Here is a 53,995-nt window from a genome sequence, read left to right on the forward strand (position 1 = left end):
GCTGGCGACCACGGCCCCGGCAGCCGACGTGAGCTGCCAGGGCAGCGGGTCGGTGGCGTCGGTGACCACGGTGGCGTGCTTCGGCCCGCCGGGCAGGTAGCCGACCTGGTTGACCCGGACCCGGGGCCCGGTGTCCGGCTCGTACGGCGGGGCCGCCTCGCCGCCGCGCAGCGACACGTTGTCGAGGCAGAACGTCTGCGCCTCGGCGCTGCCGCCGATCTGGAAGATCAGTTGGGCGCCGGCGTTGTCGGCGGGCGCGGTGAAGGTGGTGGTGACGTGCGTGGCGGTGGGGGTGGCGGTGGCGTCCACGCTGGCGTACGTGGTGTAGGGGGCGCTGCCGAGCTGGAGCACCGCCTTGAGGGCCGCGCCGGGGGTGGCGGAGACGTCGAAGGACAGTTCGTATTCGGCGCCCTGGATCAGCGGCACCGCGTCCTGGCCGATGCCGGCGTCCCAGGGGTTCGCCGTGCCGGCGGCGACGGTGGTGCAGAGCTGGCCGTCGGTCACCGCCAACTCGCCGGTGCTGTAGGAGAACCAGGGGGAGACACCGGCGCTGAAGTCGCCGTTTCGCAGTTGTTCGGGGGCGTCCGGTGGCACCTCGGCCAGGGCCGGGCCGGCGGTGAGGCCGGTGAGCGCCAAGGTGGTGGTCGCGGCGAGCGCGACCAGCCGACGACGGGATCGGGTCACGGAGGTTCCTTCCGTGCTCGGGGGTGGTGGGGAGCACGAGAGCTGGGAGCGCTCCCAATATCAGGCCGATGTTTCCATCGGGTTCCGTCCCTGTCAATCGATCCGTCCCGATGGCGGGCCTGCGCCCGTGCGCGGGAGGATTCCACGCGCCACGTACGATGATGGTGATCTCCTAGAGACAACCGAGCCCTCGACCTGGCAGGCTGCGACCCATGACCCTGAAGCTGCGTTCCGCCGGAGCGAGCGACCGTGGGCTCATCCGCAGCGGCAACCAGGACGCCCAGCACGCGGGTCCCTGGCTGGTCGCGGTCGCCGACGGCATGGGCGGCATGGCGGCCGGCGACCTGGCCAGCCGCATCGCGATCGACGCGATCGCCCCCCTGGACGCGGAGACGCCGGAGGACGCGCTCGTCGCCGCGCTCCAGGGCGCCATCGAACGGGCCACCGTGGGGATCCGCCAGGCCGTCGAGGAGGACCCGGAACGCCAGGGCATGGGCACCACGCTCACCGCGCTGCTGTTCGCCCGCACCGGGAGCTGCCTGGCGCTGGCGCACGTGGGCGACTCCCGCGCCTACCTGTTCCGCGAGGGCGTGCTCAAGCAGGTCACCCGCGACGACACCTTCGTGCAGATGCTCGTCGACCAGGGCCTGATCACCCCCGACCAGGCGAGCAGCCACCCCCGCCGCGCCGTCGTCACCCAGGCGTTGCAGGGCGACCAGGTCTCCCCGGCGTACGCGACCATGGTGCCCCGCGCCGGCGACCGCTGGCTGCTGTGCAGCGACGGCCTCTCCAACGTGGTCCGCGCCGACACCCTCGCCGAGGTGCTGAGCGAGGGCCTGGAGCGGGAGGCCTGCGCCGCCCGACTCATCGACCTCGCGTTGCGGGCCGGCGGCCCGGACAACGTCACCGTGGTGATCGCGGACGTCGTCGAGGAGTGAGCCGCGCGGCTCAGCGCCGGCGCGGGCTGGCCCGCCGGGTCGGCTCGGCGGTGGTCGGATCCTCCGGCCAGGGGTGACGCGGATAGCGCCCCCGCAGCTCCGCCCGCACCCGCGGATAGCCGCCGCGCCAGAACGACGCCAGGTCCGCCGTGACGGCCACCGGCCGCCCGGCGGGGGAGAGCAGGTGCAGCAGCACCGGCACCCGCCCGTCGGCGACGCTCGGCACGTCCCGCCAGCCGAACGTCTCCTGAAGTTTCACCGCCAGCACCGGGGCCGCCGGGTCGGCGTAGTCCACCCGTACCCGCGAACCACTCGGCACCGCCAGCCGCTCCGGCGCCAACTCGTCGAGCCGCGCCGCCTGCCGCCAGTCGAGCAACCGGCGCAACGCCGAGGCCACGTCCACCCGGGCCAGGTCGCCACGGCGGCGCGCCCGGCCCAGCTCCGGCCCGAGCCAGGCGGGCGCGGCGGCGAGCAGCGCGGCGTCCGACACGTCCGGCCAGTCGTCGCCGAGCGCCTGCCGGCAGAACGCCAGCCGGCGTCGCAGCGCCGTCGCCTCCGGCGTCCAGCGGAGCAGCCCCGGCCCCTCCTGCCGCAGCCCGTCCCACACCGCCGCGGCGACCAGCTCCGGATCGGGCGCGGCGAGCGGCCGGTCGACAAGCTCGATGGCGCCGAGGCGGACCACCTCCCGGGCCACCACGTCCCCGCCGGACCAGGCGACCTCCCGCCCGGTGCGCAGCAGCGCCGCGCCGGCCTCCCGCGCGGTCGCCTCGTCGACCGGCGCGGCCAGCCGCACCCGGGCGGCCGGCGCGCCGGGGGAGCGGTCCGCCACCGCGACGGCCAGCCACGTCGACCCGGCCAGCCCCGACCCGGCCGTCAGCTCCGCCTCGGTGCCGCCCGCCATCAGGTACGCGGACCCGCCGGACCGCCGCACCCGGGCCAGCCGTTCCGGGTACGCCAGCCCGGCCAGCAGCCCCGCGGCCAGATCGTCGGACAGCCGTTCCGACCGGCCACCCGCAGCTTCGACAGGTGACGTCGGCCGGCCGCCGGTCCCGGTGACGGGCCGCTCCGGTCGGCCGTCGGCGGGCAGCGCGGCGCGCAGGCGGCGTACCTCGGTCCGCCAGCGGGCGGTGGCGGCCGGGTCGGCGGCGGCGCGTAGTCGACGCCACCGGGCCGGCAGGTCGTCCCCGGCGCCGCCCAGCGTCTCCTCGGCCAGCACCGCCACCACCTCGGCGGCCCGGTCGGCGCCCACCCGCGGTGCGCCGTCGAGCAACGCCCGGGCCAGCCGGGGATGGGCGCCGACCGACGCGATGGCCCGTCCCCGGGTGGTGATCCGGCCGTCCGCGTCGACCGCGCCGAGCGTGGCGAGGGTCTCCCGGGCGACGGTGAGCGCGGCCGGCGGCGGTGGGTCGGGCAGCGCCAGGCCGGTGCCGTCCGGCGCGCCCCAGGCGGCCAGCTCCAACGCGAAGCCGGTCAGGTCGGCGGTGGTGACCTCCGGTTCCGGCTGCGGGGCGAGCCGGGCGTGCGTCGCCTCCGACCAGCAGCGGTAGACCGTGCCCGGCGCCTCCCGCCCGGCCCGCCCGGCCCGCTGCGTGGCCGCCGCCCGGGACACCGGCACGGTGACCAGCGCGCCCAGCCCCCGGGCCAGGTCGGTGCGCGGCACCCGACTCAGCCCGGCGTCCACCACCACCCGCACCCCGGGCACGGTCAGGCTGCTCTCCGCCACCGCCGTGGCCAGCACGACCCGCCGTCCGGCACCGCCCGTGGCGGCCGGGCTCAGCACCGCGTCCTGGGCGGCACCGGGCAACCGGCCGTGCAGCGGCAGCACGGCGACCGTGCCGCGCAGGTCGGCCAGCCGTACGGCGACGGCACCGATCTCGCCCGCCCCGGGCAGGAAGACCAGCACGTCACCGGCGCGTTCGCGCAGCGCCCGGCGGACCGTGGCGGCCACGTGGTCCAGCAGCGCCGGGTCCACCCGGCCGGCGCCCGGCGGCACGACCGGGCGCGGCGGCGGCGCCCACACCCGCTCGACCGGATGCAGGGCGGCCTCGGCCCGTACGACGGGAGCGGGGGTGTCCCCGCCGAGCAACGCGGCGAACCGGTCGGCCTGCGGGGTCGCCGACATCGCGAGCAGCCACAGGTCCGGGCGCAGGGTGGCCCGGGCCTCCACGCTGAACGCCAACGCCAGGTCGGCGTCGAGCTGCCGTTCGTGGCACTCGTCGAGCAGGACCGCGTCGACCCCGGGCAGCTCCGGGTCGTGGTGCAGCCGGCGAACAAGCAGGCCGGTGGTGACCACCTCCACCCGGGTACGCGGTCCGCCGCGCCGCTCGCCGCGTACCGCGTACCCGATCCGGTCGCCGACCCGCTCGCCGAGCAGAGCGGCCATCCGGTGCGCGGCGGCCCGGGCGGCGACCCGCCGAGGCTGGGCGATCACCACGCGCCCGGCGACCGCGTCGGCGACCGCGAGCGGCGCGGTGGTGGTCTTGCCGGTGCCCGGCGGCGCCACCAGCACTCCGGTGCCCCGCTCCCGCAGCGCCGCGACGAGTTGCGGCAGCACCGGCCGGACCGGCAGGTCGAGGGAGACGTCGGCGAGCACGCCCCCACTCTCCCACCCACCCCCCGACGCAAGGAGGGGCCCCTTGTTAACGCCTCCGGTAGAGGCGGGGCCCCCTTTTAACACCTCCGCGCGCCGTGGCGGTCGCCCGCGACTCCGATGAGGAAGCCCGCGCCGGATGCGGGAGTGTTAATAGGGGGCCCCGCCTATACCGCAGGCGTTAATAGGGGCCCCTTCCTTACACCCAAGGATCAGTAGGTGCCGTCGAGGTGGCCTCGCAGCTTCGTCAGGGCCCGGGCCAGCAGCCGGGACACGTGCATCTGCGAGACGCCGATCTGCTCGGCGATCTGCGACTGGGTCAGGTTGCCGTAGAAGCGGAGCGTGAGGATCTTCTGCTCGCGCTTGTCGAGCGTGGCCAGCGCCGGGCCGAGCGCGACGCGCATCTCGGCCAGTTCGAACTCGCCGTCCTCGCCGCCGAGCATGTCGCCCAGCTCGGTGGCACGCTCGCCGTCCCCGGTCGGGGTGGACAGCGACACCGCGTTGTAGGCGCGGGCGCCCTCCAGGCCCTCCAGCACCTCTTCCTCGGTGAGCTTGAGGTGGGCGGCGATGTCGGCGACCGTCGGCGACCGGCCGAGGGTCTGGAGCAGCGTGCTGTTGGCGTCGGAGATGGCCAGGCGCAGCTCCTGGAGCCGGCGCGGCACCCGGATGTCCCAGGTGCGGTCGCGGAAGTGGCGCTTGAGCTCGCCGATGATGGTCGGGATGGCGTAGCCGGCGAAGTCGACGCCGCGGGACGGGTCGAACTTGTCGATCGCCTTGATCAGGCCGATCGCGGCGGTCTGCGCCAGGTCGTCGTTGGGCTCGCCCCGGCCGCTGTAACGGTGGGCCAGGTGGTTGGCCAGCGGAAGCCAGGCTTCGATGGCGCGGTCGCGCAGGGCGGCCCGCGACGGGTGGTCGGCGGGCAGCGCGGCCATCGCGTTGAGCAGGTTGGCGGCGCTGTCGGTGAGCGAGCGGGGGTCGAGCTTCGCGGGAGCGTTGATCGTCTGGGCGGTCATGGTGGTCCTCCCTGCACCTCGTCCGCGGAGAAAAAGAGGAGACGCTGAGTTTTGAGGTTTAAGTGGTCCGTTCGGGAGCAACCCTAACCTGATCGGCTAGCGAAAATCTAGCCGAAAGTACGATGCACTTATGGTGTGAGTGGGTAGCAAGGGCCTGGATCGGGGCGAATCGGCCTCAGGTCATCGACCGATCGGTCAAGGAAGAACCCGACAGTCGGAGCACACTGTCGACTTTCCGTCGTTGTCCCGCCAACGGGACCGCCCGTAGCGTCCGTGGGGAACACGTCTACGGAGGCACCGTGCTCGATCCTGCCGCGCCGCAACTCGTCCTCAACGCCCGGACGCTGCTGTTCAGTTGGCTCCCGGCCGACCCCGGCGCGGCCGAGGCGCTGCTCCCGGCCGGCGTCCGCCCGCACCCGCAGCGGCAGGTGTTCTCCTGCCAGTACGTGGTCGACGACGAGACGCAGACGTCCGGCTTCGGCGCCTACTCGCTCACCTACCTCGGTGTCTCCCTGGCGGACATGGAGCCGCCGGACGGCGGCACCCCGGGCGGCTGGTGGACGCACTATCTGGCGTCCAGCACCCGGGTGCGGCAGTACGCCGCCGCGCGCGGCGCCCCGGCGGCGGAGGGGGTGACCCGGGTCGAGCTGCGGGGCGGGCGACTCACCGCCGAGACCTGGGTCGACGGCCGGCCGCTGATCCGGGTCGTCGCCGCGGTCGGGCACACCGGCACCGAGGCGCACAGCGGCCACCACCGCTATCTCACCCGCCGCGACGGCGAACTGCACGTCGTCGACTATCCGTACGTGGCCGAGCCGGTGTCGCCGTTCGAGGTCGAGTCGGTGGAGTTCCTCGTCCCCGAACACCCGGTCCACGCGCTACGCCCGGCCAACCCGCTGCACGTCTGCTGGGGGTTCTACGCGCCCCGCGTGTCGTTCGCCTACCCGGCCTGCCCGAGCCTGCTGGACGAGGCGGCGCCGGTTCACCAGGTGCCGGCGCGTCGCGCCCGCAGCGGCCTGCCGTCCGGGTCGTAGACCAGCCGGTACGCCGGCAGCGCCCAGATCCGCGTACGCCAGGGCAGCCGTTCGGCCCGGTGTGGCCGCAACCGGCCCGGCGGACGGGGGCCGACCCGCCCACCGGCGTGCCAGTCGTCAAGCGCCTGCGCCGCCGCGTCGATCGCCGCCACCGCGTCCGCCGGGTCCAGCAGGTCGTCGTCCTGCGCCCCGTCGGGATCGCGGTCCAGGTGTTCGCGCCACAGCCGCAGCCGCAGGTCCCGGGCGAAGGCGCGGGCGCCGTCGCCCAGCCCGGCCGGATCGGCGGGCGCCCGCTCGTCGCGGGTGTCGTCGAGCACGGCGCAGGACAGCTCGCTGTCGTGGGTCCAGGACCGGCGGTTGAAGTTGTCGCTGCCCACGCTGGCCCAGACGTCGTCCACCACGCAGACCTTGGCGTGCACGTAGACCGGGGTGCCCTCGTGGTTCTCCACGTCGAAGACGTGCACCCGCTCCGGTGCGGCCCGGCGGCACAGCGAGAGCGCCTGCTCCCGGCCCACCATGTTCGGTGGCAGCGCCAGCCGGCCGTCCACGTCCGGATGCCGGGGCACGACCGCCACCAGGTGCAGCTCCGGGTGCTCGCGCAGCGCCTGGGCGAACAACTCGGCCACCTCGGTGGACCAGAGGTACTGGTCCTCCAGGTAGATCAGCCGTTGGGCCCGGCGTACCGCCTTGGTGTAGCCGCGGGCCACGGTGCGTTCGCCGTCCGGGGCGAAGGAGTAGCGCGGGCGTACCGCCGGGTAGGTGCGCAGCACCTGGATGTGGTGCGGGCCGCAGGGCGGCGGGTCGGCCGGCTGGTCGGGCAGCGGGTCCGGGGTGAGGTCGCTGCCGCGTAGCCGGTCCCGGAGCTGGGCCAGCGGGTTCTCCGAGTTCAGCGGCATCGGGTCGGTCCACCGCTCGCGGAACGTGGTGTCCAGCGCGCCGACCACCGGGCCGTGCAGCGCGAGCTGCACGTCGTGCCAGGCCGGGGTCGGGCCGTACCGGGGGGACATGCCGACCGCCTGCGGGTCGCCGGCGTGCGTGGCGTCGTCCCGGCGGCTGTGGCACAGGTCGATCCCGCCGGCGAACGCGACGTCACGGCCCGGGTCGTCGGGGTGGCGCAGCACCACGAGCTTCTGGTGGTGCGAGCCGCCGCGCCGGACCCGCTGGTCGAGCAGCACCTCGCCGCCGGCCGCGCGGACCGTCTCGCTGAGGTCGCGGTTCTCCGCCTCGCTGTAGGAGAACTTGTCGAGGTGGGAGCGCCAGAGCAGGCCCTTGACGATCACCCCGCGCTGCGCGGCCCGGGCGAACAGTTGGGCGACGGTCGGCCCGTCCGGGCGCATCCGCTCGTCCGGGTCGCCCCGCCAGTCGGTGAAGAACAGGTGGTCACCGGCGCGCAGCGCCTCCACCTCACTGACCAGCCGGTCAAAGTACGCGCTGCCGTGAATCAACGGCTCGGCAAGGTTTCCGGTCGTCCAGACGGGTAACTCAGACCCTGGGTTGGCGCGTTCCTGTGCGGTGAGGAACCAGTCCCGCAGGGTCACGTCCCAGCCTCCCGAGGTCGACGACGTCCTCAACGGTAGGACCCCCGGCACGGCCCCGCACGTCGAAGCAGCAGGTCGGCGGCGATGGGCAGGGCCAGGGGTGCGCCGGACCCCTGGATCGCGCAACGGCAAGGAGGCACCGACATGGCCGCCGAGACGACGAACACCGTGACCGACGACCGCGACCAGGCGGTGGAGGGGGAGCGGGGTGCGCTGGTGGCGGTCCTGTTGATGGTGATCCTCGGGGTGGCCGGGATCTTCGCCGTCTCCTGAGCCGCCACCCGGGCGCCCCGGCGAACCGGAGCGCCCGAGCACTCGTACCGGTCAGGGGCGGTCGCCCTGGCCGTCGCTGTGCGGCACCCGCCCGGTCGGGACCACCCCGAGCCGGCCGGCCTGGAAGTCCTCGACCGCCTGGATCAGCTCGGCCCGGGTGTTCATCACGAACGGGCCGTAGTGCGCCACCGGCTCGCGGATCGGCTGTCCGCCCATCAGGTAGAGCTCCAGCGTCGGGGTGTTGCCGTCCTGCGCCCGGTCGGCGGTGATCCGCAGCGCGTCACCGGGCCCGTGCACGGCGAGCTGGCCGACGCGGACCGGCCGCCGGTCGGTGCCCACCGTGCCCCGGCCGGCCAGCACGTAGACGAGCGCGTTGAAGTCGGCCCGCCAGGGCAGGCTCAGCTCGGCGCCGGGCTGGAGCGTGACGTGCGCGATGGTGATCGGCGTGTGGGTGGAGCCCGGACCCCGGTGCCCGGCGATCTCGCCGGCGATCACCCGGATCAGGCCGCCCCCGTCCGGGGTGGTCAGCAGCGCCGACTCCCGGCCGCGGATGTCCTGGTAACGCGGCGGGCTCATCTTGGCCACCCGGGGCAGGTTGACCCAGAGCTGGAGGCCGTGAAACAGGCCGCCGCTGGTCACCAGGTGCTCCGGCGGGGCCTCGATGTGCAGCAGGCCGCTGCCGGCGGTCATCCACTGGGTGTCGCCGTCGGTGATGGTGCCGCCGCCACCGGTGGAGTCCTGGTGGTCCATGATCCCGTCGATCATGTAGGTCACCGTCTCGAAACCCCGGTGGGGGTGCCACGAGGTGCCCTTCGGCTCGCCCGGCGCGTAGTCCACCTCGCCCATCTGGTCGAGGTGGATGAACGGGTCGAGATCGGTCATGGAGACCCCGGCGAAGGCCCGGCGGACCGGGAAGCCCTCACCCTCGTAGCCGCTGGGCGCGGTGGTGACCCGGCGGACCGGGCGGTAGGTGGTGGACTCGTCCAGCTTGGGCAGGCGGGGCAGGACGAGGACGTCGTCGACGGTGATCGCGGGCATCAGAGGGCTCCTTGGTTGTCGGCCGGGGTGGACGACGCGGTGCGGTCGGCGCGCAGGCGCCGGCCGAGCCGCTCGAAGACCCGGGTGAGGCAGGCGACCTCGGCGTCGTCGAGGTCGTCGATCAGGTGGGCGCGCACGGACCGGCTGTGGTGCGGCGCGGCCTCGCGCAGGGCCAGCAGGCCGGCCGCGGTGAGCACGGCCTCGCTGCCGCGCCGGTCGGCCGGGCAGGACTCCCTGGCCACCAGGCCGCGCTTCTGCATCGTGGTGATCTGGTAGGTCAGCCGGCTCGGGGAGAACACCAGCCGGTCGGCCAGCTCGCCCATCCGCAGCCGCTGCCCGGGCGCCTCGGAGAGCAGCACCAGCACGTGGTAGTCGGCGAAGCTCAGCTCGCTGTCCGCGCGCAGGTCGTCCTCCAGCCGGGTGAACAGCCGCTGGCTCGACTCGATGTAGGCGCGCCAGCACGCCGCCCGCTCCGCGTCCAGGCTCTCCGTCATGCCCCGAGAGTAGCACTGTTCAAAATTTAAACAATCTTCCGACAGGTGCTCTCGCTCACGCTGACGAGCAAGCGCGGCAGATATCTTGAAATTTGAATCGGAGGTCCGGCTAGGGTCGGGGGATGGATGACCTCGACGTGCTCGACTGGCGGGAGCGGGTGGCCGGGCTCTACCTGTCCGACCTCGACCTGGGCGGGTTCCGCGCCGCCCGGGACGACCTGTTCCGCACCCACCCGAGCAGCCCGGTGCCGCCCGCCGACCGGGCCGGCTTCACCGGGCTGCGCTGGTATCCGCCCGACCCGGCGGCCGTGGTCGAGGCCCCGCTGCGGCCCGCTTCCGGTGAGCTGAGCATCGACACCGGCGGCCCGGACGGCGTGGTCGCCTACCGGCGGGTGGCGGTCGCCGAGACGCCCTGGGGGCCGCTCACGCTCTGGTGGATCAACGCCTACGGAGGTGGGCTGTTCGTGCCGCTGCGCGACGCGAGCTGCGGGGACGGCTCGTACGGCGGTGGGCGTTATCTCACCGACACGGTGAAGGGCACGTTCGGGCGCGGCCTGACCGTGCTGCCCGGCGACCGGGTGCGGCTGGACGCCAACTACCTCTACAACCCGAGCTGCGCGTACGACGACAGGTGGGCCTGCCCGCTCGCCCCGCCGGAGAACCGTGTCGACGTGCCGCTGCGCGCCGGCGAGCGGGCCTGGCACGACTGACCCGGCGAGGGAGGGCCCCGGCGGGACCCTCCCTCGTGGTGACGTACGCGCGTCAGCGTGCGGTGGCGCCGGTGGGCGTCAGGTGCATCCGGCCGAGCGCCTGCCGGGCCTGCTCCGCCAGCTCCGCGTCCACCGTGACCGCGTACTGGCCGGCGCGCAACGAGCTGGCCGAGGTGAAGTCGCGTTGCCCGCCGCTCATGGCGTGCGCGACGGCGCCGAACACGGCGCCCCAGATCGCGCCGATCACCAGGCCGACCAGGATCACCGCCAGCCAGTTGCCCACGGTGAAGATGCCGAAGAGCAACCCGATGAACAAGCCGAACCAGGCGCCCGTGCCGGCGCCCAGAAGGGCGGCCCGGCCGGTGGTCAGCCGCCCCATCACGGTTTCGACAAGGGTCAGGTCGGTGCCGACGATCGCGGTCCGTTCCACCGGGAACCGGTTGTCGGCCAGGTAGTCCACCACGCGCTGGGCGGACGGATAGTCCGGATACGAGCCGAGCGTCACGGTCGGTCGGCCGGCCTGCGGCCCGTGCCCGTCCCCGCTCGGCGGTGTCGGGCGACCGCCCGGACCGGACGGGAGGTTGTCGCTGCCCGGCATTCCGGGACGCCAGGCCGCGGTCGGAGTCGAGGGTCTGGTCATGAGCATCCTCCTTCGTCAACCCGCCGCGTTCCCGCCGCCGGCGAGGGGTAACGCGGCGACCCGGACGCATCCGGGCAGGCATGACCGTGGCCCGGCCGGGTAGCCACCACCGTGCGCACCGGACGGATCAGCGAGCACGGCTTCCTCGCCGACGGGCGCAGCGCCGCCCTGGTGGACACCGCCGGCTCGGTGAACTGGTGGTGCCCGGCGCGGTTCGACGGGCCCTCGGTCTTCGGGCGGCTGCTCGACGACGACGCCGGGCACTGGGCGATCCGTCCGGAGGGCGGGTTCACCAGCACCCGGTCCTATCTGGACGACGCGCTGGTCCTGCGTACCGTCTTCGCCACGCCGACCGGGACGGTGGCCGTCACCGACGCCCTGGCGCTGGAGCCCGGCGCGCGCGGCCACGACATCGGGCTGCGGTCGCCGCGGGTGCTCGCCCGGGTCGTCGAGGGGATCGACGGCGAGGTGCCGATGCGCGTCGAGTACGCGCCACGGTTCGAGTACGGACGGGTCGGGGCCTACCTCACCGAACGGGACGGGGTGACCGTCGCCACCGCCGGCGCGTGCCGGCTGGAACTGCGGGCCGCGGTCGGCCTGGCGTTCGCCGACGGGACCGCCGTCGGGCGCTTCACCGCCCGGGCCGGCAGCGCCCACCACTTCACCCTGGGGTACGCCCCGACGTACGCCGGCGGGACGCCGGCGCTGCCCGACGCCGCCGAGGTGGTCACCGGCACGGTCGCCGGCTGGCGCTCCTGGGCGGACCTGCACGACTACCGGGGTGAATTCCGGGACCTGGTCCGGCGCAGCGCGCTCGTGGTGCAGGGCATGACCTACGGGCCGAGCGGCGCGGTGGTCGCGGCGGCCACCACCGCGCTGCCGGAGAAGCCCGGCGGGGACCGCAACTACGACTACCGGTTCGTCTGGCTGCGTGACTTCAGCCTCACCCTCCAGGCGCTGTGGCGGGCCGCCTGCCCGGACGAGGCAGACCGGCAGTTCACCTGGGTGGCCCGGGCGATGGGGCGGCTCGGCGACGCCCCCGCGCCGATCATGTACGGGGTCGAGGGGGAGCGGGACCTGACCGAGCACGACCTCGACCACCTCGCCGGGTACGACGGCAGCCGGCCGGTGCTCGTCGGCAACGACGCCTGGCGGCAGCGGCAGAACGACGTGCTGGGCGAGGTGCTCGACGCGGCGTGGCTCATGCGGCACTACCTGGATCCGATGTCGCCCGAGGTGCGCCACCTGCTGCGCACGCTCGCCGACCGGGCGGTGCGCGACTGGCGCCGGCCCGACTCCGGGATGTGGGAGGCACGGGACGCCGAGCGGCACTACGTGTCGTCGAAGGTGCAGTGCTGGACCGCGCTGGACCGGGCGGTCCGCTTCGGCCCGCGCATCGGCGAGCCGGCCGACGTGGCCGGCTGGGCGGCGGCCCGCGACGAGGTCCGGGCGGCGGTGCTCGCCCGGGGCTGGAACGAGCGGATCGGCGCGTACACCGGGGCGTTCGACTCCGACGACCTGGACGCCTCGGTGCTGCTCATGCCGCTTGTCGGGTTCCTGCCCGCCGACGACCCGCGGATGCGCGCCACGGTGGAGGTGATCGAGCGCCGGCTGTCCCGCGACGGGCTGCTGCGCCGCTGGGAGGACGACCCGGCCGGCTTCGTGATCTGCTCGTTCTGGCTGGTCGGCTGCCTGGCCGAGGCGGGCGAGGTGGACCGGGCCCGGCGGCTGTTCGCGCAGCTCGCCGCCCGTACGAACGACCTCGGCCTCTATGCCGAGCAGATCGATCAGGCCACCGGCGAGCAACTGGGCAACTTTCCCCAGGCGTTCTCGCACATCGGCCTGATCAACGCCGCGGGCCGGATCACCGACGCCGCGGCACGGTTCGCGCACGACCGACCGGCCGTGCCGACCGGCGCGGCCCGCACGGAGGGAGCAACCGGATGACCGGACGCCTGGCGGGGAGGACCGCCCTGATCACCGGCTCGGACTCGGGTATCGGGCAGGCCACCGCGATCGAGTTCGGCCGCGAGGGGGCCGACGTGGTGGTGCACTACCTGCACGACCACGCCGGCGCGAACCACACCCGGGCGGAGATCGAGAAGGCCGGCCGGCGGGCCGTGGTGGTGCAGGGCGACATCAGCGTCGAGCACCAGGTCGACGCGATGTTCGACGAGGCGCTTGCCGAGTTCGACCGGCTGGACGTGCTGATGAACGACGCCGGCGTGGACGCCTCCGGCATCCCGGTGGTCGACCTGGACACCGAGACCTGGGACCGGTGCATCCGCACCAACCTCTACGGCATGTTCTTCTGCTGCCGGCGGTTCGTCCGGCACCGCCGGGACGCCGGTGGCGGCGGCAAGATCATCAACATCACGTCGATCCACCAGGAGGTGGCCCGGGCCGGCGGCGCGGACTACGACTCCAGCAAGGGCGGCATGCTGGAACTGGCCAAGAGCCTGGCGCTGGAGGTGGCCCCGATGGGCATGAACGTGAACAACATCGGGCCGGGCATGGTGCTGACCCCGTTCAACCAGGAGGCGATCGACGACCCGAAGTACCTCCACGAGCAGGTGCAGAGCATCCCGTGGAAGCGGGCCGCCGAGCCGTCCGAGATCGCCAAGCTGGCCGTCTTCCTGGCCAGCGACGACGCCGACTACGTCACCGGCTCGACCTACTTCATGGACGGCGGCCTGATGCAGAACCAGGGCCAGGGTGCCTGACCTCACCCACGTCCGCGGTGGGAAGATGGCGCGGTGGAGCTGGTGATCATGGCGGATACGCATGTGCCGCGGCGGGCGCGGGATCTGCCGGAGGCGCTGTGGGCGGCGGTGGAGGCCGCCGACGTGGTGCTGCACGCCGGGGACTGGGTGGACGTGGCGCTGCTGGACGCCCTGGAGGCCCGGTCCCGCCGACTCGTCGGGGTCCACGGCAACAACGACGGGCCGGCCCTGCGCGCCCGGCTGCCCGAGGTGGCCCGGGTCGAGCTGGCCGGGCTGCGAGTCGCCGTCGTGCACGAGACCGGCCCGAAGACCCGCCGCGAGGAACGCTGCGCCGCCGCGTACGGCGACTGCGACCTGCTGGTCTTCGGCCACTCGCACATCCCGTGGGACAGCGTCGCGCCGGGCGGGCTGCGGCTGCTCAACCCCGGTTCGCCGACCGACCGGCGGGCCCAGCCGCACGCGACGTACCTGACCGCCTGGGTGGCGGCGGGGCGGCTCGACCGGGTCGAGCTGCACCGCCTGCCCCCGCGCTGACCCGAACGCCGACCTGCCGGGCACCGGCCCCAGCACGCCCCGGCCCCAGCACGCCCCGGCCTCAGCGCCCCCGGCCGGTCTCCGCCTGGAGCTCGTCGATCCGGCGGGACGCCTCGGCCTTGGTCAGCCCGTCCGGCACCGTCTCGCCCGCCTCCTGGGCCAGCGTGTGCAGGTAGGACTCCTGGGCCGCGGTCGGCGGCTCGTCGCCGGTGACCCAGTCGTCCGGATCCTTGACGGCGGCGTCCGGATTCACGTTGGTGCTGTCGTTGGCGCGGTCTGCCATGTCGATCACCCTTCCCTCGAACAGGTGTACCCCTACCCCCGTGCCGGTGGCTTCATGCCGGCCGCGGCCTACCATCATTCGATGACGGCGGACCGGGCGGGTGTGGTGGTGGTCGGCGCGGGGATCGCCGGGGTGGCGTGCGCGACCGAGCTGGCCCGCGCCGGGATCCCGGTCGAGGTGCGCGAACGCGCCCGGGTCACCGGCGGGCGGATGGCCAGCAAACGCTTCGACGGCCGACCCGCCGACCTCGGCGCCGCCTACTTCACCGTCGACGACCCGGACTTCGCCGCGGTGGTGGCGGACTGGCGGGCCGCCGGGCTGGTCCGGGAGTGGACCGACACCCTGGTCGCGTACGGGCCACGCGGACGCGAGCAGGTGACCGGCCCGATGCGCTGGGCCGCCCCGCGCGGGCTGCGCTCGCTCGTGGAGCATCTCGCCGCCGACCTTCCGGTGACCCACAACCGGCTGGTCATGACCGTGGAGCCGGGGCCCCGGGTGGACGGGCGGGCGGCCGAGGCGGTGGTGCTCGCCATGCCGGGCCCGCAGGCCGCCCTGCTGCTCGACCCGGTGCTGGCCGACGCCACCCGGGCCGCGGCGGCACAACGCTGGTCGTCCACGCTGTCCGGGGTGCTGCACTTCCCGTCCCGCCGCTGGCCCGACTTCCGCGGTGCGTTCGTCAACGACCATCCGGTGCTGAGTCTGGTCTGCGACGACGGCGACCGGCGCGGGGACGGCGCCCCGGTGCTCGTCGCGCACACCACGCCGGAGTTCGCCGCCGGGCACCTGCTCCAGCCCACCGTCGCCCGACCGGAGATCGAGCAGGCCGTCCGGGATCTGCTCGGGCTGCCCGAGCCGGCCGCGTCGACCCACGTGCACCGCTGGACCTACGCCCGGCCGGCGAAGGTCGTCGAGGGTGGCCCGTTCCACCTGGACGAGGACGGGATCGCGCTGGCCGGCGACGCCTTCGGCCGCCCGCGGGTGCAGAGCGCCTGGCGTTCCGGTCACGACCTGGGCCGCGCGCTCGTCGCCCGGCTCGGTCCAGCACGGCATGGGTGAACGCACCGAGCGGAGCGAGGGCCGTGAGGGCATGCCCGGCCAGCACGGCATGGGTGAACGCACCGAGCGGAGTGAGGGCCGTGAGGGCATGCCCGGCCAGCACGGCATGGGTGAACGCACCGAGCGGAGTGAGGGCCGTGAGGGCATGCCCGGCCAGCACGGCGCCTGACCCGGCGCTCGCTCAGCCCGCCGGCACGGGCTGCTCGGCCCGATCCGTATCCGTGCTGTCGCGGGTGCGGTCACCCGCCCGGTCCAGCAACTGCATGATCGGGGTCGCGGCGATCCCGTGCACCACCACCGAGACCACCACCACCAGGCCGACCGTGGCCCACAGCAGTCTCGCCTGCGGGAAATCCGCCTTCGTGGTGGCGTACGCCAGGTAGTAGAACGACCCGACACCGCGGATGCCGAACAGGGAGATCACCCAGTGCTCGGACGCGCGGCCCGGCGCGCCCCGCAGCGACAGCCAGCCCACCAGCGGCCGGATCACCAGCACCAGGGCCAGGCCGACGAGCGCCGCCGGCCAGGTGAGCGGCGCGAGCAGACCGCTGATCACCGCGCCGCCGAACAACAGCAGCAACAGGACGGTGAGCAGCCGCTCCACCTGCTCGGCGAAGTCGTGCAACACGGAGTGGAACTCGTGGGTGCGTTCGGCGGACCGGATCGCCCGGGCGGCCACGAACACGGCCAGGAAGCCGTACCCGCCGATCACCTCCACCAGCCCGTACGCGAGGAACGTCGCGGCCAGGGCGAGGAAGCCCTCGGAGTGCCGGGCCAGCCGCAGCGTGCTCGGCGCCCGGAAGAACAGCTTGCCGAGCAGCCAGCCGACCAGCAGGCCACCGCCGACGCCGGCGGCGATCTTGTAGACCACGTCGACGGCGAGCCACTCGCCGAACCAGTCGGACGGGGCGAGGCTGGTGCTGGCGATCGCGATGGCGGCGTAGACGAACGGGAAGGCCAGTCCGTCGTTCAAACCCGCTTCCGAGGTCAACGCGAAGCGCACCTCGTCCTCGGAGTCCTCCGCGTCGGTCGGCTCGCCCACCTGCACGTCGGAGGCGAGCACCGGGTCGGTGGGGGCGAGCGCGGCGCCGAGCAGCAGTGCCGCCGCCGGCACCAACCCGGCCCACCACCAACCCAGCAGCGCCACCGCGGCGATGCACAGCGGCATGGCGATGGCCAGCAGCCGCCACGTCGAGGACCAGCGGGCCCAGCTCAACGGCCGGTCGATCTTCAAGCCGGCGCCCATCAGGGCGACGGTCACCCCGATTTCGGTGAGGTGGGTGGTCAGTTCCGACCAGCGCAGCGGATCGGGCGTCGGCAACCCGGTCGGCAGCGCGAAGACGAGCATCCCGAGGCCGAGGAACGCGATCGGCATGGACAACGGCCGCTTCTCCAGCATCCGGGGCAGGATGCCCGCGAGCAACGCACCGACGCCCAGCAGAGCGAACCCGACATCTACCGGTTCCACGACCCCACCCCTCACCGTCGCCCGGCGGCCGGGCGGCGGTGATCAGCAGTGCCCCGAACCGGGGCCGGCTAAGCCTTTCGACGCACCCGGGTGACCGACGGCTCAGCCGAGGGACCCGATCGCGCTCTGCGGCAGGGCGTCAAGCAGCTCGGACGGGTCCTCGTACACCGCCACCGCGCCCGCGCCGGCCAGCTCCGCCCGGCCGGTGCCGCCGCAGGTCAGCCCGATGCAGGGGATGTCCAGCTTGCCGGCGGCGACCACGTCCCAGACCGAGTCGCCGACGAACACCACCCGCTCGGCGGCCAGGCCCGACTGGTCCAGCGCGGCGGCCAGGATGTCCGGCGCGGGCTTGCTCTGCTCCGCGTCGGCGGAGGAGGTGACCGTGTCGATCACGTCGTCGACGTCGAGCGCCGCCCGCAGCACGGCCGCCTCGTGTTCGGCCGCCGAGGTGGCCAGGACCACCCGCAGGCCCCGGTCCGCGCAGGCGCGCAGCAGCTCCCGCGCCCCGGGCAGCGGCCCCAGCCGCTCCCAGTACTCCGCGTAGAGCGCGTCGTGCGCGTCGCGCAGGCGCCCGTCGGCGTCCCGGTCCCGTTCGGCGCCGAGCAGGTGGTCGAGGAGCTTGTCCGACCCCATGCCGATGGATCTGTGGATCTGCGCCATCGGCACCCGGTGCCCGCCCTGGCGCAGCGCCTCCCACCAACTCACCGTGTGCAGGTACGTCGAGTCGACCAGGGTGCCGTCCACGTCGAAGAGGACGCCGTAGCGGTTGTCGTCGGTCATGACTGCCTCCTACCCGCGGCGGGCGCGGCCGACGCGCGCTCAGCCGGCGGGAATGACGATCTCGAACCAGACCGTCGAGCCGCGTACGGTCGGATCGGTGCCCCAGGCGTCGCTCAGCTCCTCGATCAGGCCGAGCCCGCGACCCCGGCTGCTCAGCGTGTCCGTCTGGGCGCGGGTGACCTGCCCCCGGGTGCCCGAGTCGGCGACCGAGACCAGCAGTCGCTCGGCGCTCAGGTCGATCTCGACCCGGGCGGCGGTGCCGGCGTGCAGCAGGGCGTTCGTGGTCAGCTCGCTGGTGCAGAGCACCGCCGCGCCGACCACCGCGTCCGGCACCTGCCACTCGGTGAGCTGGGCGGTCAACCAGTGCCGGACCCGGCTCGGCGCGGTCGGCTCGGCCGGCACCTCCATGCCCGCCGAGCGGCTGGGCCGTACGGCGTGCTCCACCGCCAGCACCGCCACGTCGTCCTCGGTGGCGCCCGGCACGGCGGCGGTCGCCACCGCGCACAGCGCCCGGGGGTCGCCGCCGCCCGCGGCGCTGACCGCCGCCCCCAGGCCGGCGAGCCCCGCGGCCAGGTCCTGCCAGCGTCGCTCCACCACGCCGTCGCTGTAGAGCAGCAGCGTGTCGCCGGGGCGGAAGGACACGGTGACCGTCCGGGTCCGGCCGCCGAGGCCCAGCGGCGGGCCGGGCGGCACCTCGACGAACTCCGCGGCCGGGCCGGTGTCGGACCGGCCGCGCCGGATCAGCGGCGCGGGGTGGCCGGCGCTCGCCAGCGTGACCAGCTCCCGATCGGCGTCGATCACACCGAACACGACGGTGACGAAGAGCTCGTGCGTGCCGCCCTCGGTGCCGAGGCTCGCCACCAGCCGGTCCAGGCCGCCGAGCACCGCGTCCGGCCGGGGGTCGGACAGGGCGAGCGCGCGCAACGCCGCGCGTACCTGCCCCATCCGGGCGGCGGCCTGCACGTCGTGGCCGGCCACGTCGCCGAGCACCACGCCGAGCGCACCGGTCGGCAGCAGGAACGCGTCGTAGAAGTCGCCACCGGCGGCGTTGCCGTCGACGCCCGGGTCGTAGCGGGCGGCGATGCGCAACCGGGGCAGGTCGGGCAGTTGCTCCGGCAGCATGCTGCGTTGCAGCAACTGCGCGGTGCCGTGCTGGGTCTCGAACCGGCGGGCCCGCTCGGCGGCCTGGCCGACCAGCTCCGCGGACGCGGCGAGCAACGCCCGTTCCCCGGGTGACCAGGCCCGCGGCGCCTGGTAGCCCACGGTGAGGGCGCCCCGGACCACGGTCGAGCGCAGCGGCAGCGCGGCGACCGCCCGGATCTTCTCGTCGTGCCGGTCCGCCGCGACCTCGCGCAGCGGGTGGCCGTCGGCGACGAACGTGGGTACGCCGCTGCGCGCGGTCACCACCGCCGGCATCGCCGTGTCGGCGCCCATCCGGCGCCACAGCGGTGGCAGCCGCTCGTCGGCCTCGTCGAGCAACTCCCCACGGATCCGGCGGACCAGCCGCCACGTGGCACCCTCGTCGACGACGAACGAGACCCGGTCGGCGTCGAACGAGTGCAGGCAGTAGCGCAGCGTCACCCGGGCCACGTCGTCCAGGGTGAGCGTGCCGGAGAGCGCCGCGGCGAAGTCGCTCAGGCTCTGCAACTGCCGGGTGAGCTGGGTGGTCTGCGCGGAGACGGTGAGCACGCCGACGATGTGGCCGGTGGAGTCCCGGACCGGGGAGTGGCCGCGGGTGAACACCGCCGGTTCGGCCTGGCGGTCGGCCGGCAGCACCGCCTCCCGCTCCAGGAAGGGCTCGCCCAGCCGGTAGACCCGCTCCAGCGCCTCGCCGGCTCCGGCCTCCCGCCACACCTCGGCGAACACCTCGGCCGCCGGTCGCCCCAGCGCGGCCGGGTGCCGGTCGCCGATCAACTCGGCGTAGCCGTCGTTGTAGAGCAGGGCCAGGTCGTCGCCGAGGAGCAGGGCCATCGGCACGGGGGAGGAGAGCACCACGTCCGCCACGGCCCGGAGCGCCGGGTCCCAGCTCTCCGGGACGCCCAGCGGCGTACCGGCCCACGGATGGGTGCCCGCTCCCGGAGTGGGGGCGGACGGCGTGGGAATCCGACCGACGGTGCCTGGCATGCCCGCAGCCTAACCGGAGCGTGGCCGAGTGGTTCCGATCATGCGTCCGGTCCGGGCTCCAGACCCCCGGGCTGCGGACGTTAGGGCAGGTCAGAGCCCGTTCGGCGGGTGTTGTCGGGAAATTGCCCCGGTCCGTCCCGGCGTGCTGCCGAGAGCACCGGGTATGCGGGCGGCGCAGTTCACGCGACAGGAGGGACATCATGCCGAAAACCCTCGCGGTCGGCCAGGTCGACATCAGTGCGGCCTGGACCGACTTCTGGAGGTCGGTGCTGCTCTTCGTACCGAGGGCGATCGCCTTCATCGCGATCCTCGTGGTGGGTTGGCTCATCGCCCGAGCCGTCCTCAAAATCGTGGACGCGGCACTGGAACGGGTCGGGTTCGACCGCGCCGTGGAACGCGGCGGGATCAAACGGGCCCTCGAACGCACCAAGTACGACGCGAGTGACATCCTGGCCAGGCTGGCCTACTACGCGGTCCTGCTGTTCACCCTGCAGTTCGCCTTCGGGGTGTGGGGACCCAACGCGATCAGCGACCTGATCCGCGGGGTGGTGTCCTGGCTGCCGCGGGCCTTCGTGGCGATCGTCATCGTGGTGGTCGCGGCGGCCATCGCCAACGCCGTCCGGGATCTGGTCTCCGGCGCGCTCGGCGGGCTCTCGTACGGCCGGTTGCTGGCCGACGTGGCGGCGATCTTCATCCTGGCGCTCGGCATCATCGCCGCGCTGAACCAGGTGGGCATCGCCACCACGGTGACCACGCCGGTGCTCGTCGCGTTCCTCGCCACCGTGGCCGGGATCCTGATCGTCGGTGTCGGCGGTGGCCTGATCCGGCCCATGCAGAAGCGCTGGGACGGCTGGCTGGAGCGGGCCGCGGAGGAGTCCCGGGCGATCCGGGAGCAGCGGCAGGGACAGCAGGTCGGCCGCAGCGACTACGAGCGGCGGATGGCCGACCGGGGTGGACAGCCCACCCCGACCGGACCGCAGTCGATGTCGGGAGCGGGCACCTACCGCTCCGGTGAGATGGGCGACCAGACCGAGCAGTTCCGCCGGCCGGGCGGCTGACGGCAACGGACGGTGACGGGGTGTCCGCGGGGTGATCGCGGGCACCCCGTGCCGGTGCGCCTACGCCAGTTGGCGCGGGTCCAGCGCGCGGGCCAGCAGGCAGACCGCGAGCAGCCGGGTGAGCAGCCAGTCGGGCGCGGACCAGTCGACCGGCTCGGCCGGCGCCGTCCAGCCGTGCTCCGTGGCGGCGTCCCGCAGCCCCTCGGCGTATCCGGCGAGCGCCGCCACGGTCAGCGGCCGGCGGTCGCCGTGCAGGCTGTCGCGTACTCCGGCGGCGTGCTGGTCGACCTCCGCGAGCAGCCCAGGAATGGCGCGGGCCGCGGCGAGGCCGGCGGTGCCGACGAGGGTGGTCAGCGTGATGAGGGTCGACCGTGCGGCCACCGCCGCGGACGGGGCGGCGACCCGGTTGTTCGGCACGCGCATGGTGACCGAGGGTAGCTCCGGGCGGACCGGGGTGGTCTCCGCCGACCGGCCGATATCGGGATCATCCGGCCGGTCTCGCGGCATCCGACGGCGGGGCCGAGCCGCGCACGGCGGGCGGAACGGAACGGGTGGTCAGTCGGAGGAGCGGGCCTCGGCCGGACGGCGACGGGCGCCGTCGTCGGCGATGATCACGGTCGCCACCATCAGCGCGACCACCACGCTGAACAGCCAGGAGCTGTCGTCGCTGAACTTCGCCGCCACCGGAGCCTGGACGGCGGCGAGCAGGAAGCCCAGCCAGGCGAGGCGACGCTGACGCTTGGAGAGGAAAGAGGAACCCTGATCCATCCCGAAATTCTTACCCGCGTACCGGGGCACGCCGTCAGCCGTTCGGCCGATTCTGGATGGGCTGTCCGTTTCCCCGACCGTCCGTACCGCGCTTCCTGTCGGTTCGGTCGAGCGCGACCGGAACGGCTCCGGACACCGGCCGGGTGCCCGGAGCTGACTGGTCAGAGCGTGTCCGGCCCGGTCCGGCCGGTGGTCGACGGCCGGTACGCCCGGTCCGCGTCGGTCATCTCCCGCCGTTCGGCCTCCGCGCCGGCGCCCCGGTCCACCGCCTCCGGGCCGTGGCCGAACGCGGCCTCCTCGCCGGCGTCGTTGGCGGTGGCGTCGTCGGCCTGGCCGTCCAGGGTCGACCTGGCGATCGCCTGGTCCAACTCGTGCAGGGGAGTGCGGTCCTCGTCGCGCCACACGTGGCTGTCGTTGTCGGTCATTCCCCTGCGGTACCCGGCGTCGATGATCGCAAACGGCCGCCCGGACACCACGACGGCCGCCGGTGATCCGGCGGCCGTCGACGTTCGGTGCGGGGTGCGGGCCTCAGGGGGTCGGCCGGTCGACCGAGCCGCGCCAGGCGCCGGTCTCCTGCCCGCGCCGCTCGATGAACTGCTTGAACCGCTCCAGGTCACCCTTGGCCCGGCGGTCGACCACGCCCAGCTTGTCGCCGGCCTGCTCGACCACTCCGTGCGGCTCGAACTCCAGTTGGAGGGTGACCCGGGTGCGATCCTCGTCGAGGCGGTGGAAGGTCACCACGCCGGCCTGCTGGGTGCCCCCGGTGGAGGTCCAGGCCACCCGCTCGTCGGGGAGCTGCTCGGTGATCTCGGCGTCGAACTCGCGCTTCACGCCGGCGATCTCCACGGTCCAGTGCGTCATCTTCTCGGAGAGCTGCCGGACCTCCTGCACACCCTCCATGAAGTGCGGGAACTCCTCGAACTGGGTCCACTGGTCGTACGCGGTCCGGATCGGGACATCCACATCCACATGTTCCATAACGCCGCTCATGTCGGGTTTCCTCCTGTTCCGCCGGTGTCGTGTCGCGAACCGTGGGCCGGTCCGCTCACCAGCGCGTCGTCTCGTTCCTGTGCCCGAGTGCGGCCCACACCTCGGAAACCGTCTGGTAACGGGTGCCCTCCGGCAGGCCCTCGAGGGCGGCGACGATGTCCGCCGGCGCCTCGTTCTCCCGCGCGTTGGCCACCAACGTGTCGCGGTCGCCGGGCAACGCCGCCATGCCGATGAACCGGCCCAGGCGGCTGCGTGCCTCCACGTCCTCCGAACTCATCCCCTGCGGGGAGCCGGTGCGCAGGTCACCGGCCGGAGCCGTGGTGGCCTCGGGCTGGTCCTCGCCGGACGGCTCGGGCTGGCGGAACTCGTCCACCCGGGCGCCGCCCGCGCCCGGACCCTGGACCAGGCCGCTGACCTCGCTGCTCATCTGCTCGTCGACCCTGGGCGAGTGCTTGCTGCTGCCACGTTCCATGCCATTCCAGATGCCCCGGGTGACCGCCGGTAAACCGGGGCCGCCCGCCGGAGCCCGGCACCCGGGGCGGAACCGGACGGCAACTCAGGAGTCGGCCGGGGCGCGCGGCGGCAGCACCGGCTCCGTCGGCTCCTCGACGCCGGCCTGCCGGGCACGGCCCCGCTGCAACTCCGCGTTGACCTGCACGCCGAGCATCAGCGCGCAGTTGGACAGGAAGAGCCAGACCAGGAACGCGATCACCGCGCCGAGACTGCCGTAGGTCACGTCGTAGGAGCCGAAGTTGGCCACGTAGAGGCCGAAGCCGAAGGACGCGGCCACCCAGGCCAGCAGCGCCAGCGCGCCACCGGGGGTGAGCCAGCGGAACCGCGGCTGCCGCACGTTCGGCGCGATCCAGAACAGCAACGACAACAGCGTCATCGCGACCAGGGCGAGCACCGGCCACTTCGTCACCGACCAGGTGGTCCGGGCCAAGCCACCGGCGTGCAGCCGGTCGCCCACCGCGTCGGTGACCGGGCCGCTGACGATGAGCGCGGTGGCGACCACCGCCAGCAGCAGCAGGGTCACCGCGGCCATGCCGATCTGCAGCGGTCGGAGGCGGTAGAACGGCCGACCCTCCTCGACCCCGTAGATCGCGTTGGAGGCCCGGGTGAACGCGCCGATGAACCCGGAGGCCGACCAGAGCGCGCCGAGCAGACCGAAGCTCAGCAGCGCCTTCGCCGGGCCCTGCTGCTCGACCACCGTGCGTACCACGCCGACGAAGGCGTCGTTGCCGACCACCGAGCCGGCGCCGATCTCCCGGGCCAGGTCGATCACCGTGTCCACCGTGCGCGGCCCGTCGGAGACGAGGCCGACCAGGGCGACCACCACGATCGTGGACGGGAAGAGCGCCAGCACCCCGTAGTAGGTGAGCGCGGCGGCCCAGTCGGCGCAGTTGTCCTTGACGAAGCCCTTGCCGCTGCGCACCAGCACACCCCGCCAGGTGCGCCAGTTCAGTTGGCGCATCCGCCGGGGAAGGCGGGACCGGGCCTGGCCGCCGACCGCGGCTGGTGTCGTCGCCGTCATGACCGCCTCCTCCACGCGCCGGATGCGCCACCCGGGGGTTGGCCGGGCGGTACCCCGGAGCGGAAATCGACAAACCGTCAAACGGTTTGCTCCCGGAGTGGGCGGGAACGACAGGAGACACCCCATCGAGACGGAGGTGGACGAGATGCCCGGGCGCGAGGTGTTGCCCAGCACGTTGAAGCGCTCGCCGGCCAAGGCGCAGCGGACCTGGGAGAAGGCGCACGACTCGGCGGTCGAGACGTACGGCGAGGGAGAGCGCGCGCACCGCGTCGCCTTCGCCGCCGTCAAGCACGAGTACGAGAAGGTGGGCGACCACTGGCAGGCCAAGGGCCGCAAGGGGCCGAGCGACAAGCAGGCCGCCGGCGGCGGCCCGGCCCGGCGGGCCAGGACGGCCGGCGGGGTGGACGCCAACGCCACCAAGGAGCACCTCATGGAGCTGGCGAAGAAGCTCGACGTGCGTGGGCGTTCCCGGATGACCAAGCCGGAGCTGGTGACGGCGATCGAGAAGGCCAACAACAACGCCACCCGCAAGGCGCGCGGCGGTCGCTGACCCGCCGCGGGTACGCCGGACCACGAACGGGCCCGGGACCGGTGCGGTCCCGGGCCCGCCCGCGTCGGCTCACCAGTGGCCGCCGCCCGGGGCCTCCAGGTGCACCGCCTTCACGGCGCTGAACTCGTCGAGCAGCTCCGGGCCGTACCCGAAGCCCTGGCCGCTGCCCCGGCGCGGCTGCGCGGCCCCGCCCGGCGCGCCACCGAACACCGAGTTGACCTTGACGGTGCCCACCGGCAGCTCCCGCCAGGCCCGCTGGGCGTGACTCATCGAACCGGTCAGCACGGTGGCGGCCAGCCCGTACGGGGAGTCCGCCGCGCAGCGCAGCCCCTCGGTGAACGAGTCGACCACCACCACCGGGGCGACCGGGCCGAACGTCTCCTCACGGACCAGCGCCATCTCGTGACGGCAGCCCTCCACCACGGTGGCCGGGTAGAACGCGCCCGGCCCGTCCGGCAGCGCGCCGCCGGCGCGTATCCGCGCGCCCTGCGCCACCGCGGCGGTGACCTGCCCGTGTACGTGGTCCCGGTGCCGGCGGTCGACGAGCGGGCCGAGCTGCGTGCCCGGATCGCGGCCGGCGCCGACGGTGAGCGCCCCGGCGCGGGTCACGAGCGCGTCGACGAAGTCCTCGGCCACGTCGCGGTGCACGTAGATCCGTTCCACCGCGACGCAGATCTGCCCGGCGTTGGCGAAGCAGCCGAGCGCCGCCTGCCCGGCCGCCCAGACCGGGTCGACGTCGGCGTCCACCACCAGCGGGTCGCTGCCGCCGTTTTCCAACAGCACCTTCGCCCCGGTGCGGGCAGCCGCCACGGCGATCGACCGGCCGGTGGCGGTCGAACCGACGTGGGCCACCACGTCCACCTCCTGGCCGGCAAGCGCCGCGCCCACCTCGCCGCCGCCGGTGAGCAACGACAGCACCCCGGCCGGCAACGCCGAGTCGAACGCCCGGGCCAGCAGCCACCCGGTTGCCGGGGAGCGTTCGCTCGGCTTGTGCAGCACCACGTTGCCGGTCACCAGCGCCGCGCCGAGCAGACCGCAGGAGACCGCCACCGGGTCGTTCCAGGGCGTGATCGCGGCGACCACCCCACGCGGTTCGGGCGCCATGAAGTCAAGCGCGGCGTGGCCGCCGTGCAGCGTCCGGCCACCCCGCACGAGGGCCAGCTCGGCGTACTGTCGCAGCGTGCCGATGCCCGCAGCCACCCCACCCCGGGCGTCGTCGAGCGGCTTGCCCATCTCCGCGGTGGTCGCCCCGGCCAGCTCCTCGGCCGCCGCCTCGACCGCGTCCGCCGCCCGGTGCAGCGCGGCGGCGCGTTCGGCCGGTGCGGTCGCCGCCCACTCCGCCGCCACGCCCCGGGCCGCCTCGACCGCCTTGGCCACCTCGTCCGCGGAGGCCACCGGCGCCCGGGTCACCGGGGTTCCGTCGGCCGGATCGTGGACGACCAGCTCGCCGCCGTCGCCCCCGGCGCCCCAAACCCCACCTATGAGTTGCGCAACCGTATACATACAACCGTGTATCCCCCGGTCCGGGCGAGGCAAACGGGTTTCGTCCGGTGGCCGGCCGGGTAGGCGGTCCGGATGAGGTCCACCGCCGACGCCGTCGTCATCGGAGCGGGCCACAACGGGTTGGTGGCGGCGAACATTCTCGCCGACGCAGGCTGGGATGTCCTCGTGTTGGAGGCGACCGGTGCGCCGGGCGGCGCGGTGCGGTCGGCGCACGTGACCGCCCCCGGCTACCTCAGCGACCTGTACAGCTCCTTCTATCCGCTCGGCTTCGCCTCCCCGGTGCTGGGCGGGCTGGGCCTGGAGGGCCACGGACTGTCCTGGACGAACGCCCCGGACGTGCTGGCGCACCTGCTCCCGGACGGGCGGGCCGCGGTGATCAACCGCGACCTGGACGCCACCGCCGCGTCGCTGGAGGCGTTCGCCCCCGGTGACGGGGAGCGGTGGCGGCGCGCGTACGCCGACTGGACCCGGGTGGCCGAGCCGATGCTCGACGCCATCACCAGCCCGTTCCCGCCGGTCCGCGGCGGGTTGGGCCTGCTGCGCCGGCTCCGGGTCGCCGGCGCGCTGCGGCTGGCCCGCCGGCTTGTGCTCCCGGTGCGCAAGCTCGGCGACGAACTCTTCGACGGGGCCGGCGGGCCGGTGCTGCTGGCCGGCTGCGCCCTGCACACCGACCTGTCCCCGGAGGAGGCCGGCTCCGGGGTGTACGGCTGGCTGCTCGCCATGCTCGGCCAGCAGGTCGGCTGGCCGGTGCCGGTGGGCGGCGCGCAGCGGATCACCGACGCGCTGGTGGCCCGCCTGGTCGAGCGCGGCGGCCGGATCTCCTACGATGCCCGGGTCGAGCGGGTGCTCACCGCCCGGGGGCGGGCCATGGGCGTGCGGACCGTGGGCGGGACGGACTGGCGGGCCCGCCGCGCCGTGCTCGCCGACGTGCCCGCCCCGGCGCTCTACCTGGACCTGGTCGGTGCCGCGGCGCTGCCGCCCCGGCTGGTCGAGGACCTGGCGCACTTCAGGTGGGACGGCTCCACGCTCAAGGTCGACTGGGCGCTGTCGGCGCCGATGCCGTGGACGAACCGGGATCTGGCCGGCGCCGGCACCGTGCACCTCGGGGCGGACATGGACGGGCTCACCACGTACTCCGCGGCGCTGGCCCGACGTGAGCTTCCGCGCGACCCGTTCCTGCTGGTCGGTCAGATGACGGTGGCCGAGCCGAGCCACTCGCCGCCGGGCACCGAGTCGCTCTGGGCCTACACCCACCTTCCGTTCCGGCGGAACTGGCGGGCCGAGGAGGTGGCCGGGCACGTGGAGCGGATGGAGCAGGTGCTGGAGGACGCCGCGCCGGGCTTCCGGGCGTCGATCGTCGGGCGGCACGTGGCCGGTCCCGCCGACCTGGAGGCGGCCGAGCCGAGCCTGGTCGGCGGCGCGTTGGGCGGCGGCACCGCGGCGGCGTACCAGCAGCTTTTCCTGCGGCCGATCCCCGGCCTGGGCCGCGCCGACACGCCGGTGGACCGGCTCTACCTGGCCAGCGCGTCGGCCCATCCGGGTGGCGGCGTGCACGGCGCGCCGGGTGCGAACGCGGCCCGCGCCGCGCTGGCCCGCGACCGTGCCCTCACCGGCGGCCTGTACGCCCGCACGATCGCCGCCGCCCACCACACCATCTACCCCACCCCCTGACCCCACCCCCGTCGGGGCCGCGCTGATTCACGGAAAGCGGGCCTACCCGAGCGCGGATAGGCCCGCTTTCCGTGAATCAGCGGCCTGGGGAGGGGGGAGGGGAGGGGGAATGGTGGGTCAGGAGTCGATGTTGCGGTGGCGGGTGCGCAGTTTGAACGGCATCAGCGCGCTTTCGATCTTGGTGGCGGTGGTCATCTTCGAGTCGCCGTCACGGCGCTCCTCGAAGCGGATCGGCACCTCCAGGATGGTGTGGCCGAGCTTGGTGGCGAGGTAGTGCATCTCCACCTGGAAGCTGTAGCCGTTGGACTGGACCCGGTCCAGCCCGATGTCGCGCAGCGCGTCCGCCCGCCAGATCTTGAAGCCGGCGGTCAGGTCGCGGATCCGCACCCGCAGCAACGTGTGCACGTAGAGGTTGGCCCAGCCGCTGAGCGCGCGGCGGTAGAGCGGCCAGTTCTCGTCCAGCTCCCCACCGGGCACGTAACGTGAGCCGATGACCACGGACGCCTGGGTGGAGAGCAGCGCGCCGAGCATGCCGGGCAGCGCCTCCGGCGGGTGTGACAGGTCGGCGTCCATCTGGGCGATGTAGTCCGCGCCGTCGTCGATCGCGCGGCCGATGCCGTCCACGTACGCCCGGCCGAGGCCCTCCTTGCCCGGACGGTGCGCCACCAGCACCCGGTCCGGGTGCTCGACGGCGAGCTTGTCGGCCACCTCGCCGGTGCCGTCCGGGGAGTTGTCGTCCGCGACGAGCACCTTCAACCCCGGCAGCGGCAGCGCGAGGAGGCGCTCGACCAGCACCGGGAGGTTGCCCGCCTCGTTGTAGGTCGGAACGACGACAGTCAGGCGCGCGTCCGCCCACGGGGAGGGCAACTGCACGGGTTCGATCATCACGGACTTCCTCGGTCGGCCGACAGGTTCATCTGAGAGGGTATCCAGTCCGATTCGCGGCGTCCGCACAGACGCCCCGCGATCGGTCCGCTCAACCGTCCGGCCTCTGCCGGGTCGCGATGTCGGACAGCCGGGCCAGCGTCTCCCCGTTCCGCAGGTGCAGGACGAGGTCGTTGAGCTTGGTCCGGACCCACCGCAGCGGGCCGGCGGCGAAGTCCTCGCCGATGGTCACCCGGGTCCGGCCGTCCGCCAACGGCTCCAGCGCGAACACCACGATCGCCTCGCCGGCCGGCCAGAGCCCGGCGCGCAGCACGAGCCGGTGCGGCGCCTGGCACTCCAGCACCGTGGAGGTGTCCTGGAGGGAGAGCGGCCAGGGCCCGGCCCGGTGGTGCAACTGGCTGCCGACCCGGGGCCAGGTCTCGTCCACGTCGCGCACGTGCGTGGTGCCCACCACCCAGTCGCTGTACGTCCATCCGTCGGCCAGCACCGCGAAGACCCGCTCCGGGGAAGCGTCGATGACTTTGTCCACTACCGCCACGCAGAAGCCGGTACCCCCGTCGAGGGGCCCGCTAACGGCGGCCGGGTTAGCTTCTCGGGGGCGGCGGGTAACCGGGGCCGACGTTTACTCCTCGGGGGGTCGGGAACCCGCCGCCCGTGCAGCCGGACCACGAGCGGGATCAGTGCAGGTCAGCCGGGGTTGACCCGGGTGACCGGTCCCGCCGGGGCCTGTACGACGCGGTGCTGCTGGACCGGGACGGCACGCTGGTGGAGGACGTGCCGTACAACGGCGACCCGGAGAAGGTGCGGCCGGTGCCGGGCGCCCGCGAGGCGCTGGACCGGTTGCGAGCGGCCGGGCTGAGGCTGGCCGTGGTGACCAACCAGTCCGGGCTGGCCCGGGGCCTGTTCACCGGGGACGACCTGCGCCGGGTGAACGCCCGGGTGGAGGAACTGCTCGGCCCCTTCGACACCTGGCAGATCTGCCCGCACGCGGAGGCGGACCGGTGCGCCTGCCGCAAGCCGGCGCCGGGCCTGGTGCACGCCGCCGCCCGGGCGCTCGGCACCACGCCGAGCCGGTGCCTGCTGATCGGGGACATCGGCGCCGACATGGGGGCCGCCGCGGCGGCCGGCGCCGCCGCGGTGCTGGTGCCCACGCCGGCCACCCGCGACGCCGAGGTGGCCGCCGCGCCGACCGTCGCCGCCGACCTGCCGGACGCGGTGGACATCGTGCTGGCCCGGATGCGGCTGGTGGCCGCGCCGGCGCCGGCCCACGGCCCGGGCCGGGGCACCGTGCTCGTGGTGCGCAGCGACGCCGCGGGCGACGTGTTGGTCACCGGACCCGGAATCCGGGCGGTGGCGGCCGGCGCGGACCGGGTGGTGCTGCTCTGCGGGCCGCGCGGACGCGCCGCCGCCGACCTGCTGCCCGGCGTCGACGAGATCATCGACTGGCCGCTGCCCTGGATCGACGCCCCGGCCCCGGCGGTCGACCCGCACGCGATGCGCGCGCTCACCGACCGGCTGGCCGCCGTCGGCGCCGACGAGGCGGTGGTGTTCACCTCCTTCCACCAGTCGCCCCTGCCCCTGGCCCTGCTGCTGCGCCTCGCCGGCGTGCCCCGGATCAGCGCGATCAGCGACGACTACCCCGGCGCCCTGCTCGACGTGCGCCACCGCGTCCCGGTCGGCGTACCCGAGCCCGAACGCGCCCTGTCGCTCGCCGCCGCCGCCGGCTTCGTCCTGCCCGACCACGACGAACCCCGGCTGCGGCTGCGCGCCGACCGGCTGCCGCCGGTCCCGGCCGCCGCCGGACCGCCCGGCTACGTGGTGCTGCACCCGGGGTCCTCGGTGGAGACCCGCGCCTGCCCGGTCGAGCTGGCCACCCGGATGGTCCGGGTGCTCGCCGCCGCCGGCTACCGGGTGGTGGTCACGGGCGGGCCGGACGAGCGGGAGCTGACCGCCCGGGTGGCCGCGGCGGGCGGCGTGGACCTGGGCGGGTGCACCGGGCTGGACGAGCTGGCCGCCGTGGTCGGCCGGGCCGGCGCGCTCGTGGTCGGCAACACCGGTCCGGCGCACCTGGCCGCCGCGCTGGACGTGCCGGTGGTCAGCCTGTTCGCCCCGACCGTCCCGTTCGGCCAGTGGGGACCGTACCGGGTGCCGACCGTGCGGCTCGGCGACGCCGCGGCGGCCTGCCGGGACACCCGCGCCACCGTCTGCCCGGTCCCCGGACACCCCTGCCTCTCGGCGGTCGAGCCGGGTCGGGTGCTGGAGGCGCTGCGGCTGCTCGGGGTGGTCGGATGAACATCCTGCTCTGGCACGTGCACGGCTCCTGGACCACGTCGTTCGTGCACGGCAAACACCGCTACCTCATCCCGACCAACCCGGCCCGGGACGCCTACGGGCTCGGCCGCGCCCGCACCTACCCCTGGCCCGACACCGCCATCGAGATCACCCCGCAGGACCTGCGCACCGCCGACGTCGACGTGGTCATCCTGCAACGACCCGAGGAACTCGACCTCGCCACCGAATGGCTCGGCCGCCGGCCCGGACGCGACCTGCCCGCGATCTACGTCGAGCACAACACCCCCAAGGGCGACGTCCCGAACACCCGCCACCCCATGGCCGACCGCGACGACCTGCTCCTCACCCACGTCACACACTTCAACGACCTGTTCTGGGACACCGGCGCCACCCGCACCACCGTCGTCGACCACGGCGTCGTCCCACCCGCCGTCGAGTGGACCGGCGAACTCGACCGCCTCGCCGTGGTGATCAACGAGCCGGTACGCCGCTGGCGGGTCACCGGCACCGACCTGCTCACCCGCTTCGCCGAGCTGGCGCCGCTCGACGTCTACGGCATGAAGGTGGCCGGGCTCGCCGCCCATCTCGGACTGCCCGAGGATCGCCTCACCAGCCACGACGACGTGCCCCAGCACGCCATGCACGCCGAACTCGCCAAACGCCGCGCCTACCTGCACCTGTGCCGGTGGACGTCGCTCGGGCTCAGCCTCGTCGAGGCCATGACCATCGGCATGCCGGTGATCGCCCTGGCCACCACCGAAGCGGTGCAGGCGGTGCCACCCGACGCCGGGGCGCTCTCCACCCGCGTCGACGTGCTCGTCGACGCCGCCCGGGGGCTGCTCGACGACCCGGCCGCCGCCCGGCGCGCGGGCGCCGCCGCCCGGGCCGCCGCCCGCGACCGCTACGGCCTGGAGCGTTTCCTCACCGACTGGGACCGGCTGCTGGAGGAGGAAGTATGCGCATCGCGATGATCTCGGAACACGCCAGCCCGCTCGCCGTCCTCGGCGGGGAGGACGCCGGTGGCCAGAACACGCATGTCGCCGAACTCTCCGCCGCGCTCGCCGCCGGCGGACACGACGTGCGGGTCTACACCCGACTCGACGCGGTGGACCTCCCGGTCACCGTCCACAGCCCGGACGGGTACGAGGTCGTGCACGTCCCCGCCGGTCCGGCCGAGCCGGTGGCCAAGGACGACCTGCTGCCGTACATGCCGGCGTTCTCCGACTGGCTGGCCGACCGGTGGCGCACCGGCGCCTGGCAGCCGGAGGTGGTGCACGCGCACTTCTGGATGAGCGGGCTGGCCGGGCTCGGCGCGGCCCGGCGGGTCGGCGTGCCGGTGGTGCAGACGTACCACGCGCTCGGCACGGTCAAGCGCCGGCACCAGGGCGCCCAGGACACCAGCCCGGCGGGACGCATCGACCACGAGCGGGACCTGGGCCGTTCGGTGGACCGGGTCGTCGCCCAGTGCCAGGACGAGGTCGCCGAGCTGGTCCGGCTGGGGGTGCCGCGGCCGCGGGTGACCGTGGTGCCGTCGGGGGTGAACCTGTCGACCTTCGGCCCGCTGGGCCCGGTCGCCGAACCGGCCGGCGGCCGGGCCCGAATCCTCACCGTCGGGCGGCTGGTCGAGCGCAAGGGCTTCCAGGACGTCGTCCGGGCCGTCGCCGACGTGCCGGACGCCGAGTGCGTGGTGGTGGGCGGGCCACCGGCCGGGTTGCTGGAGACCGACCCGTACGCGCTGCGGCTGCGCGCGCTCGCCCACTCGCTCGGCGTCGGCGACCGGGTACGCCTCGTCGGCGCGGTGCCGCGCGAGGAGATGGCCCGCTGGTACCGCTCGGCCGACGTGCTCGTCGCCGCGCCCTGGTACGAGCCGTTCGGCCTCACCCCGCTGGAGGCGATGGCGTGCGGCGTGCCGGTGGTCGGGACCGCGGTCGGCGGGCTGACCGACACGGTGGTGCCGGGACGCACCGGTGACCTGGTGCCGGCCCGTGATCCGGCGGCGCTCGGCGCGGCGATCCGGGCGCTGCTCGGCGACCGGATCCGCCGGTTCGCCTACGCCACCGCGGCACTGGAACGCGCCCGCACCCGCTACTCCTGGGCCACCGCCGCCGACCGGCTCGGTGAGCTGTACGAGGAGGTGGCCACCGTGCGCCGGCCCACCCGGGTGGTCGCCTGATGACGGCCACGCCGACCGCCGGTCAGACGGTGCTGGAGGAGCACCTGACCCGGCTGGCCGCCGCGCTGCTGCCGCTGCACGGAGCGGAGGACCTGCTCGCCCGCTGGGGCGGTGAGCTGGCACGCCGGCTCGCCGCGGGCGGCCGGCTGCTGGTGGCCGGCAACGGCGGCAGCGCCGCCGAAGCCCAACACCTCACCGCCGAACTCGTCGGCAAACTCCGCCACGACCGCCGACCCCTGTCCGCCATCGCCCTGCACGCCGAGACCAGCGCCCTGACCGCCATCGGCAACGACTACGGCTACGACGAGGTCTTCGCCCGCCAGGTCCGCGCCCACGGCCGCCCCGACGACCTCCTCCTGCTCCTGTCCACCAGCGGCGCCAGCACCAACCTCCTCACCGCCGCCCGGGCCGCCCACGACACCGGCCTGCGCTGCTGGGCCTTCACCGGGCCCGCCCCCAACCCCCTGGCCGACCTCTGCCACGAGCACTTCGCGGTGGACTCGCCCGACGGCCAGGTGGTGCAGGAACTGCACCTGGTCGCCGCGCACGTGCTCTGCGAGTACGTGGACCGGGCGTTGCCGGCGGCGCTCGCCGCCCGGACCCCGGCCGGTGACGTGCGAAGCGGCGTCGAGGTGGTGCTCGGCGACCCGGATCCGGAGGTGCAGGCCCGATGAGGAGGTCGAGCATGACGGGACCCGTGGTGGTGCTCGGTGACACGCTGCTGGACCGGGACGTGGAGGGGCTGGTGAACCGGCTCTGCCCGGACTCCCCGGTGCCGGTGCTCGACGAGACCACGTCCGTCGACCGCCCCGGTGGGGCCGGCCTCGCCGCCGTCTTCGCCGCCGCGGAGGGCGCCGAGGTCGCACTCGTCACCGCCGTGGCCGACGACGCCGGCGGGGCCCGGCTCGGCGTCCTGCTCGCCGCCGCCGGGGTGCAGCTCTACGCGCTCCCGCTCGCCGGCGCCACGCCGGAGAAGGTCCGGCTGCGGGTCCGCGGCCGGGTGCTGCTGCGCCACGACCGGGGCGGCGCCACCGGGGTGCCCGGGGAGCCGAGCGAAGCCGTGCTGCGGCTGCTCGCCCGCGCGTCCGCCGTCCTGGTCAGCGACTACGGCCGGGGCGTCGCCGGCCAGCCCGCGCTGCGTGCCGCGCTGGCCGCGACCCGGGCGCCCGTGGTGTGGGATCCGCACCCGCGCGGGCCGGCGGCCGTGCCCGGGGTCCATCTGGCCACCCCGAACGAGCCGGAGGCGCGGGAGTTGGCGAAGACGCCGCCCGGCGGCTCCCGCCTGGCGACCGCCTCCCGCAACGCGCAGGCGCTGCGCCGGCGCTGGCAGGCCGGCGCGGTCGCGGTGACGCTGGGCGGAGACGGCGCGCTGCTCTGCCACGCCGGTTCCACCCCGCTCGTGGTGCCGGCGCCGGCCGCCGAGGGGGACACCTGCGGCGCGGGGGACCGGTTCGCCGCGACCGCCACGCTGGCGCTGGCCCGGGGCGCGCTGGTGTCCGAGGCGGTGCAGGCGGCGGTCACCGAGGCGTCCGCGTACGTGGCCGGCGGGGGCGTGGCGACCGCGCTGCCGGCGCCGGTCCGGGCCGTGCCCCCGGCGGTGGTCACGGCCGGCGGGGACCGGATCGGCGCGGTGGCCGCGGGCGAGGTGGTGGCCCGGGTACGTGCGGCCGGCGGCACGGTGGTGGCCACCGGTGGTTGTTTCGACCTGCTGCACGCCGGGCACGTGGCGACCCTTCAGGCGGCCCGGCAGCTCGGCGACTGCCTGGTGGTCTGCCTCAACTCCGACGCGAGCGTGGCCGGGCTGAAGGGGCCGGAACGTCCGGTCGTGCCGCAGGGCGACCGGGGCCGGCTGCTCGCCGCGCTCGGCTGCGTCGACGCGGTGCTGATCTTCGACGAGCCGACCCCGCACGCGGCGCTGTCCTGGCTGCGCCCGGACATCTGGGTCAAGGGTGGCGACTACGCCAGCGGCGGCGGCGCCCAGACGCTGCCCGAGTCGGAGATCCTGGCCCGCTGGGGCGGGCACACGGTGGTCGTGCCGTACCTGGACGGGCGGTCCACCACCGACATGATCGCGGCGGCCCGCGCCGGACGTGGCCGGGCCGGTTGGCCGGCGACGGCGGAGACCGGGCCCGAGACGGTCGTCCGGTCCACGGCGAAGGAGGCACGATGAACGCACGACCCGTCCGGCCCGGCCCGGTCACGCCCACCGGCCCGGGAGAAGGGGCATGAGCGCCGGCCCGCCCGGCGCCGGTCCCACCGTCCTGGTCACCGGCGGGTCGAGCGGCCTCGGCGCGGCGGTGGTCGCCGCGGTCGCCCGCTCCGGCGGCCGGCCCCTCGTGCTGGACCGGCAGCGCCCCGCCGACGGGGTGCCCTGGGCCGAGTGCGACCTCGCCGACACCCGCGCCGCCGAGGCCGCCACCCGGGACCTCGCGGAACGCTTCGGCGGGCTGGACGCGGTGGTCACCGCCGCCGGCGTGGACGTGCCGGGCAAGCTCGCCGACGTGCCGGCGGAGACCTGGGAGCGGATCGTCACGGTGGACCTGCTCGCCACCGCCGCGGTGATCCGGGCCGCGCTGCCCTTCCTGACCGCGTCCCGCGGCAGCATCGTCACCGTCGCCTCCACGCTCGGCGTCAAGGCGGTCGGCGACGCCACCGCCTACTGCGCGGCCAAGTTCGGGGTGGTCGGCTTCACCCGGGCGCTCGCCGCCGAGCTGGCCGGCGCGGTCGGGGTGACGTTGCTGGTCCCCGGCGGCATGCGGACCGCCTTCTTCGACGAGCGGGACGCCCAGTACCGTCCCGGCCCGGACGCCGTGCTCAACGAGGCGACCGACACCGCCGCCGCGGTGATGTTCGCGCTCTCCCAACCGGCCGGTTGCGCGGTCCGCGAGATGGTGGTCTGCGCCGAGCGGGAGTCGTCGTACCCGTGATCCTGGTGCTGCGCGCGCTCGGGGTCGGCGACCTGGCCACCGCCGTCCCGGCCCTGCGTGGCCTGCGCGCCGGGCTGCCCGGCCGGGAACTGGTGCTCGCCGCGCCGGCCTGGCTGGCGCCGCTGGCGGAACTGACCGGTGCGGTGGACCGGGTGCTGCCCACCGAGGGGCCGGGCCGGATCGCGTGGACCGGCCGACCGCCGGAGGTGGCGGTCAACCTGCACGGCCGGGGGCCCGAGTCGCACCGCGCGCTTGCCGCCACCCGGCCGGTCCGGCTGCTCGCCCACCGGAACCCGTCGGCGGGCCACCTGGACGGTCCCGCCTGGGCGGACGACGCGCACGAGGTCCACCGCTGGTGCCGGTTGCTGCACGCGTACGGCCTGCCGGCCGACCCGGGCGACCTGGCGCTGCGGCGTCCGGCCGCGGCCGGCGTACCCGCCGGGGTGACGGTGCTGCACCCGGGCGGCAAGGTGCCGGCGAAGCGCTGGCCGGCGGAGCGTTTCGTGGGGCTGGCCCGGGCGCTGGCCGCGCGGGGGCACCGGGTGGTGCTCACCGGCTCGGCCGGCGAGCGGGCGCTCGCCGACCGGGTGGCCCACGACGCCGGACTGCCGCCGACGGCGGTGCTGGCCGGCCGCACCGGCCTGGCCGAGCTGGCCGCGCTGGTCGCCGGCGCGCGCCTGGTGGTCAGCGGCGACACCGGGGTGGCCCACCTCGCCACCGGCTACGGCACCGCCTCGGTGGTGCTGTTCGGGCCGGTGCCGGCGGCGCACTGGGGTCCGCCGGCCGACCGGCCCCGGCACCGGGCGCTCGGCGGCATCGATCCGGCCGGAATCGAGCCGGATTCGATGGGTTCGGGCGGGGTAGGAACGCACCCGGTGTTGGATGCCATCGGGATCGACGAGGTGGTGGCGGCGGTGGCCGAGGTGGAACGGGTCTCCGGTGCGGTTGCGGCGTAGCGATCCGGGCCGGCCCGGCTACGGTCGACGGCGGCGCGGCAAGGGCTGGCTCTTCCTCGACGCCAGGGGCGAGCCGGTGCGCGACGCCGGCGAGCTGGCGCGCCTCCGTGAGCTGGTCATCCCGCCGGCCTGGCGGGACGTGTGGATCTCGCCGTACCCGAACGGGCACATCCAGGCCACCGGCATCGACGCGGCCGGGCGCAAGCAGTACCTCTACCACCCCGGCTGGCGGCAGAAGCGGGACGAGGCCAAGTTCGACCACGTGCTGAAGGTGGCCCACCGGCTGCCGGCGCTGCGTGACCGGGTCGCGCACGACCTGGCGCTGCGCGGGCTGCGGCGGGAGCGCGTGCTGGCCACCGTCGCCCGGCTGCTCGACATGGGGGCGTTCCGGGTCGGCAGCGACCAGTACGCCACCGGCGAGGACCCCACGTTCGGCGTGTCCACGCTGCGCCCGGAGCACGCCCGGTCCCGTGGCGGGTGCGTGGTCTTCGAGTTTCCGGCCAAGGGCGGCATCGCACAGGTCCGCCGGGTGGAGGACGCCGAGCTGTGCCAGGTGCTGCTCAACCTGCGTCGTCGGCGGCGCACGCAGGAGCGGCTCTTCGGCTACTGGGACGGGCGGGCCTGGCGCGACGTGCGCAGCGACGAGGTGAACGACTACCTGCGTGACGCCAGCGGCGGGGAGATGACCGCCAAGGACTTCCGCACCTGGCACGCCACCGTGCTGGCCGCCACCGAGCTGGCCACGGCGGGCCCGCAGCGGTCCGTCACCGCCCGTCGGCGGACCGTGGCGGCGGTGATGCGTTCGGTCGCCGAGCTGCTCGGCAACACGCCGACGGTGGCCCGCACGTCGTACGTGGACCCGCGGGTGGTGGACCTCTACCACGACGGGGTGCTGGCGCCGGTGCAGCCGGAGATGCCCCGCGAGGCGGTGGAGAGGTCGGTGTTGACGCTGTTGGAGGAGGAGGCCGACTGACCGGCCCCGCCGGTCCTGGGGGGAAGCGGCGGGGCCGGAACCCGGGGCCGTGCGGCGTGGCGCGGGAGGCCACCGCCGGGGCGGGGTCGCCCGCGGCTGGACCGCCGCGGGCGCCACGCCGCGGCCCCCCGTTACCGGTGGGTCGTCGCCGGTTTCCCGGCGCCGGCCCGGGTCCAGTCTGTCCCGGCCGGGTTGACTTCGGACGCCGCGTTGTTGACGATCCGTGCCCGTTCCAGGTGACGCGCGCGGTACGCCTGCGGCGTCTCCGCCTGCGCGGCCCGGAAGGCCCGGCTGAAGTGGGCCTTGTCCCGGAACCCCCAGCGGCCGGCGATCGCCTGGATCGACCGGCCGCCCAACGCCGGGTCGGCGAGGTCCCGGCGGCACCGGGCCAACCGTTCGTCCCGGATGTACGCCGCGATCGTGGTCTCCTCGGACTCGAAGAGCCGGTGCAGCGAGCGCAGCGAGATGTGGTGCGCGTCGGCGATCGTGGCCGGCTCCAGCATGCCGTCCCCGAGGTGCTGGCGGACGTACGCGCGCACCTGGGCCAGCAGGGCACGGCGCCGGACCTCGGTGGGGACGGCGTCCTCGGAGACCAGGTGGCGGCCGAGCAGTGTGGCGGTCAGGTCGAGCGCGACCGCGCCGAGCCGCTCGGCGTCGGCGGCGTGGTATTGCTCCGGGTGGCCGGTGAGCCGGACGAGGTAGTCGGCGAGCAGCGCGCCGATGCCCTCGCTGCCGGACATCCGGCCGGCGAAGAGCGGGGCGAGCCGGTGGTGGGGCAGCGGCAGCGCGTCGTACGGGATGAGGGCCACCACCGAGCTGGCGGACCGGTCCCGGCCCTCGTCGACGTGGTGGCTGATCTCCTGCGGGCGGGCGCAGTCGTAGAAGGTGAAGTGGCCGGGTGGGCAGACGCCCCGCTGCCCGTCCTGGTCGGTGACCCCGGTGCCGGTCAGCGGCAGCGCGAGGACGTAGCAGGGCGCGTCCGAGCGCTGGATCAGCTTGCGGGTGCGGATCCCGTCCAGGGACGGGTAGCGGTGGCGGATGAGCTGCATCGGCCCCAGGTCGAGGAACTCGGCCCGCGCGGAGAAGTTGTCGGCGTGTTCGGTGCGCACCCGCATGAGCGTCGGTGTGCGGGCGAGCATGTCCAGCCACAGCCCGAAGCGGTCCGCGGCGGGCACCTGCGCCGTGTCGAAGACCTGCGGTTGCATCGCGATGTCCATGAACGACCCCCGTGGTTCGTCTGCCCTTCACCAAGACGACGCCCCACGGGTCGGAAATGCGACCACCCGTGGGGCGTGACGTCCGTCATAGGCAGACGACAGGTCAGTCGTTGAGCACCTGGGAGAGCCGGTCCCGGAAGCGACGCTCGGAGTCGCTCACCACGTCACCGCCGATGCCCAGGATGCCGCCGGTGGAGGCGGCGCCCACCACCTGGTCGGCGATCTCCACCAGCCAGTGCCGGTACGCCCCCGACTGCCCCTCGTCCACCTTGCCGGTGAGCAGGGCGGACGCCTCGCCGGCGCGGGCGAGCACATCCTCGATCATCACCATCGGATCGTCCGGCGTGATCACCGGCAGCTCCGCGCCGGCCTCCGGGTCGCCGACCCGGGAGACGACCTCGCCGGCCACGGCCGCCACCAGCGGGCTGGCCGACTCGCGGCCGGCGGCGATGGTCTCCAGCCCGGCGGCGTTCTCGGCCATGGTGCGCCGGGTGCCGTCGGACTCGGCTGCCGCCGCCGCGGTGAGCACCGCCTGCGGCAGACCGACCAGCAGCCCCCACTCCTCGTCGGAGACGCCGAACCGGGTGTACGCCGGCTGCTCGATCACGATCAGGCCCCTTTCGCCTTGGTCGTCGTTTTCGACGGGCACCGCCACGGCGCCCGGGTCAGGTCAGGCTAGTCCAGCTCCAGCAGGCCCTGTTCGGACACCACGCGCACGGACAGCGTCTTGTAGCCCACCTCGTCGAAGAGCACGGTCATCCGGTCGTCCTCGTAGTTGAGCACCAGACCGGATCCCCACTCTCCGTGGCGGACCTGGCTGTGCACCGGGAACGGACCGACCGCGCCGTCGTTGGCCACGCTGGTGCCGGCGTGGCAGTTGTCGCAGTGGCCGCAGACGTCGGTCATCTGCTCGCCGAAGTAGGCGAGCAGGACCTGCCCGCGGCAGCCGGTGGTCTCGGCGAAGGCGCGCATCATGTCGGTCCGCGACCGGGTCACGGTCTGCTGCCGCTCGGCCTCGGCGCGCGCCGCCCGCCCGGACTCGACGGCGTCCGGCGCGTACCGGGGCGCGCCGACGCGCTGCCGGGCGCGCGGCTCGGCGGCGCCGATCTGCTCCAGCAGGGAGAGGTACTGGCCGAGCTTGCGCGGGCCCAGGCCGGTCAGCTCGCGCAGCTCCTTACGGGTGCGGGCCTTGCTCCGCAGCACCGCGGCGAGGTCGGTGAGGTCCTTGGCGTCCGGCAGGCCGCCGGAGAAGTAACGCTGGAGGCCGACGTCCTCGGACCGCCAGAGCAGCAGCACCCGCGACGGCGAGCCGTCCCGACCGGCCCGGCCGATCTCCTGGAAGTAGCTGTCCGGCGAGTCGGGCAGCGCCATGTGCGCCACCCAGGCGATGTTCGGCTTGTCGATGCCCATGCCGAACGCCGAGGTGGCCACCATGATCGGGACCCGGTCGGCGAGGAACGCCTCGTGCAGCTCGTGCCGGGCGCCGGTGGGCATGCCGCCGTGGTAGAACTCGGCCGGGAAACCGGCGTCGGTCAGCCGTCCGGCCAGTTCCTCGGCGGCGCGCCGGGTCGGCACGTAGATGATGCCGGGGCGCTCGTCGTCGCGGAGCAGCGCGATCAGCCGCCGCCACCGGTAGTCGTCGGTCGGGCAGTGGGCCACCTCGAGGAACAGGTTGGGCCGGTCCAGCCCGGAGACGACCACCTCGGGCTCGCGCAGGCGCAGCCGGGCGATGATGTCGTCGCGGACCGGCGGGGACGCGGTGGCGGTCAGCGCCACCACCGGGGGCCGGCCCAGGCCGTCGATCAGGTGGCCGAGCGCCAGGTAGTCGGGCCGGAAGTCGTGGCCCCAGGACGAGATGCAGTGCGCTTCGTCGATCGCCACGAGCGCCGGGGAGAGCGAGCGCACCTCGGCGAGCCGGTCCGGGTTGCTCAGCGCCTCCGGCGTGATGAACAGGAACTCGGCCCGACCGGCCCGGATCTCCTCGATCGCCTCGGCCTGCTGCGCGGCGCTCTCGTCCGAGCTGATCCGCACGGCGCGCAGCTCGGGTCGCTGCCGCTCGTTGAGCGCCGCGATCTGGTCCTGCTGGAGCGCGAGCAACGGGGAGATGACCACGGTCGGGCCGGGGATCAGGCTGGCCGGGATCTGGTAGATCGCCGACTTGCCGGCGCCGGTGGGCAGCACCACCAGGGCGTCGTGGCGCTTCATGACGGCGCGCATGGCGGCCAGTTGGTTGGGCCGCAGCGCGGTCCAGCCGAACAGGTTCTTCGCCGCGCGGCGCAAGTTGGTGGCGTGCGTGGTCAGCTTCATCAACGGCCACAGCTACCCGGGCGCTCCGGACCCGAAACCGGGGGACGGGGTTGACGTCGGGGAACGACAGGCGGCATTATGAACATACGTTCATGAACATGTGTTCATAAGGAGTGACGGACGTGACCGACACCCGCAACGACCAGCAGGAACAAGCCTGGAACGGTTACGAGGGCCGGCACTGGGCCGAACACCGTCTCCGCTACGACGCGGTGAACGGCGGCTTCAACGACATGCTGCTCGCCGCCGTCGCGCCGGGCGACCGGGTGCTCGACGTCGGGTGCGGCACCGGCCAGCTCACCCGCCTGGCCGCCGGCCGCAGCGTCACCGGGGCGGCGCTCGGGGTCGACCTGTCGGCGCCCATGCTGGCCGCCGCCCGAGCCGCGGCGGTCGCCGAGGCGGTGTCGAACGTCGACTTCCTCCGCGCCGACGCCCAGGCGCACCCGTTCACCCCCGGCGGCGTCGACGTGGTGCTGAGCCGGTTCGGGGTGATGTTCTTCGCCGACCCGGTCGCCGCCTTCGCCAATCTGGCCCGAGCGCTGCGCCCCGGCGGGCGGCTGGCCTTCGTCTGCCTGGACGACTGGCGGCGTGGTGACCTCGGTGCGGCGCTCGCGCCCGTCGCCGCGCTGCCGCAGCCGGCCGGTGACGGGCCCGCCTCCGACGGCGGGCCGATGTCGCTCGCCGACCCGGCGGTGACCCGCGCGGTGCTCACCGATGCCGGCCTCGTCGACGTCGACTGCGCGCCCCGGTCGGTGGCCGGCGTCTGGGGACGGGACGCCGCCGAGGCCGGTGGGTTCCTGGCCGGCTGGGGGCCGGTCCGGCATCGGCTCGCGCCGCTGGACCCGGCCGTCGGCGACCGGGTCCGGGACGAACTGGTGGCGGCGATGCGCCCGTACGAGGGCCCGCACGGCGTCCGGCTGCGCATCGCGGCCTGGCTGGTGACCGCCCGGCGACCCGACTGAGGGCCGGCGCCCGACCGCCGCCGGCGCCGGCTCGCACGGGGGAGCCGGCGCCGGCGGCACAGGCCCTAGGATCGCGATGATGGCACCGAGGAGAGCCGCGGCGCTGCGCGGCGGTGAGCAGAGCCTGCGCGAGCACCTGGTCGACGCCGCCGTACGCCTGATGGAGCGCCGCGGAGTGGCCGGGCTGACCGTCCGCGACATCGCCCGGGAGGCCGGCGTCGCCGACGGGGTGCTCTACAACCACTTCGCCGACAAGGAGGAACTGCTGGCCCACGCGCTGCACGCGCACGTGCGAGCGGTCGAGGTCGCGTTCGACGACGCCGTGCCGCAGCCGGGGGACGGCACCCTGGCCGGCAACCTCCGGGCCTGGCTGGACCGGGCGCTGGCCCTGCACGCGGCGATCCTGCCGGCGCTGGCCGGGCTGACCACCCAGCCGAAGCTGCTGGCCCGGCTCGCCGACCTGCCCGCCCTGCCGGCCGGTGACCCCGGCGTCCGGGCGGATTTCGCCGACTACCTGCGGGCCGAGCAACGGCTCGGCCGGGTGGCGGCGACGGCAAGTCCGGAGGCGGCGGCGACGCTGCTCGTGGGCGTCTGTCACGACCTGGTCCTCGGCCGCCTGTTCGGCCCGGTCGACGCGCCGCGGGGCCCCACCCCGGAACTGGTCGCCGCCCTTGTCGACACGCTGCTGCGCGGGGTGGCGGCGGCCGACGCCGACTGAGCGGCGTTCCGGGCCGTCAGCGGCGGAACATCGCCCGGATCGCGATCAGCAGGAACAGGGCGCCGACCACCAGGCCGAGCAGGCGTACGCCGGGGATGTCGGCGGCGCTGGTGGCGTCGGCGAGCGGCAGGGCGGGCATGGCGGAAACTCTCCCACGGGTCGCGCCGGGAGCGCCAGCGCGTAACAGTAAGGATTGTTGACTATTTAGCTGCGCGGTGTGACCATGTGAGCACCCGCCGGTCGTGGCGGGTCCGTGGGGGAGACGGGGGTACGTCAGCACATGAGCGAGCGGATCGTGGGAGCCACCGGAGACCTGGCGGCGCTCGCCGCCGCCGTCCTGCAACCCGGGTTCGTCGGCACCGTCCCGCCACCCTGGGTCTGCCGCTGGCTCGGCGAGGGGCTCGGCTCGGTGGTCCTCTTCGCCCGCAACGTCGTCGACCACGAACAGGTGGCGACGCTGACCGCGAACCTGCGGGCGGAACGGCCGGACGTGATCGTGGCGATCGACGAGGAGGCCGGCGACGTCACCCGGATCGAGTCGGCCCGGGGCAGCTCCCGGCCCGGCAACTTCGCCCTCGGCGCGGTGGACGACCCGGCGCTGACCGAGGAGGTCGCCCGCGACCTGGGCGCCGAACTCGCCACGGTCGGCGTCACCCTCGACTACGCGCCGGACGCCGACGTCAACTCCAACCCGGCCAACCCGGTGATCGGGGTGCGCTCGTTCGGCGCCGACCCGGACCTGGTCGCCCGCCACACCGCCGCCTGGGTGCGCGGCCTCCAGGCCGGCGGCGTCGCCGCCTGCGCCAAGCACTTCCCCGGGCACGGCGACACCCACGTCGACTCCCACCACGACCTGCCCCGCATCGGCGCCGACCGGGCCCGCCTCGACGCGATCGAGCTGGCCCCGTTCCGGGCCGCGGTGGCGGCCGGGGCGCAGGCGGTGATGACCGGCCACCTGCTGGTGCCGGCACTCGACCCGGAGCTGCCGGCCACGCTCAGCGCGCGCATCCTGGGCGGCCTGCTCCGCGAGGAGCTGGGCTTCGGCGGCGTGGTGGTGACCGACGCGGTGGAGATGCGGGCGGTGTCCGACCGGTACGGCTTCGCCGGCGCGGCGGTGCGCGCGCTCGCCGCCGGGGCCGACGCCATCTGCGTGGGCGGGGAGCGCGCCACCGAGGCCGACGCCCGCGAGCTGCGCGACGCGATCGTCGCCGCGGTGGTGAGCGGGGAACTGCCCGAGGAACGGCTGGCCGAGGCGGCCAAGCGGGTCGGTCAACTGGCCGCGTGGAGCGTCGCCGCCCGCGCCCGCCGCACCGCCGGCGGGGCGGACCCCGGCGCCTCACCCATCGGCCTGACCGCCGCCCGCCGGGCGGTGCGGGTCACCGGCGACGCGGGGCTGCTGCCGCTGGCCGGGCCGGCGCACGTGGTCGAGTTCGCGCCGCCCCGCAACATCGCCATCGGCGAGGAGACGCCGTGGGGCGTCGCCGCGCCCCTGGCCCACCTGGCGCCCGGCACCACCGCCGCCCGGTACGCCGCCGACGCCGTCCCCGCCGATCCGGCGACCGGCCCGGCCGACCGGCCGCTGGTGCTCGTCGTGCGGGACCTGCACCGGCACGAGTGGATGCGGGAGGCGGTGGCACGGGCGCTCGCCGCCCGCCCGGACGCGGTGGTGGTCGAGCTGGGCGTGCCCGAGCTGGCCACCGGCCGGGTGCACCTGGCCACCCACGGGGCCACCGCGGCGGCGGCCCGGGCCGCCGCCGAGCTGCTGGCCGGCACCAGGTGAACTCCCGGCCCGGCCGGGTGGGGAGGTCCCCCGGCCGGGTCGGGTCTCAGGGCGCGTCGACGACGAGGTCGGCGTACTCCGGGTGGCGCTCGACGAACGCGGCCACGAACGGGCACCGGGGCACCACCCGGCCGCCACGGGCCCGGATCTGGTCCAGCATGCCGCCGACGAGCGCGGCGCCCACGCCCTGCCCCTGGTAGCGGTCGTCGACCTCGGTGTGCGTGAAGACCAGCACCTCGCCGCGCGGCAGGTACGCGCTGAAGCCGGCCAGCGCGTCGTCGACCAGGATCTCGAAGCGGTGCTTGGCGGGGTTCTCCTCGACCAGGAAGCTCACCTGACCATCGTCCTCTCGTCGTCGGCCACCCGGTCGATCTCGGCCAGCAGCCGGTCCACCTCGTCGGCGGTGTTGTAGTGGTAGACGCTGGCCCGCACCGCGCCGCCGGACTCGCGCAGCCCCATGGCCCGGAAGTATTCGTAGGCGTAGTAGTCGCCGGAGGAGAGGCAGAAGCCCGCCTCGCCCAACGCCGCGGCGGTCCGGGCCGGAGCCTGCCCGGCCAGCCGGAACGACACCGTGGGGCAGCGCCGGGCCGGTGCGCGGTAGACGGTGACGAACGGCCGGGCCGTCAGCCCGGTCAGCAGCCGGTCGAAGACCGTCTCCTCGTGCGCCTGGGCGGCGGCCAGGCCGGCGCGTACCCGCTCCCGGCGGTCGCCGGACGCGGCCGGGTCGAGACCGGCCAGGTGGTCCACCGCGGCGGCCACGCCGGCCAGCAGCGGGAAGCTCGGGGTGCCGTACTCGAAGCGGTCGGGGACCCCGTCGGCCGAGGGGATCAGCCTCGCCGGGCGCAGCGTCGACCACCACGACGGGTCGGCGACCATCGCCGCCAGGTGCGGCCCGGACCACTTGTACGCGCTGGTGACCAGCACGTCCGCGCCGAGTGAGGCCAGGTCGGTGGGGCCGTGCGGCACGGAGTGCACCCCGTCCACGCAGACCAGCGCGCCGGCGGCGTGCGCGGTCTTGGCGATCGCCGCCACGTCCGGCGCGGTGCCGATCGCGTTGCTGCCGGCGGTCACCGCGACCAGCCGGGTGCGCGCGGTGACCAGGTCGGCGTACTGGCCGGCGGGCAGCTCGCCGGTGTCCGGGTCGAACTCGGCCCAGCGCACCGTCGCCCCGGCCGCCTCGGCGGCCTGCACCCAGGGGCGGACGTTGGCGTCGTGGTCCAGCCGCGACACCACCACCTCGTCGCCCGGCCGCCACCCCGCGCCGAGCGTGCGGGCCAGCGTGTAGGTGAGCGCGGTGGCGCTCGGCCCCAGCACCACGCCCGCCGGGTCCGCGCCGAGCAGGTCGGCGACCGCCGTCCGGGCACCGGCGACCAGTTCCAACGCGCGCCGGCCGGGGGCGAAGGCGGTGCTGCGGTTGCCCGTGGCGGCACGCATGGCGTCGGCCACCGCCTCGATCACCCCGGCGGCGGTCTGGGTGCCACCGGCGCCGTCGAAGTGCGCGAAACCCTCGCCCAGCGCGGGGTACCCGCCCCGCACCCGGGCGACATCAAAAGCCATTCCCGCACCCTAGCGCGGAAGGAGGGGCCCCTTCTTAACACCCCACCTCGCGAGCACCCGGCCGCCCGGTGGCGTGGCCGGCGCGCCGTACCCTTGGGGAGGTGACGAACCGACGCGCCACCCCCGCCCCGACCTCCGCCCGCCGCGCCGCCGGGATGCTCGCCGGTCTCGCCCTCGGCGCCGCGCTGCTCGCCGGATGCAGCTCGAACGGCGCCGACACCGACTGCGGCCTGGATGCCTGCACCATCACCTTCGACCGTGGCGTGGAAGCCAGCGCCACCATCCTCGGCGTCGAGGCGAAGCTTGTCGGCGCGCAGGGTGACCAGGTCACCGTCGAGGTGGCCGGCGAGCAGCTCTCGCTCACCGTCGGCCAGCAGGCCACCGAGGTCGGCGGCCTCCAGGTCAGCCTCGACGGCGTCACCGACCAGCAGGTCGTGCTCCGGGTGGCCCGCAACCCCAACGGCTGATCCCTCCCGGCGGGCGGTGACGTTTGGAAAATCGCACGTCGGGAGATTGAGGGCGCATGTCTGTCACCCGAAGCGCCGGCGCCACCGCCGCCCAGGCCAAGAACAGCCGTTGGCTCGAACTGCTGACCCGTGTCGGTTTCATCGGCTACGGCATCGTGCATCTCCTCCTCGCCTGGCTGGCGTTGCAGATCGCCTTCGGCAAGTCCGGCGAGGAGGGCAACCAGAACGGCGCCCTGCGCACGCTCAGCGAGCAGCCGCTCGGCAAGTTCGTCCTGGTCGCCATCGCCATCGGCCTGTTCGCCATGGCCATCTGGCAAGCATTCCAGGCGGTGATCGGCCACCAGTCGAAGACCGGCAAGGAGCGGATCTTCGAGCGGATCGCCTCGGTCGTGCGTGTGATCGTCTTCACCTGGCTGGGCTGGACCGCGATCAAGGTGGTCCGGGACGCCAGCGCCAACTCCTCCCAGCAGCAGCAGCAGCTCACCGAGAAGCTGATGGCCTCCGACGGCGGCCGGTGGCTGGTCGGCCTGGCCGGTCTGGTGCTCGCCGCGATCGGCGTGGGCATGGTGATCTACGGCCTGAAGAAGAAGTTCGAGCGCAACCTCAAGACCGGTGAGATGAGCCGCAAGACACAGCAGCTCACCCGCCGCCTCGGCATGGTCGGGTACGCCGCCCGGGGCGCGGTCTTCGCGATCACCGGCCTGCTCATCGTGATCGCGGCCGTGAAGTACGACCCGGAGAAGGCGCGCGGCCTGGACGCCGCCCTGCGGACGCTGCGCGACCAGCCGTACGGCCCGTGGCTGTTGTCGCTGATGGCGCTCGGCATCGCCGCGTTCGGCGTCTACTGCTTCTTCCAGTCCCGGTATCGCAAGGTCTGAGCCTGGTCGATATCCGGACCGCCGGGCACCATTGGGCCTTTGCCCGATTCCGCCGGGCGGAGGGAGAGATGTCGTGCAGAGCTACCTGGTGACCGTCGCCGCCGCGCTCGTCGCGGCGGCGGTCGCGTTGGTGCTGGTACAGGTGGCCCACCGGGTCACCCGCCGGCTCGGCCGCCGCTCACTGCTGATGACCGAGCTGACCGAGCACTCGCACCGCGCCTTCCAGGTCGCCGCGACCGTGGTCGGCGTGCAGCTCGCGATCCGGTTCACCACGCTCTACGCGGTGGGCAGCCCGTGGCGGCGGTTCGTCCTGCACACGCTGGTGCTGGCCATGATCGCCGCGCTCGCCTGGCTGGTGGCGTCGCTGCTGGTGGTGGCGGAGGACACCGCGCTCGCGCGGTTCCGGACGGACGTGCCGAACAACCGGCACGCCCGGCGGGTGCGGACCCAGGTGGTGCTGCTGCGCCGGCTGACCATAGCGGTGATCGTGATCCTCGCGGTCGGCGTGATGCTGATGACGTTCCCGTCCGTACGCGGTGTCGGCGCCGGCGTGCTCACCTCCGCCGGTGTGGTGGCCGCGGTCGCCGCGCTCGCCGCGCAGAGCCTACTCGGCAACGTCTTCGCCGGCCTCCAGCTCGCCTTCAGCGACGCGGTACGCCTGGACGACGTGGTCGTGATCGAGGGGGAGTGGGGCCGGGTCGAGGAGCTGACGCTCAGCTACGTGGTGGTGCAGGTCTGGGACGACCGCCGGCTGATCCTGCCCACCTCGTACTTCACCAGCCGGCCGTTCCAGAACTGGACCCGGACCGAGGCGAAGGTGCTCGGCACCGCCGAGTTCGACCTGGACTGGGCCGTCCCGGTGCAGGCCGTGCGGGAGGAGCTGCGGCGGCTCTGCGAGGGCACCGACCTCTGGGACGGCCGGGTCTGCGTCCTCCAGGTGACCGACGCCACGGGCGGCCTGGTCAAGGTCCGCGCGGTGGTCAGCGCCGCCGACGCGGGCAGCCTGTGGGACCTCCGCTGCCTGGTCCGGGAGAACCTGGTGGCCTGGGTACGCGACCACCGCCCGACCGCGTTGCCCCGGCTGCGCACCGAGGTGGGCGAGGCGACCGGTGCGCTGGCCTGGCAGGTGGGGCAGCCGCGCCGGTCGGTGCGTCGGCCGGCCGACACCGAGGCCCCCGACGACGCGCGGGTGTTCGGCGGCAGCGACGACGGTGAGGCCCGCAGCGAGGCGTTCGTGGGTCGGGAGGACCACGCCGAGGCCCGGCGCTGACCCGCGTACCCGATCGGAGCCCCCGGCCGCCCGCGCGGCGTCCGGGGGTTCCGCGCGGGCGGCCGGGTCCGTGACCCCGGCGTCGCCCGGCGCGTTGTCCCAGCCGGGACGGTACGCGGCAGGTCGCGCGGTCCCGGATCGGGTGGGTTTGATCGGCCGTGTTCCGGGGGACCTGCTGCCCACGCCCCGGAATCCGGCCACCCGAGGTCGGGCTCCGGCGGCGAGTGGCCGGGCCGACCGGCCGCTCCGCGCAGGATTGACGGGCGGCGACTCCGGGCATACAGCGCGGTGATGACGAAAGGAGGACAGCATGGCTGACGTCGCGAGTCCCAGCACGTCCCGGACCGGGACCGAGCCGTCCACCGCGGAACTGGTGCAACGGGCCACCGAACAGGTCACCCGCCTGGTGCGGGACGAACTGGCCCTGGCCCGGGCGGAGCTGACCCAGAAGGGCAAGCACGCCGGGATCGGGATCGGTCTGTTCGGCGGCGGCGGGGTGATGGCGCTCTACGGCGCCGGCGCGCTCGTCGCCACCGTGATTCTTCTGCTGGCGCTGGTCATGCCGGCGTGGCTGGCCGCCCTGATCGTGGCGGTGGCGCTGTTCCTGCTCGCCGGGATCCTCGCGCTCGTGGGCAAGAAACAGGTCAGCCGTGCCGTCCCGCCGGTGCCGGAGGCGGCGGTCCGCAGTGTCCGCGCGGACGTCGACACGGTCACCGCCGCGGTGAAGGACGGGAGGCGGGCATGACCGGCAACGGAACCGGCAACGGGTCGGGGGATGTGGCGGCGCTCCGGGAGGAGATCCGCCGGACCCGGGTGGAACTCGGTGAGACGATGGAGCTGTTGGCGGCCAGGGCCGACCCGAAGGCGCTGGTGCGGCACTCCGCCGAGCAGGCGAAGGCGCGGATGCGTGAGCAGGCGGCGCTGACCGTGGCGCGGGCGCGCGGGCGGGCGGCGGAACGGGTCCGAATGGTCCGGGCGCAGGCGTACGGGTCGGACGGCGCGGTCGGGCGCGGCCCGGTGCCGTGGGCGGCGGTCGCGGCCGGCGCGGTGGCGACCGTGGTGGTGCTGTTGGTGATCCGAGGGAGGCGCAGGTGAGCGGCAAGATCGGCAAGGTGGCGTACCGGCCGGTGGGCGTGCTGCTCGGCCTGGCCGCCGGCGCGGTCGCGGGCATGGTCTTCCGGCAGGTCTGGAAGCTGGCGGCGGGTGACGACGACGCGCCCAGCGCCACCGACGAGGACCGGCGCTGGGGCGAGGTGCTCGCCGCCGCGGCCCTCCAGGGGGCGATCTTCTCGGCGGTCCGGGCGGCTGTGGACCGGGGTGGCGCGGTCGGCGTGCGGCGGCTGACCGGCCACTGGCCGGACTGATCAGATCCGGAACGGACCCCTTCCCCGCACGCTGGGGAAGGGGTCTTCGGCGTTGCGCCGGGCGACCTTCAGGTCACATGTCGGAGAAGTTCGTCCGGTAGGCTGTGCGAAGTTTTTGCGTACGTGGTTTGCTGTCTCACGCTGTTGCGAGACGCGTGGGTTGAGAGACGTTCCCTGCATGGGGGGCCACCTCAGGCGCCGCTGCTCGAAAACGGCCAATCGGCCGCACGGCGTGCTCGGCCGCCAGTTTTAGAAGGAGTTGCACATGGCGCAGGGAACCGTGAAGTGGTTCAACGCTGACAAGGGCTTCGGCTTCATCACCGTCGACGGCGGGGGTGCTGACGTGTTCGTCCACTTCTCGGCCATCCAGTCCAGCGGCTACCGCTCGCTGGAGGAGAACCAGCGGGTGGAGTTCGAGATCGCCCAGGGTCAGAAGGGTCCGCAGGCCGAGCAGGTCCGCCCCATCTGAGCTGACGGAGCGCCGGCCGGGCGGGCCGGCGCGCGAAGCCCCGCACCCCACCGGGAGGCGGGGCTTCTCCATGCCGACCCGCGGCGGCTCAGCGGCGTGCCCGCATGCCCCACCAGAGCGCGCCGAGTCCGGTCAGGACGAGCGCCGGGCCGACCACCGCCCCGATCCGCGCGTCGGTGAGCGCACTGCCCTCGACGTAGCCGAGCCCCAGCACGGTCCAGAGCGCACCGAGCACCACGCCCGCCAGCCCCATGGTGAGCCGGAACCAACCCCTCATCGCGTCCCCTCCGCCGACGTACGCCCCGATCCAGCATGCCCGCCGGCGTGCGACACCGGCGGCGCCGCGCCGGCGGGCCGGGTCGGGCCGGTCACCACCGGTCGTGCACCCGCGGCCGGATCAGCTCGTCGTAGGTGGCTCGCACCGCGGTCAGCTCCGCCCCGGTCAGGGGCGGCTGGCCGGCCGCCTCGGCGTTGCGCCGGGCCTGCTCGGCGGAGCGGGCGCCGGGGATCACCACGGTCACGCCCGGCTGGTCCAGGATCCAGCGCAACGCGAACTGCGCCATCGTGCGCCCGTCGCCGACGTGCGGCGCGAGCCGGCGCACCGCGGCCAGGCCGAGGTCGTAGTCGACGCCGGCGAACGTCTCGCCGACGTCGAACGACTCGCCGTGCCGGTTGAAGGTGCGGTGGTCGTTCGCCGGGAACGTGGTGTGCTCGTCGTACCGGCCGGAGAGCAGGCCGCTGGCGAGCGGCACCCGGGCGATGATGCCCACGCCGGCCGCCGCGGCGGCCGGCAGCACCGCGTCCAGCGGCTTGTGCCGGACCGCGTTGAGGATGATCTGCACGCTTGCCACACCGGGCCGGGCGATGGCGGTGAGCGCCTGGTCGCAGGTCTCCACGCTGACCCCGTACCCGGCGATGCGCTTCTCGGCGACGAGGGTGTCCAGGGCGTCGAAGACCCGGTCGTCGGCGAAGACCGCGGTGGGCGGGCAGTGCAGCTGCACCAGGTCGAGCGTGTCGACGCCCAGGTTGGCCCGGGACCGGTCGGTCCAGGCCCGGAAGTTGTCGAGGGTGTACGCCTCGGGCGTCTGCGGCACCCGGCGGCCCATCTTGGTGGCGACGGTCAGCCCGTGCCCCGGGCGGGACCGCAGGAACCGCCCGATGAGCTGCTCGCTGCGGCCGTCGCCGTACACGTCGGCGGTGTCCAGGAAGGTGACGCCGGCGTCCACCGCGGCGGCCAGCACGTCGAGCGCCGCGTCCTCGCTGACCTCGCCCCAGTCCGCGCCGAGCTGCCACGCGCCGAGTCCGATGATGCCGACATGCCGGCCGAGCCGGTCGAAGTTGCGCTGTTCCATCCGGTCGAGCCTAGTGAGCGGGTTGCCGCGGCGCGCGTCGGGCCGTACGGTCTCCAACAAGACGTACGTACGGTTTGGAGACTGTGATGTGGGACCCGAACACCTACCTGCGCTACGGCGACGAGCGTTCCCGCCCCTTCCACGACCTGCTGGCCCGGGTCGGCGCCGAGCGCCCGCGCGCGGTGGTCGACCTCGGCTGCGGGCCCGGCACCCTCACCGCCACCCTCGCCGAACGCTGGCCCGGCAGCCGGATCACCGGCGTGGACTCCTCGCCCGAGATGATCGCGCGGGCCGACGACCTGGACACACCGGTCACGTTCGGCGTGTGCGACGTCCGCGACTGGCGGCCGGCGCCGGACGTGGACGTGCTTGTCGCCAACGCGGTGCTCCAGTGGGTGCCGGGGCACCGCGACCTGCTCGCCCGCTGGGCCACCGAGCTGCCCGCCGGCGCGTGGCTCGCGTTCCAGGTGCCGGGCAACTTCGCCGCGCCGTCCCACCTGGCGTTGCGCGAGGTCGCCGGGCGGGGCCGCTGGCGCGAACCCCTCGCCGGGCTGCTGCGCGCGGCCCCGGTCGACGAGCCGGTCGGCTACGCCGCGCTGCTGACCGGGGCGGACTGCGCGGTCGACGCCTGGGAGACTACCTACGTGCACCTGCTACCGGCCGCCGGCGCCGACCACCCGGTGCTGGCCTGGATGGAGGGCACGGCCCTGCGCCCGGTCCGCGCCGCGCTGGACGCCGCCGGCTGGGCCGACTTCCGCGCCGAGCTGGGCGCGGTGCTGGCCGAGGCGTACCCGGTGCGGCAGGGTCAGGTGCACTTCCCGTTCCGTCGGATCTTCGTGGTGGCCCGCACCGGCGCCCGCGCAGAGGAGAACTCGTGACCGACCTGCCCACCTTCATCGCCGGACTGCCCAAGGTGGAGCTGCACGTGCACCACGTCGGCTCCGCCTCGCCCCGGATCGTCGCCGAGCTGGCCGCCCGGCACGAGGGACGCAGCCCCGTCCCGGCCGACCCGGAAGCGCTCGCCGACTACTTCGCGTTCCGCGACTTCGCCCACTTCGTCGAGATCTACCTGAGCGTGGTCGACCTGATCCGGGACACCGACGACGTCTGGCTGCTCACCCACGAGGTGGCCCGCGAACTGGCCCGCCAGCAGGTCCGGTACGCCGAGCTGACCGTCACGCCCTACTCGCACGTGCACCGGGGCATCCCCGCGCCGGCGTTCTGCGAGGCGATCGAGGACGCCCGCAAGCGGGCCGCGGCCGACTTCGGCATCGAACTGCGCTGGTGCTTCGACATCCCCGGCGAGGCCGGGCTGCCGGCCGCCGAGCAGACCCTGCGGATCGCGCTCGACGAACGGCCCGACGGGCTGGTCAGCTTCGGCCTCGGCGGCCCCGAGATCGGGGTGCCCCGACCTCAGTTCAAGCCATACTTCGACCAGGCCCGGGCGGCCGGGC

General features: G+C 74.6%; 60 protein-coding genes (2 of these 60 only partly in view). 32 read left to right on the forward strand and 28 right to left on the reverse strand.

Annotated elements, in window-relative coordinates; genetic code table 11:
- Positions 1-684: the start of a glycoside hydrolase family 9 protein gene (locus tag O7619_RS14390; protein WP_282288332.1), read on the reverse strand. It extends 1,926 nt beyond the left edge of the window; only the first 684 of its 2,610 coding nucleotides appear in the window; its start codon is at positions 682-684; its stop codon lies beyond the left edge, outside the window.
- 212 nt (positions 685-896) lie between these two features.
- Between O7619_RS14390 and O7619_RS14395 the strand changes: the two genes are divergently transcribed.
- Positions 897-1,622 carry a protein phosphatase 2C domain-containing protein gene (locus O7619_RS14395; RefSeq protein ID WP_281583842.1) on the forward strand — a complete coding sequence of 242 codons (726 nt, stop codon included), beginning with the start codon at positions 897-899 and terminating at the stop codon, positions 1,620-1,622.
- Between the two features lie 10 nt (positions 1,623-1,632).
- Here the strand turns inward: O7619_RS14395 and hrpB are convergent, their stop codons facing one another.
- Positions 1,633-4,215: an ATP-dependent helicase HrpB gene (hrpB, locus tag O7619_RS14400; protein WP_282288333.1), complete on the reverse strand. Its 2,583-nt coding sequence runs from the start codon at positions 4,213-4,215 to the stop codon at positions 1,633-1,635.
- Between the two features lie 209 nt (positions 4,216-4,424).
- Positions 4,425-5,225 carry a SigB/SigF/SigG family RNA polymerase sigma factor gene (locus O7619_RS14405; protein WP_282288334.1) on the reverse strand — a complete coding sequence of 267 codons (801 nt, stop codon included), beginning with the start codon at positions 5,223-5,225 and terminating at the stop codon, positions 4,425-4,427.
- 299 nt (positions 5,226-5,524) lie between these two features.
- Between O7619_RS14405 and O7619_RS14410 the strand changes: the two genes are divergently transcribed.
- The gene (locus tag O7619_RS14410; RefSeq protein ID WP_282288335.1) at positions 5,525-6,259 is read left to right on the forward strand and encodes a hypothetical protein; all 735 of its coding nucleotides are present in this window, start codon (positions 5,525-5,527) and stop codon (positions 6,257-6,259) included.
- On the opposite strand, the gene O7619_RS14415 is transcribed toward O7619_RS14410, so the two are convergent.
- Positions 6,208-7,797 (reverse strand): phospholipase D-like domain-containing protein, encoded by a 1,590-nt coding sequence (locus O7619_RS14415; RefSeq protein ID WP_282288336.1) that lies wholly within the window; start codon positions 7,795-7,797, stop codon positions 6,208-6,210. The two genes, O7619_RS14410 and O7619_RS14415, sit on opposite strands and share 52 nt — an antisense overlap.
- Before the next feature lie 144 nt (positions 7,798-7,941).
- Between O7619_RS14415 and O7619_RS14420 the strand changes: the two genes are divergently transcribed.
- On the forward strand, positions 7,942-8,070 hold the full coding sequence (locus tag O7619_RS14420; RefSeq protein WP_282288337.1) for a hypothetical protein: 129 nt from the start codon (positions 7,942-7,944) through the stop codon (positions 8,068-8,070).
- Positions 8,071-8,121: 51 nt separating this feature from the next.
- Here the strand turns inward: O7619_RS14420 and O7619_RS14425 are convergent, their stop codons facing one another.
- Both O7619_RS14425 and O7619_RS14430 read right to left on the reverse strand, forming a co-directional pair.
- The gene (locus O7619_RS14425; RefSeq protein WP_282288339.1) at positions 8,122-9,108 is read right to left on the reverse strand and encodes a pirin family protein; all 987 of its coding nucleotides are present in this window, start codon (positions 9,106-9,108) and stop codon (positions 8,122-8,124) included.
- Complete coding sequence (locus O7619_RS14430; RefSeq protein WP_282288340.1) at positions 9,108-9,602, reverse strand: MarR family transcriptional regulator; 495 nt, start codon at positions 9,600-9,602, stop codon at positions 9,108-9,110. The genes O7619_RS14425 and O7619_RS14430 overlap by 1 nt, the downstream gene beginning before the upstream one ends.
- Positions 9,603-9,724: 122 nt before the next feature.
- Here O7619_RS14430 and O7619_RS14435 point away from each other — a divergent pair, with 122 nt between their 5' ends.
- Positions 9,725-10,312, forward strand: coding sequence for a DUF1684 domain-containing protein (locus O7619_RS14435; protein WP_282288341.1), 588 nt, complete (start codon positions 9,725-9,727; stop codon positions 10,310-10,312).
- A 52-nt stretch (positions 10,313-10,364) separates the two neighbouring features.
- Here the strand turns inward: O7619_RS14435 and O7619_RS14440 are convergent, their stop codons facing one another.
- Positions 10,365-10,952 carry a general stress protein gene (locus tag O7619_RS14440; protein WP_282288342.1) on the reverse strand — a complete coding sequence of 196 codons (588 nt, stop codon included), beginning with the start codon at positions 10,950-10,952 and terminating at the stop codon, positions 10,365-10,367.
- A 111-nt stretch (positions 10,953-11,063) separates the two neighbouring features.
- Here O7619_RS14440 and O7619_RS14445 point away from each other — a divergent pair, with 111 nt between their 5' ends.
- The 3 genes from O7619_RS14445 to O7619_RS14455 are packed head-to-tail and all read left to right on the forward strand — an operon-like array spanning position 11,064 to position 14,209.
- On the forward strand, positions 11,064-12,899 hold the full coding sequence (locus O7619_RS14445; RefSeq protein WP_282288343.1) for a glycoside hydrolase family 15 protein: 1,836 nt from the start codon (positions 11,064-11,066) through the stop codon (positions 12,897-12,899).
- Positions 12,896-13,675, forward strand: a complete 780-nt coding sequence (locus O7619_RS14450; RefSeq protein WP_282288346.1) for an SDR family oxidoreductase — start codon at positions 12,896-12,898, stop codon at positions 13,673-13,675. Before O7619_RS14445 ends, O7619_RS14450 begins: the two co-directional genes overlap by 4 nt.
- Before the next feature lie 33 nt (positions 13,676-13,708).
- On the forward strand, positions 13,709-14,209 hold the full coding sequence (locus O7619_RS14455; protein ID WP_282288348.1) for a metallophosphoesterase: 501 nt from the start codon (positions 13,709-13,711) through the stop codon (positions 14,207-14,209).
- 61 nt (positions 14,210-14,270) lie between these two features.
- Here the strand turns inward: O7619_RS14455 and O7619_RS14460 are convergent, their stop codons facing one another.
- Positions 14,271-14,492 (reverse strand): DUF3072 domain-containing protein, encoded by a 222-nt coding sequence (locus O7619_RS14460; protein WP_281583831.1) that lies wholly within the window; start codon positions 14,490-14,492, stop codon positions 14,271-14,273.
- A gap of 81 nt (positions 14,493-14,573) precedes the next feature.
- On the opposite strand from O7619_RS14460, the gene O7619_RS14465 reads away from it, so the two are divergent.
- Positions 14,574-15,548: an FAD-dependent oxidoreductase gene (locus O7619_RS14465; RefSeq protein ID WP_282288350.1), complete on the forward strand. Its 975-nt coding sequence runs from the start codon at positions 14,574-14,576 to the stop codon at positions 15,546-15,548.
- Positions 15,541-15,717: a hypothetical protein gene (locus O7619_RS14470; RefSeq protein WP_282288352.1), complete on the forward strand. Its 177-nt coding sequence runs from the start codon at positions 15,541-15,543 to the stop codon at positions 15,715-15,717. Before O7619_RS14465 ends, O7619_RS14470 begins: the two co-directional genes overlap by 8 nt.
- Before the next feature lie 12 nt (positions 15,718-15,729).
- Here the strand turns inward: O7619_RS14470 and O7619_RS14475 are convergent, their stop codons facing one another.
- The 3 genes from O7619_RS14475 to O7619_RS14485 form a co-directional block, all read right to left on the reverse strand.
- The gene (locus O7619_RS14475; protein WP_282288354.1) at positions 15,730-17,016 is read right to left on the reverse strand and encodes a cation:proton antiporter; all 1,287 of its coding nucleotides are present in this window, start codon (positions 17,014-17,016) and stop codon (positions 15,730-15,732) included.
- A gap of 102 nt (positions 17,017-17,118) precedes the next feature.
- Positions 17,119-17,796, reverse strand: a complete 678-nt coding sequence (locus O7619_RS14480) for an HAD family hydrolase (RefSeq protein WP_282288356.1) — start codon at positions 17,794-17,796, stop codon at positions 17,119-17,121.
- A 39-nt stretch (positions 17,797-17,835) separates the two neighbouring features.
- Entirely contained in the window at positions 17,836-19,920 is a 2,085-nt protein-coding gene (locus O7619_RS14485) for a SpoIIE family protein phosphatase (RefSeq protein WP_282288358.1), read from the reverse strand.
- Between the two features lie 200 nt (positions 19,921-20,120).
- On the opposite strand from O7619_RS14485, the gene O7619_RS14490 reads away from it, so the two are divergent.
- Positions 20,121-20,978, forward strand: coding sequence for a hypothetical protein (locus O7619_RS14490; protein ID WP_282288359.1), 858 nt, complete (start codon positions 20,121-20,123; stop codon positions 20,976-20,978).
- A gap of 60 nt (positions 20,979-21,038) precedes the next feature.
- On the opposite strand, the gene O7619_RS14495 is transcribed toward O7619_RS14490, so the two are convergent.
- The 6 genes from O7619_RS14495 to O7619_RS14520 all read right to left on the reverse strand — a co-directional run bounded on the left by O7619_RS14495 (position 21,039) and on the right by O7619_RS14520 (position 24,270).
- On the reverse strand, positions 21,039-21,401 hold the full coding sequence (locus O7619_RS14495; RefSeq protein ID WP_282288361.1) for a DUF6401 family natural product biosynthesis protein: 363 nt from the start codon (positions 21,399-21,401) through the stop codon (positions 21,039-21,041).
- Positions 21,402-21,533: 132 nt separating this feature from the next.
- Positions 21,534-21,746, reverse strand: coding sequence for a hypothetical protein (locus O7619_RS14500; protein ID WP_281583824.1), 213 nt, complete (start codon positions 21,744-21,746; stop codon positions 21,534-21,536).
- Between the two features lie 161 nt (positions 21,747-21,907).
- Positions 21,908-22,171, reverse strand: coding sequence for a hypothetical protein (locus O7619_RS14505; RefSeq protein ID WP_282288363.1), 264 nt, complete (start codon positions 22,169-22,171; stop codon positions 21,908-21,910).
- A gap of 103 nt (positions 22,172-22,274) precedes the next feature.
- Entirely contained in the window at positions 22,275-22,736 is a 462-nt protein-coding gene (locus O7619_RS14510; protein WP_282288365.1) for an SRPBCC family protein, read from the reverse strand.
- A 55-nt stretch (positions 22,737-22,791) separates the two neighbouring features.
- Positions 22,792-23,208, reverse strand: coding sequence for a DUF2795 domain-containing protein (locus O7619_RS14515; RefSeq protein WP_282288367.1), 417 nt, complete (start codon positions 23,206-23,208; stop codon positions 22,792-22,794).
- A gap of 84 nt (positions 23,209-23,292) precedes the next feature.
- Positions 23,293-24,270: a YihY/virulence factor BrkB family protein gene (locus O7619_RS14520; protein ID WP_282288368.1), complete on the reverse strand. Its 978-nt coding sequence runs from the start codon at positions 24,268-24,270 to the stop codon at positions 23,293-23,295.
- A 145-nt stretch (positions 24,271-24,415) separates the two neighbouring features.
- Here O7619_RS14520 and O7619_RS14525 point away from each other — a divergent pair, with 145 nt between their 5' ends.
- Positions 24,416-24,820: a ChaB family protein gene (locus O7619_RS14525; protein ID WP_282288369.1), complete on the forward strand. Its 405-nt coding sequence runs from the start codon at positions 24,416-24,418 to the stop codon at positions 24,818-24,820.
- Positions 24,821-24,889: 69 nt separating this feature from the next.
- Here the strand turns inward: O7619_RS14525 and O7619_RS14530 are convergent, their stop codons facing one another.
- On the reverse strand, positions 24,890-26,323 hold the full coding sequence (locus tag O7619_RS14530) for an aldehyde dehydrogenase family protein (protein ID WP_282288370.1): 1,434 nt from the start codon (positions 26,321-26,323) through the stop codon (positions 24,890-24,892).
- Positions 26,324-26,395: 72 nt separating this feature from the next.
- Between O7619_RS14530 and O7619_RS14535 the strand changes: the two genes are divergently transcribed.
- On the forward strand, positions 26,396-27,994 hold the full coding sequence (locus tag O7619_RS14535; RefSeq protein WP_282288371.1) for an NAD(P)/FAD-dependent oxidoreductase: 1,599 nt from the start codon (positions 26,396-26,398) through the stop codon (positions 27,992-27,994).
- A 117-nt stretch (positions 27,995-28,111) separates the two neighbouring features.
- Here O7619_RS14535 and O7619_RS14540 read toward each other — a convergent pair whose 3' ends face one another.
- Both O7619_RS14540 and O7619_RS14545 read right to left on the reverse strand, forming a co-directional pair.
- Positions 28,112-28,879, reverse strand: coding sequence for a polyprenol monophosphomannose synthase (locus tag O7619_RS14540; protein ID WP_282288372.1), 768 nt, complete (start codon positions 28,877-28,879; stop codon positions 28,112-28,114).
- Positions 28,880-28,970: 91 nt separating this feature from the next.
- Positions 28,971-29,408, reverse strand: a complete 438-nt coding sequence (locus tag O7619_RS14545) for an SRPBCC family protein (RefSeq protein ID WP_348774366.1) — start codon at positions 29,406-29,408, stop codon at positions 28,971-28,973.
- A 125-nt stretch (positions 29,409-29,533) separates the two neighbouring features.
- On the opposite strand from O7619_RS14545, the gene O7619_RS14550 reads away from it, so the two are divergent.
- The 8 genes from O7619_RS14550 to O7619_RS14585 are packed head-to-tail and all read left to right on the forward strand — an operon-like array spanning position 29,534 to position 38,200.
- On the forward strand, positions 29,534-31,171 hold the full coding sequence (locus O7619_RS14550) for an HAD-IIIA family hydrolase (RefSeq protein WP_282288374.1): 1,638 nt from the start codon (positions 29,534-29,536) through the stop codon (positions 31,169-31,171).
- Complete coding sequence (locus tag O7619_RS14555) at positions 31,168-32,142, forward strand: glycosyltransferase (RefSeq protein ID WP_282288376.1); 975 nt, start codon at positions 31,168-31,170, stop codon at positions 32,140-32,142. Before O7619_RS14550 ends, O7619_RS14555 begins: the two co-directional genes overlap by 4 nt.
- Complete coding sequence (locus O7619_RS14560; RefSeq protein WP_282288378.1) at positions 32,127-33,344, forward strand: glycosyltransferase; 1,218 nt, start codon at positions 32,127-32,129, stop codon at positions 33,342-33,344. Before O7619_RS14555 ends, O7619_RS14560 begins: the two co-directional genes overlap by 16 nt.
- Entirely contained in the window at positions 33,344-34,018 is a 675-nt protein-coding gene (locus O7619_RS14565) for an SIS domain-containing protein (protein WP_282288379.1), read from the forward strand. The genes O7619_RS14560 and O7619_RS14565 overlap by 1 nt, the downstream gene beginning before the upstream one ends.
- A gap of 11 nt (positions 34,019-34,029) precedes the next feature.
- Positions 34,030-35,514 (forward strand): PfkB family carbohydrate kinase, encoded by a 1,485-nt coding sequence (locus O7619_RS14570; protein ID WP_282288380.1) that lies wholly within the window; start codon positions 34,030-34,032, stop codon positions 35,512-35,514.
- A 55-nt stretch (positions 35,515-35,569) separates the two neighbouring features.
- Complete coding sequence (locus O7619_RS14575) at positions 35,570-36,271, forward strand: SDR family oxidoreductase (RefSeq protein WP_282288382.1); 702 nt, start codon at positions 35,570-35,572, stop codon at positions 36,269-36,271.
- The gene (locus O7619_RS14580) at positions 36,268-37,227 is read left to right on the forward strand and encodes a glycosyltransferase family 9 protein (protein ID WP_282288383.1); all 960 of its coding nucleotides are present in this window, start codon (positions 36,268-36,270) and stop codon (positions 37,225-37,227) included. The genes O7619_RS14575 and O7619_RS14580 overlap by 4 nt, the downstream gene beginning before the upstream one ends.
- On the forward strand, positions 37,211-38,200 hold the full coding sequence (locus tag O7619_RS14585) for a DNA topoisomerase IB (protein ID WP_282288384.1): 990 nt from the start codon (positions 37,211-37,213) through the stop codon (positions 38,198-38,200). Before O7619_RS14580 ends, O7619_RS14585 begins: the two co-directional genes overlap by 17 nt.
- A 131-nt stretch (positions 38,201-38,331) precedes the next feature.
- Here the strand turns inward: O7619_RS14585 and O7619_RS14590 are convergent, their stop codons facing one another.
- From O7619_RS14590 to O7619_RS14600, 3 genes are all read right to left on the reverse strand, one after another.
- Positions 38,332-39,417: a helix-turn-helix domain-containing protein gene (locus tag O7619_RS14590; RefSeq protein ID WP_282288385.1), complete on the reverse strand. Its 1,086-nt coding sequence runs from the start codon at positions 39,415-39,417 to the stop codon at positions 38,332-38,334.
- A gap of 103 nt (positions 39,418-39,520) precedes the next feature.
- The gene (locus tag O7619_RS14595) at positions 39,521-40,024 is read right to left on the reverse strand and encodes a hypothetical protein (RefSeq protein ID WP_282288386.1); all 504 of its coding nucleotides are present in this window, start codon (positions 40,022-40,024) and stop codon (positions 39,521-39,523) included.
- A 68-nt stretch (positions 40,025-40,092) separates the two neighbouring features.
- Positions 40,093-41,724 carry an ATP-dependent DNA helicase RecQ gene (locus tag O7619_RS14600; RefSeq protein WP_282288387.1) on the reverse strand — a complete coding sequence of 544 codons (1,632 nt, stop codon included), beginning with the start codon at positions 41,722-41,724 and terminating at the stop codon, positions 40,093-40,095.
- Positions 41,725-41,846: 122 nt separating this feature from the next.
- Here O7619_RS14600 and O7619_RS14605 point away from each other — a divergent pair, with 122 nt between their 5' ends.
- Together O7619_RS14605 and O7619_RS14610 are read left to right on the forward strand one after the other, a co-directional pair.
- On the forward strand, positions 41,847-42,686 hold the full coding sequence (locus tag O7619_RS14605; protein ID WP_282288388.1) for a class I SAM-dependent methyltransferase: 840 nt from the start codon (positions 41,847-41,849) through the stop codon (positions 42,684-42,686).
- A gap of 79 nt (positions 42,687-42,765) precedes the next feature.
- Positions 42,766-43,404, forward strand: coding sequence for a TetR/AcrR family transcriptional regulator (locus O7619_RS14610; protein WP_282288389.1), 639 nt, complete (start codon positions 42,766-42,768; stop codon positions 43,402-43,404).
- Between the two features lie 16 nt (positions 43,405-43,420).
- Here O7619_RS14610 and O7619_RS14615 read toward each other — a convergent pair whose 3' ends face one another.
- Entirely contained in the window at positions 43,421-43,543 is a 123-nt protein-coding gene (locus tag O7619_RS14615; RefSeq protein WP_282288391.1) for a hypothetical protein, read from the reverse strand.
- Positions 43,544-43,684: 141 nt separating this feature from the next.
- Here O7619_RS14615 and O7619_RS14620 point away from each other — a divergent pair, with 141 nt between their 5' ends.
- Entirely contained in the window at positions 43,685-45,184 is a 1,500-nt protein-coding gene (locus O7619_RS14620) for a glycoside hydrolase family 3 N-terminal domain-containing protein (protein WP_282288393.1), read from the forward strand.
- 46 nt (positions 45,185-45,230) lie between these two features.
- Here O7619_RS14620 and O7619_RS14625 read toward each other — a convergent pair whose 3' ends face one another.
- A complete protein-coding gene (locus O7619_RS14625) occupies positions 45,231-45,518 on the reverse strand; it encodes a GNAT family N-acetyltransferase (RefSeq protein WP_281583802.1) in 288 nt (95 codons plus the stop codon).
- Positions 45,515-46,741, reverse strand: a complete 1,227-nt coding sequence (locus tag O7619_RS14630) for a cysteine desulfurase-like protein (protein WP_282288395.1) — start codon at positions 46,739-46,741, stop codon at positions 45,515-45,517. Before O7619_RS14630 ends, O7619_RS14625 begins: the two co-directional genes overlap by 4 nt.
- 101 nt (positions 46,742-46,842) lie before the next feature.
- On the opposite strand from O7619_RS14630, the gene O7619_RS14635 reads away from it, so the two are divergent.
- The 7 genes from O7619_RS14635 to O7619_RS14665 all read left to right on the forward strand — a co-directional run bounded on the left by O7619_RS14635 (position 46,843) and on the right by O7619_RS14665 (position 51,189).
- Positions 46,843-47,208 carry a hypothetical protein gene (locus O7619_RS14635; protein ID WP_282288397.1) on the forward strand — a complete coding sequence of 122 codons (366 nt, stop codon included), beginning with the start codon at positions 46,843-46,845 and terminating at the stop codon, positions 47,206-47,208.
- A gap of 56 nt (positions 47,209-47,264) precedes the next feature.
- Positions 47,265-48,086: a DUF1206 domain-containing protein gene (locus tag O7619_RS14640; protein ID WP_282288398.1), complete on the forward strand. Its 822-nt coding sequence runs from the start codon at positions 47,265-47,267 to the stop codon at positions 48,084-48,086.
- A gap of 73 nt (positions 48,087-48,159) precedes the next feature.
- On the forward strand, positions 48,160-49,356 hold the full coding sequence (locus O7619_RS14645; RefSeq protein ID WP_282288400.1) for a mechanosensitive ion channel family protein: 1,197 nt from the start codon (positions 48,160-48,162) through the stop codon (positions 49,354-49,356).
- A gap of 310 nt (positions 49,357-49,666) precedes the next feature.
- On the forward strand, positions 49,667-50,101 hold the full coding sequence (locus tag O7619_RS14650; protein WP_282288402.1) for a phage holin family protein: 435 nt from the start codon (positions 49,667-49,669) through the stop codon (positions 50,099-50,101).
- Complete coding sequence (locus O7619_RS14655) at positions 50,098-50,451, forward strand: DUF3618 domain-containing protein (protein ID WP_282288404.1); 354 nt, start codon at positions 50,098-50,100, stop codon at positions 50,449-50,451. Before O7619_RS14650 ends, O7619_RS14655 begins: the two co-directional genes overlap by 4 nt.
- Positions 50,448-50,720 (forward strand): DUF4235 domain-containing protein, encoded by a 273-nt coding sequence (locus tag O7619_RS14660; RefSeq protein WP_282288406.1) that lies wholly within the window; start codon positions 50,448-50,450, stop codon positions 50,718-50,720. Before O7619_RS14655 ends, O7619_RS14660 begins: the two co-directional genes overlap by 4 nt.
- A 265-nt stretch (positions 50,721-50,985) precedes the next feature.
- Positions 50,986-51,189, forward strand: coding sequence for a cold-shock protein (locus O7619_RS14665; RefSeq protein WP_088962828.1), 204 nt, complete (start codon positions 50,986-50,988; stop codon positions 51,187-51,189).
- Between the two features lie 88 nt (positions 51,190-51,277).
- On the opposite strand, the gene O7619_RS14670 is transcribed toward O7619_RS14665, so the two are convergent.
- A complete protein-coding gene (locus O7619_RS14670; protein ID WP_282288412.1) occupies positions 51,278-51,466 on the reverse strand; it encodes a hypothetical protein in 189 nt (62 codons plus the stop codon).
- Between the two features lie 91 nt (positions 51,467-51,557).
- Complete coding sequence (locus O7619_RS14675; protein WP_282288414.1) at positions 51,558-52,541, reverse strand: aldo/keto reductase; 984 nt, start codon at positions 52,539-52,541, stop codon at positions 51,558-51,560.
- 86 nt (positions 52,542-52,627) lie between these two features.
- On the opposite strand from O7619_RS14675, the gene O7619_RS14680 reads away from it, so the two are divergent.
- Positions 52,628-53,419, forward strand: a complete 792-nt coding sequence (locus tag O7619_RS14680) for a trans-aconitate 2-methyltransferase (protein WP_282288415.1) — start codon at positions 52,628-52,630, stop codon at positions 53,417-53,419.
- Positions 53,416-53,995, forward strand: partial view of an adenosine deaminase gene (locus tag O7619_RS14685; RefSeq protein ID WP_282288416.1) — the 5' portion only. 446 nt of this gene lie beyond the right edge of the window; 580 of the gene's 1,026 nt are visible here — the first part of the coding sequence; the start codon lies at positions 53,416-53,418; its stop codon lies off the right edge, out of view. Before O7619_RS14680 ends, O7619_RS14685 begins: the two co-directional genes overlap by 4 nt.

Origin of the sequence: Micromonospora sp. WMMD998 (genome assembly GCF_029581235.1) — a bacterium.
Classification (GTDB): domain Bacteria; phylum Actinomycetota; class Actinomycetes; order Mycobacteriales; family Micromonosporaceae; genus Micromonospora.

Excerpts from the sequence above, each read along its gene's own strand:
- O7619_RS14395 (WP_281583842.1), top strand. The coding sequence starts at position 897 with ATGACCCTGAAGCTGCGTTCCGCCGGAGCGAGCGACCGTGGGCTCATC.
- O7619_RS14405 (WP_282288334.1), bottom strand. The coding sequence starts at position 5,225 with ATGACCGCCCAGACGATCAACGCTCCCGCGAAGCTCGACCCCCGCTCG.
- O7619_RS14420 (WP_282288337.1), top strand. The coding sequence starts at position 7,942 with ATGGCCGCCGAGACGACGAACACCGTGACCGACGACCGCGACCAGGCG.
- O7619_RS14425 (WP_282288339.1), bottom strand. The coding sequence starts at position 9,108 with ATGCCCGCGATCACCGTCGACGACGTCCTCGTCCTGCCCCGCCTGCCC.
- O7619_RS14430 (WP_282288340.1), bottom strand. The coding sequence starts at position 9,602 with ATGACGGAGAGCCTGGACGCGGAGCGGGCGGCGTGCTGGCGCGCCTAC.
- O7619_RS14435 (WP_282288341.1), top strand. The coding sequence starts at position 9,725 with ATGGATGACCTCGACGTGCTCGACTGGCGGGAGCGGGTGGCCGGGCTC.
- O7619_RS14440 (WP_282288342.1), bottom strand. The coding sequence starts at position 10,952 with ATGACCAGACCCTCGACTCCGACCGCGGCCTGGCGTCCCGGAATGCCG.
- O7619_RS14450 (WP_282288346.1), top strand. The coding sequence starts at position 12,896 with ATGACCGGACGCCTGGCGGGGAGGACCGCCCTGATCACCGGCTCGGAC.
- O7619_RS14460 (WP_281583831.1), bottom strand. The coding sequence starts at position 14,492 with ATGGCAGACCGCGCCAACGACAGCACCAACGTGAATCCGGACGCCGCC.
- O7619_RS14465 (WP_282288350.1), top strand. The coding sequence starts at position 14,574 with ATGACGGCGGACCGGGCGGGTGTGGTGGTGGTCGGCGCGGGGATCGCC.
- O7619_RS14470 (WP_282288352.1), top strand. The coding sequence starts at position 15,541 with ATGGGTGAACGCACCGAGCGGAGCGAGGGCCGTGAGGGCATGCCCGGC.
- O7619_RS14480 (WP_282288356.1), bottom strand. The coding sequence starts at position 17,796 with ATGACCGACGACAACCGCTACGGCGTCCTCTTCGACGTGGACGGCACC.
- O7619_RS14485 (WP_282288358.1), bottom strand. The coding sequence starts at position 19,920 with ATGCCAGGCACCGTCGGTCGGATTCCCACGCCGTCCGCCCCCACTCCG.
- O7619_RS14490 (WP_282288359.1), top strand. The coding sequence starts at position 20,121 with ATGCCGAAAACCCTCGCGGTCGGCCAGGTCGACATCAGTGCGGCCTGG.
- O7619_RS14495 (WP_282288361.1), bottom strand. The coding sequence starts at position 21,401 with ATGCGCGTGCCGAACAACCGGGTCGCCGCCCCGTCCGCGGCGGTGGCC.
- O7619_RS14500 (WP_281583824.1), bottom strand. The coding sequence starts at position 21,746 with ATGGATCAGGGTTCCTCTTTCCTCTCCAAGCGTCAGCGTCGCCTCGCC.
- O7619_RS14505 (WP_282288363.1), bottom strand. The coding sequence starts at position 22,171 with ATGACCGACAACGACAGCCACGTGTGGCGCGACGAGGACCGCACTCCC.
- O7619_RS14510 (WP_282288365.1), bottom strand. The coding sequence starts at position 22,736 with ATGAGCGGCGTTATGGAACATGTGGATGTGGATGTCCCGATCCGGACC.
- O7619_RS14515 (WP_282288367.1), bottom strand. The coding sequence starts at position 23,208 with ATGGAACGTGGCAGCAGCAAGCACTCGCCCAGGGTCGACGAGCAGATG.
- O7619_RS14520 (WP_282288368.1), bottom strand. The coding sequence starts at position 24,270 with ATGACGGCGACGACACCAGCCGCGGTCGGCGGCCAGGCCCGGTCCCGC.
- O7619_RS14525 (WP_282288369.1), top strand. The coding sequence starts at position 24,416 with ATGCCCGGGCGCGAGGTGTTGCCCAGCACGTTGAAGCGCTCGCCGGCC.
- O7619_RS14530 (WP_282288370.1), bottom strand. The coding sequence starts at position 26,323 with ATGTATACGGTTGCGCAACTCATAGGTGGGGTTTGGGGCGCCGGGGGC.
- O7619_RS14535 (WP_282288371.1), top strand. The coding sequence starts at position 26,396 with ATGAGGTCCACCGCCGACGCCGTCGTCATCGGAGCGGGCCACAACGGG.
- O7619_RS14540 (WP_282288372.1), bottom strand. The coding sequence starts at position 28,879 with ATGATCGAACCCGTGCAGTTGCCCTCCCCGTGGGCGGACGCGCGCCTG.
- O7619_RS14555 (WP_282288376.1), top strand. The coding sequence starts at position 31,168 with ATGAACATCCTGCTCTGGCACGTGCACGGCTCCTGGACCACGTCGTTC.
- O7619_RS14560 (WP_282288378.1), top strand. The coding sequence starts at position 32,127 with ATGCGCATCGCGATGATCTCGGAACACGCCAGCCCGCTCGCCGTCCTC.
- O7619_RS14565 (WP_282288379.1), top strand. The coding sequence starts at position 33,344 with ATGACGGCCACGCCGACCGCCGGTCAGACGGTGCTGGAGGAGCACCTG.
- O7619_RS14570 (WP_282288380.1), top strand. The coding sequence starts at position 34,030 with ATGACGGGACCCGTGGTGGTGCTCGGTGACACGCTGCTGGACCGGGAC.
- O7619_RS14575 (WP_282288382.1), top strand. The coding sequence starts at position 35,570 with ATGAGCGCCGGCCCGCCCGGCGCCGGTCCCACCGTCCTGGTCACCGGC.
- O7619_RS14590 (WP_282288385.1), bottom strand. The coding sequence starts at position 39,417 with ATGGACATCGCGATGCAACCGCAGGTCTTCGACACGGCGCAGGTGCCC.
- O7619_RS14600 (WP_282288387.1), bottom strand. The coding sequence starts at position 41,724 with ATGAAGCTGACCACGCACGCCACCAACTTGCGCCGCGCGGCGAAGAAC.
- O7619_RS14610 (WP_282288389.1), top strand. The coding sequence starts at position 42,766 with ATGGCACCGAGGAGAGCCGCGGCGCTGCGCGGCGGTGAGCAGAGCCTG.
- O7619_RS14615 (WP_282288391.1), bottom strand. The coding sequence starts at position 43,543 with ATGCCCGCCCTGCCGCTCGCCGACGCCACCAGCGCCGCCGACATCCCC.
- O7619_RS14620 (WP_282288393.1), top strand. The coding sequence starts at position 43,685 with ATGAGCGAGCGGATCGTGGGAGCCACCGGAGACCTGGCGGCGCTCGCC.
- O7619_RS14630 (WP_282288395.1), bottom strand. The coding sequence starts at position 46,741 with ATGGCTTTTGATGTCGCCCGGGTGCGGGGCGGGTACCCCGCGCTGGGC.
- O7619_RS14640 (WP_282288398.1), top strand. The coding sequence starts at position 47,265 with ATGTCTGTCACCCGAAGCGCCGGCGCCACCGCCGCCCAGGCCAAGAAC.
- O7619_RS14650 (WP_282288402.1), top strand. The coding sequence starts at position 49,667 with ATGGCTGACGTCGCGAGTCCCAGCACGTCCCGGACCGGGACCGAGCCG.
- O7619_RS14655 (WP_282288404.1), top strand. The coding sequence starts at position 50,098 with ATGACCGGCAACGGAACCGGCAACGGGTCGGGGGATGTGGCGGCGCTC.
- O7619_RS14665 (WP_088962828.1), top strand. The coding sequence starts at position 50,986 with ATGGCGCAGGGAACCGTGAAGTGGTTCAACGCTGACAAGGGCTTCGGC.
- O7619_RS14670 (WP_282288412.1), bottom strand. The coding sequence starts at position 51,466 with ATGAGGGGTTGGTTCCGGCTCACCATGGGGCTGGCGGGCGTGGTGCTC.
- O7619_RS14675 (WP_282288414.1), bottom strand. The coding sequence starts at position 52,541 with ATGGAACAGCGCAACTTCGACCGGCTCGGCCGGCATGTCGGCATCATC.
- O7619_RS14680 (WP_282288415.1), top strand. The coding sequence starts at position 52,628 with ATGTGGGACCCGAACACCTACCTGCGCTACGGCGACGAGCGTTCCCGC.